We start from the raw sequence: 40421 nt of genomic DNA, 5'->3' as shown, positions 1-40421 counted from the left end.
GCGCTGGTAGTCCTCGCCCGAAAGCTCGCGCGGGTCATGTTCGCCCTAATGAAAAACCAAACGGAGTACACCCCAAACTTCATGTCTGGGGGTTGCTCACGAACATAGAATCTCCAACAAGGTATCAATGGTGCTGTATCCCAGACGCACAAAGGCCACCCGAAGGTGGCCTTTGTCGATTGCTCGATCAGGTAAGCAGAAGCTTACTTGACAGCCCAACCGGTCAGCTCAGCCAAAGCCTTGCCGATGTCAGCCAGGGAACGCACGGTTTTCACGCCAGCGTCTTCCAGTGCTGCGAACTTCTCGTCTGCAGTACCTTTGCCGCCGGAGATGATTGCGCCAGCATGGCCCATGCGCTTGCCCGCAGGGGCAGTCACACCAGCAATGTAGGAAACAACCGGCTTGGTCACGTGTGCCTTGATGTAGGCAGCCGCTTCTTCTTCAGCCGAACCGCCGATCTCGCCGATCATGACGATCGCTTCGGTCTTCGGGTCTTCCTGGAACAGCTTCAGGATGTCGATGAAGTTCGAACCAGGAATCGGGTCACCACCGATACCAACGCAAGTCGACTGACCGAAACCGGCGTCAGTAGTCTGCTTAACAGCTTCGTAAGTCAGGGTGCCGGAACGCGACACAATGCCTACTTTGCCTGGCAAGTGAATGTGACCTGGCATGATGCCGATCTTGCATTCGCCCGGAGTGATCACGCCTGGGCAGTTAGGCCCGATCAGAATCACGCCCAGTTCGTCGCACTTGACCTTGGCATCCAGCATGTCCAGGGTAGGAATGCCTTCGGTGATGCACACGATCAGCTTGATGCCGGCGAATGCCGCTTCAAGGATGGAATCCTTGCAGAAAGGAGCAGGAACGTAGATGACGCTGGCGGTTGCGCCAGTGGTTTCTACCGCTTCTTTCACAGTGTTGAACACTGGCAGGTTCAGGTGCGTGGTGCCGCCTTTGCCTGGAGTCACGCCGCCAACCATTTTGGTGCCGTAGGCAATGGCTTGCTCGGAGTGGAAAGTACCCTGCGAACCGGTGAAGCCCTGGCAGATTACTTTGGTGTCTTTATTGATCAGGACGCTCATTACTTGCCCTCCGCAGCTTTGACAACTTGTTGAGCAGCGTCGGTCAGGCTGGTAGCTGCGATGATGTTCAAACCGCTTTCTGCCAGTACTTTAGCGCCCAGTTCAGCGTTGTTGCCTTCAAGGCGAACAACAACCGGGATTTTAACGCCGACTTCTTTCACTGCACCGATGATGCCTTCGGCAATCATGTCGCAACGAACGATGCCGCCGAAGATGTTGACCAATACTGCTGCGACATTGCTGTCGGACAGGATGATCTTGAACGCTTCGGTAACGCGTTCCTTGGTTGCGCCGCCACCAACGTCGAGGAAGTTGGCAGGTTTGCCGCCATGCAGGTTGACGATGTCCATGGTACCCATGGCCAGGCCAGCACCGTTGACCATGCAACCGATGTTACCTTCCAGCGCCACGTAGTTCAGTTCGAACTTGGCAGCGTGGGCTTCACGTGGATCATCTTGCGATGGATCGTGGAAAGCCTTCAGCTTTGGCTGACGGTACATGGCGTTGGCGTCGATGTTGATCTTGGCGTCCAGGCAGTGCAGATCGCCGTCAGCCTTGATCACCAGCGGGTTCACTTCCAGCAGAGCCAGGTCGTGGTCCTGGAACAGCTTGGCCAGACCGGTGAAGATCTTGGCGAACTGAGTGACCTGCTTACCTTCCAGACCCAGCTGGAAAGCCAGATCGCGACCCTGGAATGGCTGAGCGCCAACCAGTGGATCGATAGTGGCTTTGAGAATCTTCTCAGGAGTGTCGTGAGCGATTTTCTCGATGTCCACGCCACCTTCGGTGGAAGCCATGAACACGATACGACGGCTCGAACGATCCACTACAGCGCCGAGATACAGCTCTTTAGCGATGTCGGTGCAGGACTCGACCAGGATCTTGGTCACTGGCTGGCCGTTGGCATCGGTCTGGTAAGTCACCAGACGCTTGCCCAGCCATTGCTGTGCGAAGGCTGCCGCGTCTTCTTTGCTGCGAACCAGCTTGACGCCGCCCGCTTTACCGCGACCACCGGCGTGAACCTGGGCTTTGACAACCCATTCAGTGCCGCCAATCTTGTCGCACGCTTCTGCTGCTGCTTCCGGGGTGTCTACTGCGTAGCCTTTGGATACTGGCAGGCCGTATTCAGCGAACAGCTGCTTACCCTGATACTCGTGAAGATTCATGCTTATTACCGTCTTCGTTAGGTACTGCGCATTCGGTGCTGCACGTCTGGCGTGCCGCACCACCTGTGACCGCTACTCCCGGCGGCCCCGAAACGTGTCAAACCGCGTGGGTTCGCTACGTTTCGAGGAACACCTCAGAGGTCGAGTCCGGCGGACATTCCGCGGTGAGTCTTGCTCGCAAGGCTCACGACGGGCAGTCCGTCGTGGTTTCTCTTATTGTCTTAGCGTTTTTTGCGGTTCTGGATGTGGATGGCACCGCCATTCACAGCCAGAGCAGCTTCATGCAATGCTTCGGACAGCGTCGGATGGGAGAAGACCATCATGCCGATGTCTTCGGCACTGCTGCCGAATTCCATCGCGATCGCGCCCTGCTGTACCAATTCCGCAGCGCTCGGACCAATGACGTGAACGCCCAATACGCGGTCAGTCTTGGCGTCAGCGATGATCTTGACGAAACCGCCAGTATCGTTTGCTGCCATTGCGCGGCCGCTGGCTGCGAATGGGAAGGTGCCGACGTTAACTTCAACGCCTTCAGCCTTCAAGGTCTGCTCGGTTTTGCCAACCCAGGCGATTTCCGGGTGGGTGTAGATAACCGAAGGAATCAGATTGTAGTTCATCTGAGCCTTGTGGCCCTTGATGCGCTCGACAACCATGATGCCTTCTTCCGAAGCTTTGTGGGCCAGCATCAGACCACGAACCACGTCACCGATGGCATAAACGCCAGGGACGCTGGTGGTGCAGAAGTCGTCGACGTAGATGAAACCGCGCTCATCCAGGTCCACGCCGCTGTCCGCAGCCAGCAGGTCGGTGGTAACAGGACGACGACCAACGGCCACGATCAGGCGGTCGAAAGTGATCGACTGCTCGCCCGCTGCGTCGGTGTAGCTGACAACCACTTCTTCACCGTCGACCTTGGAACCGGTCACGCGAGCGCCCAGTTTGATGTCCAGGCCTTGCTTGGTGAAGGTTTTCAAGGCTTCTTTGGAGACGGCTTCGTCAGCGGCTGGAATGAATTTTTCCAGTGCTTCCAGAACAGTGACCTGAGCGCCCAGACGAGCCCAAACCGAACCCAGTTCCAGACCGATAACGCCTGCGCCGATAACGCCCAGACGTTTTGGAACCTGTTGGAATTCCAGGGCGCCAGTGGAGTCGACGATGACTTTCTGATCGACCGGAGCCGGTGGGATGTCGATCGGACGCGAACCCGAAGCCAGGATCACGTGGTCCGCTTCGATGATTTCAACGGTGCCGTCAGCGCCAGTCAGTTCGACTTTCTTGCCGGCCAGCAGTTTGCCGTGGCCTTGCAGGGTGGTCACGCCATTGGCTTTGAACAGGCTGGCAACGCCGCCGGTCAAGCCTTTGACGATGGTGGACTTGCGACCAACCATAGCTGGCACGTCCATCGACACATCGGAAGTCGAGATGCCGTGGATCGCGAAACCATTCTTGGCTTCGTAGAATTTCCAGGAGCTGTCCAGCAGCGCCTTGGAAGGAATGCAGCCTACGTTCAGGCAAGTACCGCCGAGGGCCAGTTTGCCCTCCTTGTCCTGATATTTCTCGATGCAGGCAGTCTTGAGACCAAGTTGCGCGGCCTTGATGGCGGCTACATAACCGCCAGGGCCAGCGCCAATCACTACCAAGTCGAATTTCTGGGACATAACAAAGAGTTCCTCTTTAGCTGCGAGCTTTGAGCTGCAAGCTGCAAGCCGGTCTGCGCTGTATTGCAGAGCCGACTCGCGACCTATTGATTTGATGCAAACTAACGGCTCAGGCTGCGCACCGCCCCGCTTCTATCCTGAAGCTTGCGGCTTGCAGCCTGAAGCTGCCTCATCAGATATCCAGCAGCAGACGAGCCGGATCTTCCAGCAGGTTCTTGATTGTCACCAGGAACGTCACGGCTTCTTTACCATCGATCAAACGGTGATCGTAGGACAGCGCCAGGTACATCATCGGACGGATAACTACCTGACCGTTGATTGCCATCGGACGTTGCAGAATGTTGTGCATGCCCAGGATAGCCGCTTGCGGCGGGTTGACGATCGGGGTCGACATCATCGAGCCGAAAGTACCACCGTTGGTGATGGTGAAGGTACCACCGATCATCTCTTCCATGGACAGCTTGCCGTCACGGGCTTTCTTGCCGAACGCAGCGATGCCGCCTTCGATTTCAGCCAGGGTCATCTGCTCTGCGTTACGCAGCACGGGAACCACCAGACCACGGTCGCTGGACACCGCAACACCTACGTCGGCATAGCCGTGGTAGACAATGTCGGAGCCGTCGATCGAGGCGTTGACAGCCGGGTAGCGTTTCAGCGCTTCGGTGGCAGCCTTGACGAAGAACGACATGAAGCCCAGGCGTACACCATTGTGGGACTTCTCGAACAGATCCTTGTACTTCGAACGCAGCGCCATGACTTCAGTCATGTCGACTTCGTTGAACGTCGTCAGCATCGCCATGTTCGATTGGGCTTCAACCAGACGCTTGGCCACAGTGGCGCGCACGCGGGTCATCGGCACACGCTTCTCGACGCGGTCGCCGGCAGCGAACACAGGAGCAGCAGGCGCGGCGGCAGGTTTGGCAGCCGGTGCAGCAGCAGGAGCGGATTTCTTCGCTTCAACCGCGGCAACCACGTCTTCCTTGGTGATACGGCCGTCTTTACCGGTGCCCTTGACGCTGGCCAGGTTGATGGCGTTTTCTTCAGCCAGTTTGCGCGCAGCCGGTGCAGCGATGGAATCTTCGTCGCCAGCAGCAGCGGCCGGAGCCGCCGCCTGGGCCGGCGTGCCAGCAGCTGGAGCAGCGGCGGCTGCAGGTGCTGCCGAAGCAGTACCACCGGCATCCAGCGTTGCGATCAGTTCGTTGGACAGGACAGTTTCACCCTCGCCTTTCACGATCGATGCCAGCACGCCGTCAGCTTCTGCCAACACTTCGAGCACGACTTTGTCGGTCTCGATGTCAACCAGCAGCTCGTCACGTTTTACCGCTTCGCCCGGCTGTTTGTGCCATTTGGAAATGGTGCCATCGGCAACTGATTCCGGGAAAGAGGGGGCTTTGATCTCGATAGCCATTATCTGTAATTCCTTAATTCGGTTTCTAATGCGCGAAGGCGTTAAACAGTGAAGGCATCTTTGAGCAGTTTTTCCTGCTGCTCAGCATGCATCGAAGCGTAGCCACAAGCGGGTGCTGCAGAGGCGTCACGACCGGCATACTCGAGCACGAGGTTGCGGTTGTGATTACCAACGCTGCGACGCAGATGATGCTGGCTGCTGTACCAGGCGCCCTGGTTCATCGGCTCTTCCTGACACCACACTGCGTTTTGCAGGTTGGTATAAGGAGCAAGCGTTTCCATCAGGTCGTCTTCAGGGAACGGATACAGCTGCTCAAGACGCACGATGATGGTGTCTTCACGGCCTTCGGCACGGCGTTTTTCAAGCAGGTCGTAGTAGACCTTGCCGCTGCACATCACCAGACGCGTCACCTTGGCGGCATCGAGAGTATCGATTTCCGGGATCACGGTCTGGAACGAGCCTTCGGCGAGATCCTCCAGGGTCGACACGGCCAGCTTGTGGCGCAGCAACGACTTCGGAGTCAGCACGATCAACGGCTTGCGCAGCGGACGAATCACCTGACGGCGCAGCAAGTGGTAAATCTGCGCAGGCGTAGTCGGCACGCACACCTGAATGTTGTGCTCGGCACAACCCTGCAGGTAACGCTCAAGACGCGCAGAGGAGTGCTCCGGTCCCTGCCCTTCATAACCGTGAGGCAGCAGCATGGTCAGACCGCACAAACGGCCCCACTTGTGCTCGCCGCTGGTGATGAACTGGTCGATGACCACTTGCGCACCGTTGGCGAAGTCGCCGAACTGGGCTTCCCAGATAACCAGTGCATCTGGCTGGGTCGTCGAGTAGCCGTATTCGAAGGCCAGCACGGCTTCTTCCGACAGGAAGGAGTCGTACAGATCGAAACGCGGCTGACCGGCGTACAGATTCTGCAGCGGGATATAGGTGGTGGAGTCTTTCTGGTTGTGCAGCACGGCATGACGGTGCGAGAACGTACCGCGGCCGATGTCCTGGCCAGTCATGCGAATCGGGTGACCTTCGAACGCCAGAGTCGCGTACGCCATGGTTTCAGCGTAACCCCAGTTGATCGGCAGGCCGCCGGCTTGCATCTTCTGACGGTCTTCGTAGATCTTCTGCACCTGACGCTGAACCACGAAGCCTTCTGGCAGCTCCATGAGTTTGGCGGACAGTTCCTGCAGGGTTTTCAGATCGAAACGGGTGTCATGGCGCGCAGTCCAGGCGTGGCCCAGGTATGGACGCCAGTCCACGAACAACTCTTTGTTCGGCTCTTTAACCAGACTTTTTACAACATGCAGACCGTTGTCCAGCGCGTTACGGTAGTCATCGATTTTCGCCTGCACGCGGGCGTCATCGAGTACACCGGCCTTGATCAGACTTTCCGCGTACAACTCGCGGGTAGTGCGCTGCTTGGCGATCTGCTGGTACATCAACGGCTGGGTGCCGCTTGGTTCGTCCGCTTCGTTGTGACCGCGACGACGGTAGCAGACCAGGTCGATCACCACGTCACGCTTGAACTGCATGCGGTAATCGATAGCCAGCTGGGTCACGAACACGACGGCTTCAGGGTCATCGCCATTTACATGGAGAATCGGCGCCTGAATCATCTTGGCAACGTCGGTCGCGTACTCGGTGGAGCGCGAGTCTTCCGGGTTGCTGATGGTGAAACCTACCTGGTTGTTGATGACGATGTGGATCGTGCCGCCTGTCTTGAAGCCGCGAGTCTGCGACATCTGGAAGGTTTCCATGACCACGCCCTGTCCTGCAAAAGCAGCATCACCGTGGAGGGAAATTGGCAGAACCTTGTCACCGTTCGGATCGTTACGACGATCCTGACGCGCACGCACAGACCCTTCGACCACCGGAGAAACGATCTCCAGGTGAGACGGGTTGAACGCCATGGCCAGGTGAACTTCCCCGCCTGCGGTCATCACGTTCGAGGAGAAACCCTGGTGATACTTGACGTCACCGGAGCCCAGCTCGACTTTTTTCTTGCCTTCGAACTCGTCGAACAGGTCGCGCGGGTTCTTGCCGAAGGTGTTGACCAGGACGTTCAGGCGACCACGGTGGGCCATGCCGATCACGATTTCCTTGGTGCCATACGAACCGGAACGCTGGATCAGTTCATCCAGCATCGGGATCAGGCTTTCGCCACCTTCCAGACCGAAACGCTTGGTACCCGGATATTTGGTGCCCAGGTATTTTTCCAGACCTTCAGCCGCGGTTACGCGCTCGAGCAAGTGGCTCTTGATATCGGCGGAAAAATCCGGACGACCACGAACACTCTCAAGACGCTGCATGAACCAGTTGCGCTGCTCGGAATCCACGATGTGCGTAAATTCAGAACCGATGGTGCGGCAATATGTCTGCTGCAACGTCTCGTGAATTTCGCGTAGGCTCGCTTCCTCTTTGCCAATGAACAAGTCACCGGCACGGAATGTGGTATCCAGATCAGCGTTGGTCAGCCCGTAGTGATTGATCGACAGATCGGCTGGCGCAGGACGTTGCCACAGGCCCAGCGGATCGAGCTGGGCTGCCTGATGGCCACGCATACGGTATGCCTGGATAAGTCGCAGTACCTCGACCTGCTTCTTCTCGTGTTCGCTGCTCACGCTCCCGGCAGACACCGGTTGGGCGCGGCGCTGGTTTTTAGCCAGCAACACGAAATGATCGCGAATCGTCGAATGCGATACATCGGTGGCAGTGCTGCCGTCAGCGGGCAACTTCTGAAAGTAGGTGCGCCACTCTTCTGGCACAGCGTTAGGGTCGTGCAGGTAGAGCTCATAGAGCTCTTCCACATAGGCAGCGTTACCACCGGAAAGGTGGGCACTGTTCCACATGCGCTGCATCACGCTTTCTTGCATGCTTGGTCACCCTCGGTAAGGGGACACCACCGGCGAAGACACCACAGCAAACCTGAGATAGTCATGTGCAGCGACCGTATCAAGTCACTAAGGATCACGCAGATAGTCCGGGTACCAGCCCGGATGCCCCTGCTGGTCTCATTTCTTCAAAATAAGAGCCGCAGCATTACAAGCTGCTGCTCAGGTTAAAACTACGGCGCCGGTTGAAGCCTGCGCCGCAGCGATTTCGGTACAACAGTGTAACGGTTACAACAGTCGAATCAGACGCCGTTTTGCAGAAGCATGTTGCGCACGTGACCGATAGCCTTGGTTGGGTTAAGGCCTTTCGGACAAACGTTGACGCAGTTCATGATCCCGCGGCAGCGGAATACGCTGAACGGATCGTCCAGTGCCGCCAGACGTTCGGCGGTCTGGTTATCACGGCTGTCAGCCAGGAAACGATAGGCTTGCAGCAATGCAGCCGGACCGAGGAACTTGTCCGGATTCCACCAGAAGGATGGGCAGGAAGTCGAGCAGCAGGCGCACAGGATGCACTCGTACAAGCCGTCGAGCTTCTCACGTTCTTCCGGAGTCTGCAGACGCTCGATGGCCGGAGCCGGAGTGTCATTGAGCAGATATGGCTTAACCTTCTCGTACTGCTTGTAGAAGATGCTCATATCGACGACCAGGTCACGGATCACCGGCAAACCAGGCAGCGGACGAACCACCAGCTTGTTCTTCTTGACCACGGCGGACAGCGGCGTGATACACGCCAGGCCGTTCTTGCCGTTGATGTTCATGCCATCGGAACCGCAAACGCCTTCACGGCAAGAGCGACGATAGGAAAAGCCTTCGTCCTGCTCTTTGATCAGGGCCAGCACGTCCAGGACCATGATGTCCTTACCGCCGGTATCGATCTGGAATTCCTGCATGAACGGCGCGGCGTCCCGATCCGGGTTGTAGCGATAAACACTGACTTGCAACATATCGGCCACCCTTAGTAAGTCCGAATCATGGGTTCGAAAGTCGGAACAGTCTTCGGCGAGAAGTTCACGGCACGCTTGGCTACGCGTTTTTCACCCGGGAAATACAGGGTGTGGCACAGCCAGTTCTGATCGTCGCGATCTTCGTAGTCTTCACGGGCGTGAGCGCCGCGGGACTCTTTACGAACTTCGGCGGCAATCGCCGTTGCTTCGGCCACTTCAAGCAGGTTTTGCAGCTCAAGCGCTTCGATTCGAGCCGTGTTGAACGCCTGGCTCTTGTCGTTGATCTTGACGTTGGAAATGCGCTCGCGCAGGCCAGCCAGCTGAGCAATACCTTTCTGCATGTATTCGCCAGTGCGGAATACACCGAAGTAGTTCTGCATGCAGCTTTGCAGCTCTTTGCGCAGGGAAGCGACGTCTTCGCCGGTTTCACGAGCGTTGAGACCCGCCAGACGCTCAAGGGCGAAGTCAACGTCGGTTTCGGTAGCCCGACGGTAGTCGACACCTTCACGCAGGCTTTGTTCCAGATGGATACCCGCAGCACGACCGAACACCACCAGGTCGAGGAGCGAGTTGCCGCCCAGACGGTTGGCGCCGTGAACCGATACGCAGGCTACTTCACCAACTGCGAACAGACCCGGAATGATCTGATCGACGCCAGCAGCGTCCTGAGTGATCGCCTGACCATGGATGTTGGTGGCAACGCCGCCCATCATGTAGTGGCAGGTTGGTACAACCGGGATCGGCGCAACGGCCGGATCGACGTGTGCGAAGGTCTTGGACAATTCCATGATGCCTGGCAGACGACTGTGCAGCACTTCTTCGCCCAGGTGATCGAGCTTGAGCATCACGTGATCGCCATCAGGACCACAGCCGTTACCGGCAATGATTTCCTTGACCATCGAACGCGCGACTACGTCACGACCTGCAAGGTCCTTGGCGTTCGGAGCATAACGCTCCATGAAACGCTCGCCGTGCTTGTTGATCAGGTATCCACCTTCACCACGGCAACCTTCCGTGACCAGTACACCTGCACCGGCAATGCCAGTCGGGTGGAACTGCCACATTTCGATGTCCTGAACCGGAACACCTGCACGCAATGCCATGCCAACGCCGTCGCCGGTATTGATCAGGGCGTTGGTGGTGGAGGAATAGATACGACCAGCGCCGCCGGTAGCCAGTACAGTCGCGTTGGCGCGAATGTAGGAGGTTTCACCGGTTTCAATGCAAATGGCGATGATGCCGACGAACACGCCGTCCTGGTTCTTCACCAGATCCACTGCGTAGTATTCGTTGAGGAATACGGTGCCGGCTTTCAGGTTGGCCTGATACAGGGTGTGCAACAAAGCGTGACCGGTACGGTCGGCTGCTGCGCATGTACGTGCAGCCTGACCGCCCTTGCCGAAGTCCTTGGACTGACCACCGAAAGGACGCTGATAGATGCGACCCTGTTCGGTACGCGAAAACGGCAGACCCATATGTTCGAGCTCGAACACGGCTTCCGGACCTACGGAACACATGTACTCGATAGCGTCCTGGTCACCGATATAGTCGGAACCCTTGACGGTATCGTACATGTGCCAGCGCCAGTCATCGTTCGGATCTGCCGAAGCGATGGCGCAGGTGATGCCGCCCTGAGCGGAAACGGTGTGGGAGCGAGTCGGGAACACCTTGGTGACCACGGCGGTCTTGTGACCACCTTGTGCCAGCTGCAATGCCGCGCGCATGCCAGCACCGCCGCCACCGATAATGATGGCGTCAAAAGAAAGCGTATTAATGTTAGCCATGAATCAGATACCCCAAAGAATCTGCACGCCCCAGACAAAGTAAGCGAACATCGCAACGCCGCAGACAGCCTGGAAAAGGAAACGGATCGCAGTCGCCTTCTTGCCCAGCGCCATTGGCGTCAGGTAGTCGGTCGCAATGGTCCACATGCCGACCCAGGCGTGAGCGCCCAGGGCAACGAGGGCCAACAGACTGAAGATACGCATTCCGTTGTGCGCGAACAGACCATGCCATTGGGCATAGCCCAGACCTGGGTGCGCAACGATGTATCCGATCAGGAAGATGAAATAAGCCGCGAGCACGACCGCAGATACGCGCTGCGCCATCCAGTCATAGAGGCCCGAACGCGACAGGTTAGTGACGTTGGTTACCATATCCAAACTCCCGCCAGAACGATCAACACCGCAGACACGGCGAGTACGATTTTGGAGCCCCGTTTGCCGCCTTCCAGCGTTTCACCGACACCCATGTCCATGACCAGGTGGCGAATACCGGCCACGAGGTGATACAGCAAGGCGGAGAACAGACCCCAGGCGACGAACTTGGCCAGCGGACTGGTCATGCATGTCTTCACCTCGTCAAAACCCTCTTGCGAACCCAGCGATTTGCTCAATGCCCAAAGCATGATTGCAAGACCGAGGAAGAGAATGATGCCGGAAACACGGTGAAGAAATGATGTAACGCCGGTGATGGGGAGTTTGATGGTCCTTAGATCTAGGTTTACAGGTCGTTGGCTATTCACGGCTTTTTTCACACTGAAGAGCCCCTAACAATCAGGGCAAGTTGTTGGGAAGTGCACTGGTCAGGTACCCACTACCCAGGAAGTGACGACCCCCAGCAAACAGGCCCTAAAACCCCCTGGCGGTCGGACGCCGAGTATAGACAGTTAGGTCACTAATGACAACGCGAAGACCTACCCCTAATAGCGGATTGCTTTAGTAGGATAAAAGGCGTAAACGGCAGGTATTTTCGAGGAAAAAGTAGCCTTGTAAGCCTTCTGGAACACGACTTTAGGCAAATTGACTTTAGAATTTATCTCACTATAGTGGTGCGGGCCCTGCGTGGGGGGTCTGTCTGATGATTTGAAGCATAAATAGGAGGCCACATGGCTGACAAAAAAGCGCAGTTGATCATCGAGGGCGCAGCCCCCGTCGAGCTGCCCATTCTGACCGGCACCGTAGGTCCCGATGTAATCGACGTACGCGGTCTTACCGCCACCGGCCGCTTCACATTTGACCCTGGTTTCATGTCGACCGCCTCTTGCGAGTCGAAAATCACCTATATCGATGGTGACAACGGTATCTTGCTGCATCGGGGCTATCCGATCGAGCAACTCGCCGATCAGTCCGACTATCTGGAAACCTGCTATCTGCTGCTCAATGGCGAACTGCCAACCGCCGAGCAGAAGGCCCAGTTCGTAGTCATCGTCAAGAACCACACCATGGTTCACGAGCAGCTGAAGACCTTCTTCAACGGCTTCCGTCGCGACGCCCACCCGATGGCCGTCATGTGCGGCGTAGTCGGCGCGCTGTCGGCGTTTTATCACGACTCTCTGGACATTAACAATCCACAGCACCGTGAAATTTCGGCGATCCGCCTGATCGCTAAAATGCCGACCCTCGCAGCAATGGTTTACAAGTACTCCATGGGCCAACCCATGATGTACCCGCGCAACGACCTGAGCTACGCGGAAAACTTCCTGCACATGATGTTCAACACTCCGTGCGAGATCAAACCGATCAGCCCGGTATTGGCCAAGGCGATGGACAAGATCTTTATCCTTCACGCCGATCATGAGCAGAATGCCTCGACCTCAACCGTACGGATGGCCGGCTCCTCGGGTGCCAACCCGTTCGCCTGTATCGCTGCCGGTATCGCTGCGCTCTGGGGCCCGGCACACGGCGGCGCCAACGAAGCGGTATTGTCCATGCTTGACGAGATTGGCGATGTTTCGAACATCGACAAGTTCATCGCCAAGGCCAAGGACAAGAACGATCCGTTCAAGCTGATGGGCTTCGGTCACCGGGTTTACAAAAACCGCGACCCTCGCGCCACAGTGATGAAGCAGACCTGCGACGAAGTCCTCAAAGAACTGGGCATTACCAATGACCCACAACTTGAGCTGGCCATGCGCCTGGAAGAGATCGCCCTGACCGATCCGTACTTCATCGAACGCTCGCTGTATCCGAACGTCGACTTCTACTCGGGCATCATCCTCAAGGCTATCGGCATCCCGACCAGCATGTTCACCGTGATCTTCGCCCTGGCGCGGACTGTCGGCTGGATTTCGCACTGGAAGGAAATGCTTTCCAGCCCGTACAAGATTGGCCGCCCACGCCAGCTGTACACCGGCTACGTTGCTCGCGATATCGTGCCTCTGGAAGACCGCAAGTAAGCTCATTGCCGAACGTGAAAAAGGGCTGCCATTGGCAGCCCTTTTTGCTTATGCGCTATGGCAAATCAAATCAGATCATTTTTTCTCTGCGCGATCCTTCAGCGCCTTCAGGGTATTGAAGGGCGCGTCGACCACAAACTTGTTTGCCAACCATGAAGGCACGCTACCACCCGGCTCGGTATGGACCTGGTAAGTGACTTGCGTTCGGTCAGCGCCCAACGGCAGAAACTTCCAGAAACCCTCGACCTGAGCAACACGCACAAAACCTTGCTCCTCGGGGACGTACTTGGGTTGCCCTTCCAGCTTGCGGATCAGACTGCCGTCCGCACCCTGCTCCGTCGTCACTTCAAGCACCGAATCGCGCGGCGTCACTGGCCAGGGTGTATTGAACTGGGTGTAGGTCCAGGCCTTGTTGCCCTCATGCTTGAGCAGCTTTTGCGATTTGCATTCGTGAACCCAGGCGCAGGCGCCCGCAACGTCTTCCTGCAACCCGCGTAGCTTGGCAATACTGGCATTGATCACGGTCTCGCCGCGATAAGCCTTGTATTTGGAGCCCGCCACGTCAGTCAAGGAAACCTTGATCCCGCCCTCGTCCTTGGCGACTTGCCAGTCTTCGGCCTGGGCAGTTGCGGCCATCAGCACCGTAAATCCACAGACGACCGCTATTCGATGCAGCGAACCCATTGTTGTATTCCTTATTGTTGGAAATTCGATAAATCAATTCTGCCGAACAGGGTGTTTCAAGCAACTGCTGTCGCCTCCTCCCACCAGTTGATGATGCGAATGGCGTCAGCCTGATCAACCCCACAGACATCGACGGCTGCTTTGAACTGACTGCACACTGCAGGTCGCTCAGGCTTGCCAAACAGGGCACATAGCGCTTCGACCGATAAATGCAGGCAACGTTCTCCCGCAGGCTTGCCCTCTGGCATGCCCGGAATGGGAGAACTGATGGAAGGAGCAATACAGCAGGCACCACAACCGGAGCGGCATTCCATGACTCATACACTTTGCAAAAATGACGCGCAGATAGTAACCGCTGAAACGACTGTTTGAAAATGCCTGGATTTCAGCTGGATCAACGCAGGGGCGCTAAACCCGGCTATTGCTTGAACTTGAAGTCCAGCGCAGCACCCTCGACATCGCGCCGATTGTCGTTGCGCATCTGCAACTGCATTTCATTGCTCAATAGTCGACCATTGAGCTGAAACGGGCCGCCACCCGAGGAGCCATCAAACATCTGCGGCAGGATCGGCTTGCGCGGCGCGCTGATCACCGATTTAGGCGGCGTCATTTGCTTGACCAGTTCCGGTGGCAGACTCAAATCCAGGTTGGGCGCGTTCAGACGCGTATCTTTGGTGACTTCTTTTTTCGCCGTGACGGTTTTCTTACCCGCCTGCTCGCGCTTGATGGTGAGCGTGGACTCGGCTTTGGTCTTGACGATGGGCGTGGTGGATGCAGGCGCTTTGGCGTTGTCATCCTTGGGCAACGCGGCCTGAGTAGACACGGCCCCCTTGGCACCGCTGGATGCACCACCTTTGGTGACGACTACTGGCACCACTCCAACATTAGGCTGCAACTCATGCACCGCCGGCCGCGACGGTTCGGCCGGCGAGACGGTCGCTTCAATCACCTTGGCTACGGGCTCGACGATGGCCGCAGGCGCTTCAAGTGCCGGGGCCAGACTCGGGGCCGGGGCAGCGGGGATTTCGACTTTCTTTTCAGCAGCAACTTTCGGCTTGGGCGCAGCAGCGTCCTGAGAATCACAGGCACTCAGCAGAAAAACGATCAACAATCCGGCACAGCGAAAGGCATTCATAGGCAACGGCAGCCAAGGGTGAGAATCATATGCTGGCCTCTTGACTTGCTGGTGACAAGCCAAGAGATCCCAACGGACACAATTTGCGACGTTTGCGCAGGCTAGAGCCTTGCGCGCACCTTCAATAGGGTTCGACCGCTTCCTGACAGAGTTGTTTCGCCAACATTCCAAGGGTCATCAAGGCGCGTTCCGCCTCACGATTCCAGGGGACGCCACAGTTGAGGCGAATGCAGTGGTTGAATTGTTCTGTATTGCTGAAGATCAGTCCCGGGGCGATGCTGATGCCTTGTTCAAGCGCCCGTACATGCAGATCCTGCGTATTCACCCTTCCCGGCAAACTCACCCAGAGGATAAACCCACCGGTTGGACGACTCATCTGCGTGCCTTCCGGGAAAAACTGCTGCACAGCCAATTGAAAGGCGCTGAGGTTTTTCCGGTACTCAAGGCGAATGAAGCGCAAATGCCGGTCATAACCGCCGTTTTCAAGGTACGCCGCCACACCCATTTGCGTGACACTGCAAGCTGAATGAGTACTGAATGTCTGGAGTCGCTGAATTTCAGGCTGATACTTGCCAGCAATCATCCAGCCAATACGTACGCCCGGCGACAAGGTCTTGGAGAAGCTGGAGCAGTAAATAACCCGCCCCAATCGATCAAACGCCTTGAGCGCCTTGGTCCGACCCAACTCAAACATCAGCTCGCCATAGATATCGTCTTCAACGATCTGGATATCGAAATCGGAGGCCAGGCGCAGCAGGTGTTTTTGTCGCTCTTCCGGAATGGTGCCGCCCAACGGATTGCTCAACCGCGAGGTCAGGACCAACGCCTTGATCGACCACTGGTTGGCCGCCAACTGTAAGGCTTCCAGGCTGATCCCGGTCGCGGGATCGCTGGGGATTTCAATGACCTTGAGGCCCAGCAGATCCGCCAACTGCAACAGACCGTAATAAGTTGGCGATTCAGCAGCGATCAGATCACCAGGACGCGTCAGAACCCGCAGCGACATTTGCAGGGCATCAACGCAGCCGTGGGTAATCACCACTTCAGATGGATCCACCACGACGCCAGCATCACGCATTCGTATCGCAACCTGACGGCGCAACGGCTCGAATCCCGGGCTGAACATATAGCTGAAAGCACGCGGACTGTGAAAACGGGTGACCTTGGCGATCTGCTGGTGCAAGGCGCGGACCGGCAGGTAGTCGACGTGCGGGACTGCCGCTCCGAGAGGGAACACACCTTCGCGCCGCGATTCCACCAGCACCTGTTGAATGATGCTGCTGCGAGTGACCAGACCCGGCCGCTCGACACGGGCGATATCCGGTGTCGGCGCGGTAAGCGCGGGCGTCTGGTGCACGTAATAGCCTGACTGCGGCCGCGCACGAATCAACCCCTGATCTTCCAGATTCGCATAGGCCTGCAGGACGGTCGCATGGCTGACATTCAGCTGCGAACTCATCTTGCGCACCGACGGAACGCGCTCGCCGGGCTGATAAACACCACGACGAATGTCTTCGGCCAATTGTTGGGCGATTCTTTGGTAAAGCAGAAGATTGGTCATCGAACGGCCTCAATGCTGCCGGCGACTTATTTTTATAGAGGGAAATAAATCGAGTAGTCACCAGAACAGTTTCGAAGTGTACTGGGACAGTTTGCTTATCCGCCAGTCCTGAACCGATTGAATTAAATAATGACCGGGCGTAACGGCCAATTGAAACGCTGAACTGGACAGAAATCCGCTGCTCGATTCTCGGGCAGCGGATTTATTTCAGCGCACAGCGCCCAACCGACCATCGGCGTCAGAAAAGACGATCTCCACACGGCGATTCTGTGCCCTGCCCCGCTCCGAAGCGTTCACTTCCACAGGATACTGAGCCCCATAGCCCTGAACCTGGATGCGCTTGTCATCGACTCCCAAGTCAGTCAACACATCGGCGACCGATTGCGCCCGGTCTTTGGAAAGTTGCAGGTTGGCTTGCTCATCACCGGTGTTATCCGCGTAACCCTCGATGCGTACCACGCGCTGCGGATTGAGCAGCAGAAACTGTACGACCTTGAGCACGGTACGATTCGCCGAGTTCTTGAGTTCAGCATGCCCGGTATCGAACAGAACATCGCCCAAGGTCATGACCAGGCCGCGCTCGGTCTGGGTCGTGGCCAGGCTGACGATCTGGTCTTCAAGCCACTTGCCCTGTTGTTGAGCACTGGCCAGCTTGGCCTCACGCAACGCCAGCTGCAGGCGCTGGCGGTCCATCTCCATCTTGGCAAGACGCTCTTGATTGAGCAGCAGATTGCTGTTTTCCCGCGCGATTTCGCTGTAGCGACTGCTGAGGTAGGCGTAATGCGCGACGTCATCACCGCTGCCCACATAGCTGGAAAGCCGCTCCGCGCGACCCAGCAATTCGCCGGCGCGGATCACATCCCTGGGTGCGCTGCGCAACACGTCGGTGTCTTCGCGAACCTTCTGAAAATCAGCACTGGCCTGCTGCAATGCCTGGCCACTGTTCTGATGACTGGCGCAGCCATAAAGACCCGCCGAGCCCAACAGCAAACCCAGGCTCAACGTACGTGACAGACGATTCATTGAGTCACCCCCAACTGTTTGCGCAAACGATTGAGGCGGGTGTTGAGCTGAGTGATCTGCTCCTGGCTTTTCGCGGTAAGGACGCGCGCCTCGGCCAGCCGCGCATCCAGCTCCGCCTGCTCAGCCTGCATGCGCGCCTGCTTGTAGGATTTGCTGGCCATGTCGGCACGTACCAGGGCGAGCTTTTCTTCGGCGGTGTGCAGCTCGGGCTGCTCGTCGGTGGCGCCGACGGCCTTGGCTTGCTCGACGGCTTTTTCAGTCAGTTTCAGTTGTTCGAGCGGCGCCGGATCACTGGCGCAGCCAACTAGCGCGGCAAGCGCAATAGCGGCAAATAATGGGCGAATACTCACAAAACCATTCCTACTTGTTTGGGGCGCTGACGCTGGCCGGTTGCAGTAGCTGCGCTTTCCAGAGTTCCAGATTGCGCGTCACCGCTTCGCCCGACAGGTCGGAGGCGGCCGATTCTGTCATCTTTTGCGCCAGCTGTCCGCGCAGCCATGAATCGTTGCAGGCCGAGTTGAAAGAAAGCGCGAGGTACAGACCCGGTTTGTCCACGGCTGTCAGTTGAGCAATCAGGTCATGGGAAAGCCCCAAGGTCTGGACCATCGCCATACCGGCATAACGCCCGGCAAAGACGTAATCCACCTGCCCCAACATCAACTTTTGAAAGACCTCGGTCAAGCCAGGCAGCCGCTCGACGCGAAGCTGCTCTTTCACCGCGGCACTGAACGGCGACGTCAGGCGAATCCTTTCCGAAGCCGCGCCCTGAAAGCCGGCAAGATCAGCCAGAGAGCTGAAAGGCTGCACCTGATCACGCCGCTTCCAGAGCATGATGTCGTTATGACTGATCGGCGGATGCACGTAGTCCAGCGAGTCCAGTTCTGCGACATTCAACGGCGCATCCACCAGCAGATCCATGCGCCCGCTGCGCACTTCGTCCAAGGCCTGGCTGCGTTTACCGGCGTACAACAGCTCGACTTTGATGCCAATATCCGCCGCTGCCCGCTTGAGCAAATCCGCGTTTGCACCGATCAGATGTTTCGGATCCTGAGGGTCACGCCACAGAAATGGCGGCGCGTCCGGACTGCCGGTGGCGATCAGGCGCTCACATTTTCCTGCGGCAAAGGTCGCGCTCGGGCCGAGCAGCAAGCCCAGAAGAAGCGATGAAAGCAGCCGCTTGGGCTGACTCATAAGAGCGTCCTTTTTTAAATCCAATAAAAAACCCGCCTATCCAAACCGCACAAGCCCGCAGCAACCCGCCGCAGTGCTCATCCAGCCCGAATAGACGGGTCTCTTTATAAGTGAAGCGTCTGGATTAAACCAGCTTCTCCAGCTCAGGTATTGCTTCGAACAGGTCAGCTACCAGACCGTAATCGGCCACCTGGAAGATCGGCGCTTCTTCGTCCTTGTTGATCGCAACGATCACCTTGGAGTCTTTCATGCCGGCCAGATGCTGGATCGCGCCGGAAATACCGACCGCGATGTACAACTGTGGCGCGACGATCTTGCCAGTCTGACCGACCTGCATGTCGTTGGGTACGAAACCTGCGTCGACCGCAGCGCGGGAAGCGCCTACAGCTGCGCCGAGTTTGTCCGCCAGAGCGTACAGGTGCTTGAAGTTGTCACCGTTCTGCATGCCGCGACCGCCGGATACGACGATTTTGGCAGCGGTCAATTCAGGACGATCAGACTTGGCCAGCTCTTCGCCGACAAAGCTTGATTTGCCTGCGTCGTGAACAGCCGAAACAGCTTCAACCGTAGCCGAGCCACCTTCAGCGGCAACCGGATCGAAACCGGTGGAACGCACGGTGATGACTTTTACCGCAGCGGAGGATTGAACCGTCGCAATGGCATTACCGGCGTAGATCGGACGCTTGAAAGTATCCGGCGATTCAACCGAGATGATTTCGGAGATCTGATCCACATCCAGCTGCGCAGCAACGCGGGGCAGGATGTTTTTGCCGTTGGAAGTTGCCGCAGCCAGGATGTGGCTGTAGCCCGCAGCCAGCTCGACCACCAGCGGTGCGATGTTTTCCGGCAACTGGTGCGCATAGGCCGCATTGTCAGCCGACAGCACTTTGCTCACGCCAGCGATCTTTGCAGCGGCTTCAGCCACAGCGCCTGCGCCAAGTCCGGCAACCAGCACATGGACGTCGCCGCCGATTTTAACGGCAGCAGCCACGGTATTCAGAGTGGCCGGAGCCAGCGTCGCGTTGTCGTGTTCAGCGATTACCAAGATAGTCATGATTAGATTACCTTCGCTTCGTTTTTCAGTTTCTCGACCAGTTCAGCCACCGACTTGACCTTGATGCCCGCGCTGCGTGCAGCCGGTGCTTCGACCTTGAGGGTCGTGGTCGTGGAGGCAGTGGAAACACCCAGAGCGTCCGGAGTCAGGACTTCCAGTGGCTTCTTCTTGGCCTTCATGATGTTCGGCAATGACGCATAACGCGGCTCGTTCAGACGCAGGTCTGTGGTCACGATGGCTGGCAGGCTCAGGGAAACAGTCTGCGCGCCGCCGTCGATTTCACGGGTCACCGCAACCTTGTCGCCACTCACTTCAACTTTCGAAGCGAAGGTGCCCTGACCATAACCGCTCAATGCAGCGAGCATCTGGCCGGTCTGGTTATTATCGCTGTCGATGGCTTGCTTGCCGAGGATCACCAGCTGTGGCTGTTCCTTGGCAACCACAGCATTAAGCAGCTTGGCCACGGCCAGGGAGTTCAGTTCGTCAGCGCATTCAACTAGGATGGCGCGATCGGCACCCAGTGCCAATGCGGTACGCAGTTGCTCCTGAGCGGTGGTCGGGCCGATGGAAACGACGACGATCTCGGTCGCGACACCTTTTTCTTTCAGGCGTACGGCTTCTTCCACTGCGATTTCGCAGAAAGGGTTCATCGACATTTTGACGTTCGCGAGATCGACGCCGGAGTTGTCCGCTTTGACGCGAACCTTGACGTTGTAGTCGACCACTCGTTTGACAGCTACAAGAACCTTCATGGATTCCTCGTTTCTCTCCGGTGAAAAGAAAGTCGCCAGGGTATACCTGGGACTGGCAGCAAAAGCATTCTCGAATACGCTGCGGTCCAGCGCTATTCGTAAAGACCGAAGGGTGGGTTCACAAACCAAAACCACCAAAATCTGGGATAAACGCCCCGGGCCGTACATCTGGCGCACACGGGTGTGTAAACTGCGCACCGCGCGATGACTGACCGTTCCGGGCTTGCAACGCCTTATAAAGCGCAAACAAGCCGAGGATTCGACCACGGCAAGTGCAAACCGCCCGTATCTTGACCGCAACCTGATTTCTGGTCAATACGACAAAACTGCCAGTGATGAGCCGCGCGACCATGATTTATCTGGCCTGCGGATAATTCAAACAAACGTTTGTATTGGACCTGCCGGGTGGTGTAGATATAATGCGCCGCATTTGAAGACGAGCAGGCAGTGAATGCCTCCGCACGTCGGTTTGTACGCTGCATATAAAAAAATACTGATGCCCTGAGTAGGAGATAGCCTGTGGAACGCGAATTTATGGAATTCGACGTAGTCATCGTCGGCGCCGGCCCGGCCGGGCTTTCTGCCGCATGCCGCCTGAAGCAGAAGGCCGCCGAAGCCGGTCAGGAAATCAGCGTCTGCGTGGTCGAAAAAGGCTCCGAAGTGGGCGCGCACATCTTGTCCGGTGCGGTGTTCGAACCGCGCGCCCTGAACGAACTGTTCCCGGACTGGAAAGAACTCGGCGCACCGCTGAATACCCCGGTCACCCGTGATGACATTTATGTCCTGCGCAGCGCCGAAAATTCGGTCAAGGTCCCGGGCTTCTTCACGCCCAAGACCATGCACAACGATGGCAACTACATCATCTCCCTGGGCAATCTGTGCCGCTGGCTGGCCCAGCAGGCTGAAAACCTGGGCGTGGAAATCTATCCGGGCTTCGCTGCCCAGGAAGCGCTGTTCGACGAGAACGGCGTAGTGCGCGGGATCATCACCGGTGATCTGGGCGTGGACCGTGAAGGCCATCCGAAAGAAGGCCTCTTCACCCCCGGCATGGAACTGCGTGGCAAGTACACGCTGTTCGCCGAAGGTTGCCGTGGCCATATCGGCAAGCAACTGATCAAGCGTTTCAACCTCGACAGCGAAGCCGATGCCCAGCATTACGGCATCGGTCTGAAGGAAATCTGGGAAGTCGACCCGGCCAGGCATGAACCAGGCCTGGTCGTGCATACCGCCGGCTGGCCGCTGGATGACGACAATCTGGGCGGTTCCTTCCTTTATCACCTGGAAAACAATCAGGTGGTCGTCGGTTTGATTATCGATCTTTCCTACAGCAACCCGTACCTGTCGCCGTTCGACGAGTTCCAGCGCTACAAGCATCACCCGGTGATCAAGCAATACCTGGAAGGCGGCAAGCGCATCAGCTACGGCGCGCGCGCGATCTGTAAGGGCGGCCTGAATTCCCTGCCGAAAATGGTTTTCCCCGGCGGCGCGCTGATTGGCTGCGATCTGGGCACCTTGAACTTCGCCAAGATCAAAGGCAGCCACACCGCGATGAAGTCCGGCATGCTCGCTGCTGATTCGGTGGCCGAGGCATTGTTGGCTGGCAAGGAAGGTGGCGACGAGCTGCACGCGTATGTTGATTCGTTCAAGGCCAGCTGGCTGTACGAAGAACTGTTCGCCAGCCGCAACTTCGGCCCGGCGCTGCACAAATACGGCGCGATCATGGGCGGTGCGTTCAACTTCCTTGATCAGAACTTCTTCAGCGGCAGGCTACCGTTTACCCTGCACGACACCAAGCCGGATTACGCCTGCATGAAGCTCGCGGCCGACTCGAAGAAGATCGACTACCCGAAACCCGACGGCAAGCTCAGTTTCGACAAGCTCAGCTCGGTGTTCATCTCCGGCACCAACCATGAAGAAGAACAGCCTTGCCACTTGAAGCTGACCGATCCGAGCATCCCGATTGGCACCAACCTGCCGTTGTACGACGAGCCGGCTCAGCGTTACTGCCCCGCTGGCGTTTATGAAGTGGTAACCAAGGAAGACGGCGAGAAGCGCTTCCAGATCAACGCGCAAAACTGCGTGCACTGCAAGACCTGCGACATCAAGGACCCTTCCCAGAACATCACCTGGGTAGCACCTGAAGGCAGCGGCGGCCCGACTTACCCCAATATGTAGGGTGAAGCAGCTGCAAGCTTCCACATACAAGAAAGCCCCTTCGGGGGCTTTTTTGTGCGCGCTCGTCAGGCAGGAATTCTCAGGCTGATGCCCTCTTCACCCGGGCTGCGATTGAAGTACCGTTTGTATTCGCGGCTGAACTGCGAGGTGCTTTGATAGCCCACGCGGTGCGCAACCTGCGCGACACCCAAGCCTTCGGCGACCAGCATCTGCTGCGCCTTGAGCAGGCGCAGGCGCTTGAGGTACTGCACCGGCGACAGCAAGGTGCTGCGTTTGAAATACTCGTGGAAGGTCGAGGCGCTCATGTTCGCCTGACGGGCCAGGATGTCGACATTCAGCGGCTCGTCGTAATGGCTGTGCAAATAGGCCAGGGAAGCGGCGACCCGGGCGAAATGACTCTGCTGGGCTACCAGCGCCCGCAGCACACCGGCCTGGGGTCCACGCAGCGCCGCATACAGAACCTCGCGCAGCCGCGACTGGCCCATCACCTGACACTCAAGTGGATCGTGCAGGCAGCGCAACAAGCGCTCCACACTCTCGCGCATCGGCGCATCCAGCACGGCCGAAGTCATGGATTCCGGCGTCTGGGCCTCGACGATCAGATCGGGCGTCGTGCCCATGGCTTGTACCAGCTCACCGAGCAGCACCCGGTCGATCGCCACCGACACCCCGAACAACGGCGCTTGCGGCGTGGCGAAGGTCTCGCACATGAACGGCACGGAAAGCGCCTGCACCAGATAATGACCAGCGCCATAGTCCAGCGTGCGTGAACCCAGGCTGGCCAGTTTGCCGCCCTGGGCGATGATCATCAGGCTCGGCTCGTAGATTTGCGGGCTGCTGGCAACATAGCTGTGCATCGACACCACGTGCACCTCTGGCAACAGCGTCGATACAAAGCCAGGGCGCGTCGCCAACGGTTTGATCAGGGCGACAAGGGCGGCATTGACATCGGAATGATGGGCTAACGACATGAGACACCGAGCAGAGGATTAGACACCCGCATCATCGCAGATCTCTATCGCGTGCAGGTTGGAGGCAGACGAGTTCCGGAGGATTAGGCATGAATTGCGCAGGAATGACCATGGCCGACACGGCTGCACGCACGGACAATGCCCGACATCTTTACCCGTCAGCATTTCTGTGAGGTTCAACCATGATCAAAGCCATCGGCTATGCCGCCCAATCGGCCACCGCCCCGCTCGCCCCCATGAATTTCGAACGTCGCAGTCCTCGACCGGATGACGTCGCCATCGAAATTCTGTATTGCGGCGTGTGCCACTCCGATATCCATCAGGCGCGCGACGAATGGGGCTTTGCGTCCTACCCGTTGATGCCCGGCCATGAAATCGTCGGTAAAGTCACTGCCGTCGGCGCTGACGTCAGCAAGTACAAAGTCGGCCAGCTGGTTGGCGTTGGCTGCATGGTCGATTCGTGCCGCACCTGCGAAGCCTGTAAAGCCGATCTGGAGAACTACTGCCTGGAAGGCCCGACCCAGACTTACGCCTCCAAGGATCGCATCGATGGCACTCTGACCATGGGCGGCTATTCCAACAGCATCGTGGTCAGCGACCGTTTTGTCGTGAGCATCCCGGAAAAACTGGACCCGGCCGCCGCCGCGCCGATCCTGTGCGCGGGCATCACCACCTATTCGCCACTCAAGCACTTTGGCGTCAAAGCCGGGCATAAAGTGGGCGTACTGGGCATGGGTGGTCTGGGTCACATGGGCATCAAGTTTGCCAAGGCCATGGGCGCCGAAGTGACCTTGTTCACCCGCTCGGCGAGCAAGGCCGAGGAAGGTCGTCGCCAAGGGGCTGATCATGTGATCATTTCCACAGACGACGCACAGATGAAGGCAGCAGCCGGTCACTTCGACTTCCTGCTGGACACCATTCCAGTACAGCACGATCTGAACCCGTACCTGGAAACCCTGCGCTTTGACGGCGTGCATATCCTGGTCGGCCTGATCGAGCCGGTTAACCCACCGGTACATGCAGTGAACCTTGTCATGAAGCGTCGCGTGCTGGCCGGCTCGATGATTGGCGGCATGGCGGAAACCCAGGAAGTGCTGGATTTCTGTGCCGAACATGACATCACCTGCGACATCGAGATGCTGGATATCCAGAACATCAACGAGGCGTTCGAGCGGGTCGTCAAAGGCGATGTGAAGTATCGCTTCGTGATTGATATGGCGACGTTGAAGGTTTAAAGCGCCCTTGTGGGAGCGAGCGAGCTCGCGAAGTAGTTAGTACATCCGGCACTTTTCGGGAGCCTGAAATACTGCCTTCGCGAGCACGCTCGCTCCCACACAAGTTCACTCCTGCAACATCAGCCGCCGAGTTCAGCCGACAGTCGCGCCGCGGTCTGCTTGATCAACGGGACCAGATCGGCCATTTTCTCCAGCGGCATGTAGGGCACGGTACTGGCAATACTGATGCCGGCAATGATCTGTTTACTGGCATCACGAATCGGTGCCGCCACACAGCGGATCGACGGTTCGTTGTCTTCCAGATCGAACGCATAACCGCCTTGCACATACTCGCGCATGCGCTGTCGCAACTCCTCCCACGACTGTTCCTGATGCGCCGGCCAGAGCGGATTCTTGCCGCCTACTGGCAGGCTGACGTCATACAGGCGTTGCCATTCGGATTCGGCACTGTCGAGCAATAACGCCTTGCCGATGCCGGTGCGGAACAACGGCATGCGGTGCCCGACCCGCGAGCGCATTTCCGGACCATTGCGGCCCGGATTCTTGTGCAGGTACAGGACCTCGTCATCGTCGCGGACTGCCAGATGCACGGTGTCGCCGGTCAACTCGGAAAGCTCATCCAGATACGGTCGCGCCAGCATGGCCAGCGGTACTTCTTCGCGTGCCTGAAAACCCAGCTCGATGAGCTTGGGGCCGAGCAGATACCCCACTTGTGGCAGCACCCGCAGATAACGTTCCTCCACCAGGCAACTCGCCAGGCGATGGGTCGTGCTGCGTGTGGTGCCAATCTGCCGGGCGATTTCCTTGAGGTCACGCGCGCCGCCGGCAACCGCCTGGATGACGCCCAGCCCGCGCAGCAGGGTTTGCGTGCCGGTGGGCGCCGAATCCTTCGTGGCGCTGCTGTTTGCAGGATGGTCAGAAACGGGCTGCATATCAGGCCTTATGAGATCAGGAAGCTGGCGGCATTATCGTCGCCAGCTCTTGTGCATGCCAGTGATCAAATTTCGATCCGCTCAACCTTGCCCACCAACAGGATGTAGGACAACGCCCCAATCAACGCCAACACAGCGATATAGGTGATGGCCGGTGCGAAGGAATCCCCGGAGACCAGGAAGCCGATCACGATCGGTGTGGCGATTGCCGACAGGTTACCGATGAAGTTGAAGGTTCCGCCGGTCAGCCCCAGCAAACGCGCCGGAGCCAAGGTTGACACCAGCGACCAGGTGATCGAGGCCAGCCCGTTGCCGAAGAACGCCAATGCCAGAAATGCGATCACCAGCGGCGTCGAGTCAACGAAATTGGCGCCGATGATCGACGTGGAAATCAACAACCCGGCGATGATCGGCAGCTTGCGTGCAAAGCCGACGGTGTGACCACGACGAATCAGCCAGTCGGAGAAGAATCCGGAACATAGCACACCGACAAACGCGGCAAGAAACGGCAGCGAGGCCAGAAGCCCGGACTTGATGAAGTCCATGCCACGGTATTTCACCAGGTAAGTCGGGAACCAGGTGAGGAAGAACCACAGCGTCGAGTTGAGGCAGAATTGCCCCAGATAAATGCCCCACAACTTGCGCTTGGTAAGCACGATACCGAGGTCGAGCCAGCTGAAGCCGCGTTTGTTTTTCTCGGTATCGGCCTGAATATCCACCAACCCGCCACCTTCACGAATCAGCTGGATTTCCGCTTCGTTGACGCCTTTGAAATCCCGTGGCTCGCGATAGACCATGTACCAGATCGCCGCCCAGATAACGCCAACGGCGCCGGTGCTGACAAAGACCATGTGCCAGCCGTATGTCGCCTGCAGCCAGGCCAGCACCGGAGTCAGGAACGCCAGGCCGACAAACTGGCCGGACGTATAAAAGCCGATCGCCGTGGCGCGCTCGCGCTCGGGAAACCAGGTCGTGACCACGCGACTGTTGATTGGATATGCCGGCGCTTCCAGCGCGCCGACCGCCATGCGCAGCACGAACAGCGCAATGAAGCTGGCGGCGAAACCCAGCATGATGGTCGCAATGGACCAGAGCAGCAGCGCGACGGTGTACAGGATGCGCGGCGGCACCCGATCCACCAGCCAGCCGCCGGGCAGTTGCATGGCGGCGTAAGTCCAGCCGAATGCCGAGAAGATCAGCCCGACGTGAATCGGATCGATGCCCAGCTCGCTGGTCAGTGCAGGCGCGGCAATCGACAGGTTGCTGCGGTCCAGATAGTTGATCACCACGGTGATGAACAGCAGCACCATGATGAAGTAGCGTTTACGGCTCGGCGTCACCAAAGACGCCGCGCCTTCAAGGATTCGGGTTGGCATGGAAGTGCCTCTTTTTATGTTTATTGAGGTCTGTAGAGAATTCTGTTGGAGCGAGGAAGTGTGGGAGCGAGCTTGCTCGCGAATGCTCAGTACATCCGGCACTTTTCGGGGCTCAGAAACACTGTCTTCGCGAGCAAGCTCGCTCCCACACAAGTTCGCTCCTACGGTAAGCAGGTCAGGTTCCTACCACTCCGCAAAACTGCCATCGGCATGACGCCAGATCGGGTTGCGCCAGCGGTGGCCGATGGCGGCGCGTTCCTTGACGTATTCCTCGTTGATCTCGATACCCAGGCCCGGGCCGTTGGGGATCTTCACCATGCCTTTGTCGTAGTCGAACACCTCGGGATTCTTGATGTAATCCAGCAGGTCGTTGCTCTCGTTGTAGTGAATGCCCAGACTCTGTTCCTGAATGAACGCGTTGTAGCAGACCGCATCCAGTTGCAGACACGCCGCCAGGGCAATCGGACCGAGCGGACAATGCAGCGCCAGGGCCACGTCGTAGGCTTCGGCCATGTTGGCGATTTTGCGGGTTTCGGTGATGCCGCCGGCATGGGATGCATCCGGCTGGATGATGTCGACGTAGCCTTCGCTCAACACGCGCTTGAAGTCCCAGCGCGAGAACAGCCGCTCGCCCAGGGCAATCGGCGTGCTGGTCAGGGGCGCCAGCTCTTTGAGGGCCTCGTAGTTTTCGCTGAGCACCGGTTCTTCGATGAACATCAGCTTGTACGGGTCCAGCTCTTTCATCAGCACTTTGGCCATGGGCTTATGCACACGGCCATGGAAGTCCACGCCGATGCCGACGTTCGGCCCGACTGCATCGCGCACGGCAGCGACGTTGGCCAGGGCCAGGTCAACCTTGTCAAAGGTGTCGAGGAATTGCAGCTCTTCGGTGCCGTTCATCTTCACTGCGGTAAAACCGCGCTCTACGGCTTCTTTCGCAGCACGGGCAGTATCGGCGGGACGATCACCGCCGATCCACGAATAGACGCGGATCTTGTCCCGCACCTGGCCGCCCAGCAGATCGCTGACCGAAACTCCCAGATGCTTGCCCTTGATGTCCCACAGCGCCTGATCGATACCGGCCAGGGCGCTCATGTGTACCGCGCCGCCCCGATAGAAGCCGCCGCGATACAACACAGTCCAGATGTCTTCGATATTACGCGGGTCTTTGCCGATCAAATAATCGGAGAGTTCCTCGACAGCCGCCGCAACGGTATGCGCGCGGCCTTCAACCACTGGCTCGCCCCAACCAGTGATGCCCTGGTCGGTTTCGATTTTCAGGAAACACCAGCGAGGCGGAACGATAAAAGTCGTGAGTTTGGTGATTTTCATGGGTGCGATTTCTCTTGTTTGAAGTGGGCGTCTAGTGCGCCGATCAGTTCAACGGTCGATCAGTTCAAATAGCGGCGGCAGTCAGTTGCGTCCAGGCCGCGACATACGCCTTGGCCCGCTCGGCAACGTCTTCCGCGCTCATGCCCGGCTTGAACAGCCCCGAGCCCAGGCCGAAGCCTTTAACGCCGGCATCGAGGAAGACTTTCATGTTGTCAGGGCTGATGCCGCCTACCGGGATCAGCGCCGTGCCGGCCGGTAAAACCGCGAGCCAGGCCTTGACCACCGCCGGGCTCATCTGCTCGGCAGGGAACAGCTTGAGCACGTCAGCGCCTTCGGCCAGCGCGGCAAACGCTTCGGTCGGCGTGGCCACGCCCGGCGACAGGAACAACCCGGCAGCCTTGGCCGCGCGCAGTACCTTGGCATCGCTGTGTGGCATGACGATCACCTGACCGCCCGCCTCTTTCACCAGCTCGACTTGCTCCGGCGTCAACACCGTGCCCGCGCCAATCAGGCAATCGGCGGGCAGGCTCTGGCGCAACAGGCGGATGCTGTCGTAGGGCTGCGGGGAGTTGAGCGGTACTTCGATGACACGGAAACCGGCCTGGTACAACACATCGCCAATGGCTGGCGCCTCTTCGGGACGCAAACCACGAAGGATAGCGATCAGACCGTTCTGAACCAGCGCTTGCTTGAGCATTTCAAACCTCTGCTTGAGTGGATGCGAGCAAGCCGGCCTTGACCGCCACTTGCCATAAACCGCGCTCGGTGGCTTGTTCGGCCACCGTCACGTGAAGAAATCCGCAGGCCGTCAGGGCGCGACCATAACGCAGGCACAGTTGCTCACCGCCAATCAGGATGACGGCAGGAAGCACCTCATGATGGTTGCGCTGCAAGCGGGCCAGGGTCGCCAGCTCATGACCGATCAGCAAGCCAGACAGATAATCAGGCTGCGCCGTCGGGGACAGCTGGCCGGTCAGGCCGAGCGTTCGGCAACTGAAGATGGTCGACAGCGGCCCTGCTGCGCCGTCAGCGGACAGCGCAACGGCTACGCCACGATCGAACGCGGCCTCGTCGAAGGCCTCGCTGCGCTGCATGGTGCGGCCGAGAATCGTATGGGCGCTCAACGCGGCGAAGACCTCGCCGGTCATGAAGGTGTCAAAGTGGACAATGCAGCCGTCAGCCGCCTGCACCCATTTCGAATGGCTGCCGGGCAGGCCGATCAGCAAGGGTTTGCGGGTTTCCGCTTCAGGCAGCGCCGCGAGGACGCCGAGGACCTGGGTTTCTTCGCCACGCATGACATTGGGCAGGGCCGAGCGCTGCAAGACACCGGGGATAATGTGGATAGTCACGCCACGCAGGCTGCGTACGTTTTGCAGCGCGGAGCTGAGACCAGCGACACTGGCGGGTGTCTCGCGATACGCCGCCTCGCGCCAGCCTTGGGCGCTGCCGACCATGCCGCAGGCGATCACCGGCAGCTCGGGCTGGGCGGCGAGCCAGTCACCGCAGGCTTCATCCAGCGCCAGTTCAAAACCATCGGTGCACATCACGCCAGCAATCAGCCGCGGTGTGCTGGGCAGTTGCATGATGCCCGCGCTCAGGGAGCGCTGTTCCAGAACCCGGCCGTGTTCGCCGAGTCGATAAGCACGAAGTGAGGTAGTCCCCCAATCGAGCGCGATCAATTGCGCCTGCATCGCTTCACCTATTATTTTTTGAGCAGTGAGTGCGCAGCGACTATAAGCCGATCAAGCAGTAAATCTCAATATGTAATTTCACATCCCATATTTAGGGATTGTTTGTTGTCGGCGAGACTTGCCCGCGAAGGGGTTTCTCTGCGCAGATATCTATCGGCCAAGTGACGCCTTCGCGGGCAAGCCTCGCTCCAACGGGTTGTCTTGCAGATTAACTGGCGCAAAAAAAAGCCGCCTCGGAGGGCGGCTTTTCAGGTCAGCATTGCAAGCGGCGGATCAACGCTCCAGCAGGATGCGCAGCATGCGACGCAACGGCTCGGCGGCGCCCCACAACAGCTGGTCGCCCACGGTGAAGGCGCCCAGGTATTGCGAACCCATGTTCAGCTTGCGCAGACGACCCACCGGAATGCTCATGGTCCCGGTCACGGCCGTCGGGCTGAGTTCCTGGATGCTGGCTTCACGATGGTTCGGCACCAGCTTGACCCAAGGGTTGTGCTGGCTGATCAAACCTTCGATGTCGGCGATTGGCACATCTTTGTTCAGCTTGATGGTCAGCGCCTGACTGTGGCAGCGCATCGAACCGATCCGCACGCAGATGCCATCGACCGGAATCGGGCTCTTGAATCGACCCAGAATCTTGTTGGTCTCGGCCTGGCCTTTCCATTCTTCGCGGCTCTGGCCGTTCGGCAGCTCTTTGTCGATCCACGGAATCAGGCTACCCGCCAACGGCACCCCGAAATTTTCCGTCGGGAAGGCATCGCTGCGCATGGCTGCAGCGACCTTGCGGTCGATGTCCAGAATCGCGCTGGACGGATTGGCCAACTCGTCAGCAACTGCCGCGTGGGTTGCGCCCATCTGCTTGATCAGCTCACGCATGTTCTGCGCGCCGGCACCGGAAGCCGCCTGATAGGTCATGGCGTTCATCCACTCCACCAGACCGGCTTCGAACAACCCGCCCAGGCCCATCAGCATCAGGCTGACCGTGCAGTTGCCGCCAATATAATTCCTGGTGCCCGCGTCGAGCTGCTGATCAATGACCTTGCGGTTCACCGGATCGAGCACGATCACTGCATCGTCCTGCATGCGCAGGCTGGAGGCGGCGTCGATCCAGTAACCCTGCCAACCGGCCTCGCGCAGTTTCGGGAACACCTCATTGGTGTAGTCGCCGCCCTGGCAGGTCAGAATCACGTCAAGGGTTTTCAGCTCGTCGATGCTGTAGGCATCCTTGAGCGGCGCAACGTCCTTGCCCACGGCAGGGCCTTGGCCACCGACGTTGGAGGTGGTGAAGAATACCGGCTCGATCAGATCAAAATCCTGCTCTTCCAGCATCCGCTGCATGAGCACGGAACCGACCATGCCACGCCAACCGATCAGACCTACACGTTTCATCGCAACTACACCTTTTACAAAAAGTGGGCCGCTGCTTTCGATGTCGAAAGTTGCAGCGGGCCCGAGATATTACAGATTGCGCAGCGCGGCGACTACCGCATCGCCCATTTCCTGCGTACCGACTTTGGCATTGCCTGCCGACCAGATATCACCGGTGCGAAGACCTTGATCCAGCACCAGGCTCACGGCCTTCTCGATGGCATCGGCGGCAACGGTCTGGTTGAAGCTGTAACGCAGCATCATCGAGACCGACAGGATAGTCGCCAACGGGTTGGCAATACCTTGTCCGGCGATGTCCGGCGCAGAACCGTGGCACGGCTCGTACATGCCTTTGTTGTTGGCATCCAGCGAAGCCGACGGCAGCATGCCGATGGAACCGGTGAGCATCGACGCTTCGTCGGACAGAATGTCGCCGAACAGGTTATCGGTGACGATCACGTCGAATTGCTTCGGCGCACGCACCAGCTGCATGGCGGCATTGTCGACGTACATGTGACTCAGCTCGACGTCTGGATAATCCTTGGCTACCTGCTCAACCACTTCGCGCCACAGTTGGCTGGAGGCAAGCACGTTGGCCTTGTCCACCGAGCACAGCTTCCTGCCGCGCACACGCGCCATGTCGAAACCGACCCGGGCGATGCGACGGATTTCGCTTTCGCTGTACGGCAGTGTGTCGTAAGCCTGACGCTCGCCGTTTTCCAGCACACGAGTGCCGCGTGGCGCGCCGAAGTAGATCCCGCCGGTCAATTCGCGAACGATCAGGATGTCCAGACCGGCAACGATCTCAGCCTTGAGGCTCGACGCGTCTGCCAGTTGCGGATAGAGGATGGCCGGACGCAGGTTACCGAACAGACCCAGCTGCGCACGAATCTTCAACAGACCGCGTTCTGGACGGATGTCGCGCTCGATGGTGTCCCATTTCGGACCGCCTACCGCGCCAAGCAATACGGCGTCGGCAGCACGGGCGCGATCCAGAGTTTCGTCGGCCAGCGGCACACCATGCTTGTCGATGGCCGCGCCGCCAATCACGTCGTGGCTGAGTTCAAAATCCAGCTGATACTTCTCATTGGCGAGTTCCAGCACCTTGACCGCTTCGGTCATGATTTCCGGACCAATGCCATCACCTGGGAGAATCAGAATCTGCTTGCTCATAACATCCTCAAATTTTTATTGCGGCGCTGTGCATCAGCGCCGCTCTGAAAACTAGCGTTCGGCCCACAACACCAGTACATCGGTACTGAACGAGCCGTCGGCGGCAATCTCGAAATACTCGCGCACTTCGGCGCCCATGGCCTGCTGCAACTCGCGAATGGCCACGCGCAGGGCTTGCGGCGTGCGCATGCGCTCAACCCACGAGCTGTATTCCAGGTGCAGACGCTGACGACTGTGACTGCGCGTGAACAGGCCGGCTTCGCTGACCTGACGCAACCATTCACCTGCCGAATAATCCCGTACATGACTGGTGTCGCGCAGCACTTCGACGGTCTGCAAATAAGTGTCCAGCAGCGGGCTGCCTGGCGACATGACATCAATGAACGCTGCCACACCGCCCGGTTTCAGTACGCGACGCACCTCGCGCAAGGCCAGGCCAAGATCGCTCCAGTGATGCGCCGAATAACGGCTGAACACGAAGTCGAACTCACCGTCCGCGAAGGGCAAACGCTCTGCTGCGCCGCACACGGTGCTGATATTGCCCAGCCCGCGATCCTGCGCGGCAGCGGCGACCACATCGAGCATTTGCTGCGAAAGGTCATACGCTACCACTTCACCAACCGCCGGGGCGACATGAAAGCTCACATGGCCAGCGCCGCACCCCAGATCCAGCACCCGCGCATCGCTGCGCCCCGCCACTTGCGCCTGTAGCAGCGCGAACTCGGTGCCTTGAGCGTGTACGGCACTGCTCAGATAGGCCGCGGCCTGTTCACCGAATTGACGTTGTACGACTTGCGTGTGGGCGGTGGTCATTTAGGTTGTCCTTTGGGTGCTGAATCTGTGGGACCGGCTTTAGCCGGGAAAAGGCCAGCACATTCACTGAAAATCGTTCGTCAGCAATGCCCCTTCCCGGCTAAAGCCGGTCCCACGAGTTCTTTATCAGCCGCGAAACAACCACGGCTGGCTGGCGCGGTGCTTGCTCTCGAAGGTGGCAATTGCCTCGCCGTCCTTGAGCGTCAGTCCGATGTCGTCCAGACCTTCGAGCAGGCAGTGCTTGCGGAACGCGTCGATCTCGAAGCTCAAGACCTTGCCATCCGGGCGCGTTACGGTTTGCGTGGCCAGATCAACATTGAGCTGGTAGCCAGGAGTGGCCTCCACCTGCTGGAACAGTTCATCCACATCGGCTTCGTCGAGAATGATCGGCAACAGGCCGTTCTTGAAGCTGTTGTTGAAGAAGATGTCAGCAAAGCTCGGCGCGATGATTGCGCAGAAACCATATTCTTCCAGAGCCCACGGGGCGTGCTCGCGGCTGGAGCCGCAGCCGAAATTTTCCCGGGCCAGCAATACGCTGGCGCCTTGATAACGCGCGTCGTTGAGCACGAAATCCGGATTCAGCGGACGCTTGGAGTTGTCCTGATACGGTTGCCCGATATCCAGGTAACGCCACTCATCGAACAGGTTCGGGCCAAAACCCGTGCGCTTGATCGACTTCAAGAACTGCTTGGGAATGATCTGATCGGTATCGACGTTGGCACGATCCAGAGGAGCGACAAGGCCGGTGTGCTGAGTAAAGGCTTTCATGCTGGGCTCCTTAGTGCTGAATCAAGTCACGGACGTCGACGAAACGACCATTCACGGCGGCTGCGGCAGCCATCGCCGGGCTGACCAGGTGCGTACGGCCACCGGCGCCTTGACGACCTTCGAAGTTGCGGTTCGACGTGGAAGCGCAGTGCTCGCCGCTTTCCAGGCGATCCGGGTTCATCGCCAGACACATAGAGCAGCCTGGCTCACGCCATTCGAAACCGGCCTCGATGAAGATCTTGTCCAGACCTTCCTTCTCGGCTTGCGCCTTGACCAGGCCCGAGCCCGGCACGACGATCGCCTGCTTGATGGTCGAGGCGACTTTGCGGCCCTTGGCGATGTCCGCCGCCGCACGCAAGTCTTCGATCCGCGAGTTGGTGCAGGAACCAATGAACACGCGATCCAGCTGGATATCGGTGATCGCCTGATTGGCCTTGAGGCCCATGTATTTCAAGGCACGCTCGATGGAGTCGCGCTTGACCAGATCCGCTTCCTTGGCCGGGTCCGGGACATTCTGATCCACGGCAAGGACCATTTCCGGAGACGTGCCCCAGCTGACTTGCGGTTTGATCTGGGCAGCGTCGAGGGTCACCACGGTGTCGAAGTGCGCATCGGCGTCGGAAACCAGATCTTTCCAGGCTTCGACCGCCATGTCCCATTGCTCGCCTTTGGGTGCGAAAGGACGACCCTTGACGTAGGCAACGGTCTTTTCATCGGTAGCCACAAGGCCAACCCGCGCCCCGGCTTCGATGGACATGTTGCAGATGGTCATGCGCCCTTCCACCGACAAATCGCGGATCGCGCTGCCGGCAAATTCAATGGCGTGGCCATTGCCGCCAGCGGTACCAATCTTGCCGATCACGGCCAGGACGATGTCTTTGGCGGTCACGCCGAATGGCAGCTTGCCTTCGACCGACACCAGCATGTTTTTCATTTTCTTGGCGACCAGACACTGGGTGGCGAGCACGTGCTCAACCTCGGAAGTGCCGATGCCGTGGGCCAATGCGCCAAATGCGCCGTGGGTCGAAGTGTGCGAGTCGCCACAAACGACGGTCATGCCCGGCAAGGTTGCGCCCTGCTCGGGACCGATCACGTGAACGATGCCCTGGCGCACGTCATTCATCTTGAATTCGGTGATGCCATATTCATCGCAGTTGTCGTCCAGGGTCTGAACCTGCAGGCGGGATACCTGATCGGCAATGGCTTCGATGCCGCCCTTGCGCTCAGGGGTGGTCGGTACGTTGTGGTCCGGGGTCGCGATGTTGGCATCGATCCGCCATGGCTTACGCCCGGCCAGACGCAGACCTTCGAAGGCTTGCGGCGAAGTCACTTCGTGGATGATGTGACGATCGATATAAATCAGCGACGAGCCATCGTCCCGTCGCTTGACTTCGTGGGCTTCCCAGAGCTTGTCGTACAGCGTCTTGCCGGTCATTGGCACATCCTCATCAGCGTATTTCTATGCTTTGGGCAATCGACTCGATGACCCTTTAGCTTGTGCGGACATGCTATGGAATATGCTTAAATAACTCAAATTCATATTTTTTATGCTTTGGATAACCAACTGGAATCTGAGAATGGATCTCGCCAACCTCAACGCTTTTATCGCCATTGCCGAAACCGGTAGCTTCTCCGGCGCAGGCGAACGCCTGCACCTGACCCAACCGGCGATCAGCAAACGGATCGCAGGTCTGGAGCAGCAACTGAAGGTGCGTTTGTTCGACCGCTTGGGCCGTGAAGTCAGCCTGACAGAAGCCGGAAGAGCCTTGCTGCCGAGGGCTTACCAAATCATCGATGTGCTGGAGGACACCCGCCGCGCGCTGACCAATCTCACCGGTGAAGTGACCGGACGCCTGACGCTCGCCACCAGCCACCACATCGGCCTGCATCGGCTTCCTCCTCTATTAAGGGAATTCACGCGCCTGTACCCACTGGTGGCGCTGGATATTCAGTTTCTCGATTCGGAAGTGGCCTACGAAGAAATTCTCCACGGACGCGCCGAGCTGGCAGTGATCACCCTCGCACCTGATCCTCACCACCTGATCAAGGCCGTGCCGGTATGGGAAGACCCGCTGGACTTTGTTGCAGCACCGGAACACCCGCTGGCCAACAGCGGCCCGATGACGCTGCAGAACATTGTTCGCTACCCGGCGGTATTCCCCGGCAACAACACCTTTACCCACCATATCGTCAGCGGCCTTTGCGAAGCGCAGGGCCTCAAACCCGATATCGCCATGAGCACCAATTATCTGGAGACGATCAAAATGATGGTTTCCATCGGCCTCGCCTGGAGCGTACTGCCGCGCACGATGCTGGATGAACAAGTGGCGCGCATTCCCCTGCCCGGCATCCAGCTCACCCGGCATCTGGGCTACATCCTGCATACCGAGCGCACGCTGTCCAATGCGGCGCGGGCGTTTATGGGGTTGTTGGATGGGCAGGTCGGCGAATCCTGAATACGCTGTCACAGTTGACGAGGGTAAAGACAACCGATGCCTACAGACAGGAAAGCACCAGGCGCCCTTGACCGGGCGCCTGAAGCGAACACGGCTTAGTCTCTGAGACCGAAGCCATGAGCGGTTTCACCTGCCCGGCCAATGGGACCAGACGACTCGCCCTTCCAGACGCTCTCATCAGCAAGCGACTGGGTTTTGCCATCGTCAGGCCAGAATGACACACGCTGGTAACCATCTGTAGTTGAGGTCCATACCCTTCGGTCCCATGCTCCCCCACTTCCTTCAAGATAAGGAAGATTCAACTTGCCACTACTCAGGGTCCGCATCGTTTTCCATTCGTCCAGGGTAGGAATTCGCAACCCGTTTTGCCTGGCGTCCTTGTTGCACGCCTCATACGTATGGAAGCCTACAGGTATCTTCTCAAGCGCATGGACACCGGTAACGATAACCCGGTACGTCACCGTCGCCCCATCCTGATCCGTCACCGTAATGATCGCGACTCCATTACGCAGGGCGCTGACTTTTCCCGATCCGGCATCGACCCGAGCAACCGCAGGGTTACTGGACGAATACCGATATGGAGGACGGCCACCCGTCGCAGTGCGAATCGCCGTCGATTTGCTGGTGGGATTGGCACGATACGCGTCATCAATCAGCGCAAAATACCCGCCCAGATTGAGATCATGCGAAGCGATACTCAGCGTAGTCCCAGGTTGGGCACCCGGCTGTCTGATCTCGACTTCATACGCTGGAAACAGGCGAGCCTCAGTTTCATCGACGTCTCCATCCCATGCCACTTTGAACACGACCTTCAGACGGCTGCCATTCTTGAGCCGAGCAAACTCACTTTTGGCACTGGTGAAGCTGAGGCTACGCTGGACCTCAGCATCACTTAAGCCAGTTGCATGTGCGATGGTTACGACCAAGGGGGTACCGTCAGCGGCAACCCCTTCGAGCCTCAGCCAGACCCTTTGTCCTGGAGCGATATGCGGCCAACGCTCAATCACGACGTTGATCGGGTCAGCGGCAGTGGAAAGGTCCAGCACGCCGTTAGGCGCCTGAGTAATTCGCGGCACAGTCAACTCTTCGTCGTAAAAACCAAGTTCGAGGATTAACCGGCTGGGTGAGTAGATAACTGTGGATTGGGAAGCTCGAATGACTTCATATGACACCAGAACGCGGTAATCCACAGAGTAAGCGACCGCACTGGCCGGGACCTTGACCGAAAGCGGGCCCACCTTGCTGACTGTCACAGGAATACTGACGGTTCCGGGCCCTGGCCCGCCATCCCAGGTAACCTTGATCTGATCCCCGATCGCCATCGCCGGGTATGCAGGTACTTCGACCGTCGCGCCATCCAGCGCCTGCATCGGGTCGAGCTCGTCATCCTCGTTCGCTTCAATGACTCTGGGCGGCAATAGTTGATCGCCAGTGAGCGGCCCTACTCTGATATTCGTGTATGGCGATTCCAGATAAGTGGGCTCGGGATCTCCCGGACGCTTGATGACGTAATAGATCGATGCACGTTTATTGACGGAGCTGTCCACCAAACTGGCCGGCGCGGTAAAAGTCAGATCCGAGTCGACGTTTTCCGCTGTCACAACCTGCGTACCGATCAGCTGACTGTCCTGCTCCCCCTCAATCCGCCAGTAGACACTGACTTCATCGCCTGCCTGAGTAGCGGCGAACGGCACAACAAGCGTTGCATCCTTGACCGGAGTTGTATCCAGAACCCCGTCCGCAGCTTCCTTGACCTCTATCAGTCCAAGCCCTCCGGACTGAGTAAATGCCTGTTGCTCCTCGGCGGTACCCACGAAAAAATTCAGATCTGGTGATCGCAGGGTGACCGTTCGCCCGTTAATGAGACGAGTAATGGTGTAATAGACTTTAACCAACCGCCTTCTATTTGGGCTGATAACATTTTCATATACGTCAAATTTCAGATCGCCATTGACGTTACGCGCAGTCACCGGCAACCGATCTCGCAGACTTCCGACTTCTCCCGCACCCACCCAATAAAAATTGACCATATCCCCCACCAACGTTGCTGCAGGAGGGATATGAACGAAAACTTTTTCTGTATAAGAGCCAGGCTCAAGACGCCCCTCTTTGACCTCATTGATGAAAGGAGGTAATGCGACCAGGCTAGGTCCCACACGCAGAGTGATAACTTTTGAGATATAGGCCTGCTCGGGTTGCCCTCGATAAACTACATAGTGGACCGTCATGACATCACCGGTAAGAGGAACAAGGTCTGCTTGTTTCCACTGAAACCTCAATGGGCGATTTCTCAGATTGCTATCGCTGATAGGAATATCTTCAACCGGATTACCATTACGGTAAACTTCAACGATATCGCCAAGTGCCATTGCTGGATAATCAACTGTCACCGTAGCAAATCGATTGCCTTGGGTGCCGCCAAGTTTTTCCGGGTCTAGCGAGTCGCCCACGGCCTCGACTACCTGAGGCGCTTCCAGGATGAGCCCATCGATGGATATTTCCAGTGCAGGCGAATGCAGAATCTTCCCCGGCTCCTGTGAATTGGGCCCTTGGGTTACCTGATAGGAAAAAAAAGCTTTACTACCCGCCAGCGCTTTAACCTTATCGGAAGGCACTTGAAATTCAAATGCCCGCGCAGGGGATCGATTGGTAACTTTCAACGCCTGGGACCAGCTGACTTCTACACCCTTACTGTCAACCCCCCGCCATAACACATCAATTTCATCACCATCATTAAAGTTGTTGCGCTCAACAGGCGCGCCGCGCTCATCTACACCCATAGTTGCAGCGGGCACCATCGCCGCCAGACTTCTGTCACCAAGCCTGCTCAGCCTGATTAAACTTTCACCCCCCACAGAATTAACTTCCATTAACTCTACGAGCAAACTCGGAGCATTCACTGCCACAGGAAACCCAGCCATTACATCCTCCTTGATTTGAAGCCAACCCTTGATACGACATCGGAAATAGCTACAAAATCTGATTTATCAACAAAGCATTAATTACAGCCCGCGGAAAACTGTATAAATCTGTCGCCAATAAAATAGTCATCCAGGCTGAAACTACCCGTTCAACGAGTTAAGAATACACCCGATAGATACCGCTGCATTACAACGTTGGAATATCCCTTCAACAATTAATTTCGCCCGGCGATAAACCCCAATAGCGCTGAAATCCGAAACGCTCTCATGACGCAGACGGGCGAAAAAACGCACCACGCCCCGAGGATTGGCGAGATCAACTTCGACAGGTAATTAAAACCACAACTGAAAAAGGCGCCCGAACAGACTGTGTGAAAACCTAGCAATCCGCCCGAAGGTTTAGGAAAATGCCCCGTATCGAAAGATACGGGGCATTTTTTCGTTATGGCCTACATCCAAGGCGAGTCGCGCAGCCAGACCA

General features: G+C 57.9%; 34 protein-coding genes and 1 pseudogene. 5 read left to right on the top strand and 30 right to left on the bottom strand.

The features are described from left to right. Positions 1-108 (top strand): annotated as a pseudogene (locus ACP7E4_RS27100) (IS110 family transposase); the annotation flags it as partial. A 95-nt stretch (positions 109-203) separates the two neighbouring features. Here the strand turns inward: ACP7E4_RS27100 and sucD are convergent. The 9 genes from sucD to sdhC all read right to left on the bottom strand — a co-directional run bounded on the left by sucD (position 204) and on the right by sdhC (position 11691). Beyond that, a complete protein-coding gene (gene sucD, locus ACP7E4_RS27095; RefSeq protein WP_020289319.1) occupies positions 204-1085 on the bottom strand; it encodes a succinate--CoA ligase subunit alpha in 882 nt (293 codons plus the stop codon). After that, on the bottom strand, positions 1085-2251 hold the full coding sequence (sucC, locus tag ACP7E4_RS27090; protein WP_020289320.1) for an ADP-forming succinate--CoA ligase subunit beta: 1167 nt from the start codon (positions 2249-2251) through the stop codon (positions 1085-1087). The genes sucD and sucC overlap by 1 nt, the downstream gene beginning before the upstream one ends. Positions 2252-2472: 221 nt before the next feature. Next, positions 2473-3909 (bottom strand): dihydrolipoyl dehydrogenase, encoded by a 1437-nt coding sequence (gene lpdA / locus ACP7E4_RS27085; protein ID WP_426118831.1) that lies wholly within the window; start codon positions 3907-3909, stop codon positions 2473-2475. A 172-nt stretch (positions 3910-4081) separates the two neighbouring features. Further along, positions 4082-5317: a 2-oxoglutarate dehydrogenase complex dihydrolipoyllysine-residue succinyltransferase gene (odhB, locus tag ACP7E4_RS27080; RefSeq protein WP_426118832.1), complete on the bottom strand. Its 1236-nt coding sequence runs from the start codon at positions 5315-5317 to the stop codon at positions 4082-4084. Between the two features lie 41 nt (positions 5318-5358). Then, positions 5359-8190: a 2-oxoglutarate dehydrogenase E1 component gene (locus tag ACP7E4_RS27075; protein WP_426118834.1), complete on the bottom strand. Its 2832-nt coding sequence runs from the start codon at positions 8188-8190 to the stop codon at positions 5359-5361. A 260-nt stretch (positions 8191-8450) separates the two neighbouring features. Continuing rightward, positions 8451-9155, bottom strand: a complete 705-nt coding sequence (locus ACP7E4_RS27070) for a succinate dehydrogenase iron-sulfur subunit (protein WP_065834544.1) — start codon at positions 9153-9155, stop codon at positions 8451-8453. Between the two features lie 11 nt (positions 9156-9166). Then, on the bottom strand, positions 9167-10939 hold the full coding sequence (gene sdhA, locus ACP7E4_RS27065) for a succinate dehydrogenase flavoprotein subunit (RefSeq protein ID WP_426118836.1): 1773 nt from the start codon (positions 10937-10939) through the stop codon (positions 9167-9169). 3 nt (positions 10940-10942) lie between these two features. Continuing rightward, positions 10943-11311 (bottom strand): succinate dehydrogenase, hydrophobic membrane anchor protein, encoded by a 369-nt coding sequence (sdhD, locus tag ACP7E4_RS27060; protein ID WP_426118838.1) that lies wholly within the window; start codon positions 11309-11311, stop codon positions 10943-10945. Further along, positions 11305-11691 carry a succinate dehydrogenase, cytochrome b556 subunit gene (gene sdhC, locus ACP7E4_RS27055; RefSeq protein ID WP_426118841.1) on the bottom strand — a complete coding sequence of 129 codons (387 nt, stop codon included), beginning with the start codon at positions 11689-11691 and terminating at the stop codon, positions 11305-11307. Before sdhC ends, sdhD begins: the two co-directional genes overlap by 7 nt. A gap of 351 nt (positions 11692-12042) precedes the next feature. Here sdhC and gltA point away from each other — a divergent pair, with 351 nt between their 5' ends. Further along, a complete protein-coding gene (gene gltA, locus ACP7E4_RS27050) occupies positions 12043-13332 on the top strand; it encodes a citrate synthase (protein ID WP_426118842.1) in 1290 nt (429 codons plus the stop codon). A 75-nt stretch (positions 13333-13407) separates the two neighbouring features. Here gltA and ACP7E4_RS27045 read toward each other — a convergent pair whose 3' ends face one another. From ACP7E4_RS27045 to ACP7E4_RS27005, 9 genes are all read right to left on the bottom strand, one after another. Further along, positions 13408-14016 carry an START domain-containing protein gene (locus ACP7E4_RS27045; RefSeq protein WP_426118843.1) on the bottom strand — a complete coding sequence of 203 codons (609 nt, stop codon included), beginning with the start codon at positions 14014-14016 and terminating at the stop codon, positions 13408-13410. A gap of 56 nt (positions 14017-14072) precedes the next feature. Then, positions 14073-14330 carry a YkgJ family cysteine cluster protein gene (locus ACP7E4_RS27040; protein WP_426118844.1) on the bottom strand — a complete coding sequence of 86 codons (258 nt, stop codon included), beginning with the start codon at positions 14328-14330 and terminating at the stop codon, positions 14073-14075. Between the two features lie 104 nt (positions 14331-14434). Continuing rightward, positions 14435-15151, bottom strand: a complete 717-nt coding sequence (locus ACP7E4_RS27035; protein WP_426118845.1) for a translation initiation factor 2 — start codon at positions 15149-15151, stop codon at positions 14435-14437. Positions 15152-15272: 121 nt separating this feature from the next. Further along, positions 15273-16712 carry a PLP-dependent aminotransferase family protein gene (locus ACP7E4_RS27030; protein WP_065834538.1) on the bottom strand — a complete coding sequence of 480 codons (1440 nt, stop codon included), beginning with the start codon at positions 16710-16712 and terminating at the stop codon, positions 15273-15275. A gap of 207 nt (positions 16713-16919) precedes the next feature. Next, positions 16920-17735, bottom strand: coding sequence for an OmpA family protein (locus ACP7E4_RS27025; RefSeq protein ID WP_426118847.1), 816 nt, complete (start codon positions 17733-17735; stop codon positions 16920-16922). Beyond that, on the bottom strand, positions 17732-18085 hold the full coding sequence (locus ACP7E4_RS27020) for a DUF4398 domain-containing protein (protein ID WP_426118848.1): 354 nt from the start codon (positions 18083-18085) through the stop codon (positions 17732-17734). The genes ACP7E4_RS27025 and ACP7E4_RS27020 overlap by 4 nt, the downstream gene beginning before the upstream one ends. 10 nt (positions 18086-18095) lie before the next feature. Then, the gene (locus ACP7E4_RS27015; RefSeq protein WP_426118849.1) at positions 18096-18926 is read right to left on the bottom strand and encodes a substrate-binding periplasmic protein; all 831 of its coding nucleotides are present in this window, start codon (positions 18924-18926) and stop codon (positions 18096-18098) included. A 124-nt stretch (positions 18927-19050) separates the two neighbouring features. Next, entirely contained in the window at positions 19051-19980 is a 930-nt protein-coding gene (locus ACP7E4_RS27010; protein WP_426118851.1) for an electron transfer flavoprotein subunit alpha/FixB family protein, read from the bottom strand. Between the two features lie 2 nt (positions 19981-19982). Continuing rightward, positions 19983-20732 carry an electron transfer flavoprotein subunit beta/FixA family protein gene (locus ACP7E4_RS27005; RefSeq protein WP_426118853.1) on the bottom strand — a complete coding sequence of 250 codons (750 nt, stop codon included), beginning with the start codon at positions 20730-20732 and terminating at the stop codon, positions 19983-19985. Positions 20733-21251: 519 nt separating this feature from the next. Between ACP7E4_RS27005 and ACP7E4_RS27000 the strand changes: the two genes are divergently transcribed. After that, entirely contained in the window at positions 21252-22907 is a 1656-nt protein-coding gene (locus tag ACP7E4_RS27000; protein ID WP_426118854.1) for an electron transfer flavoprotein-ubiquinone oxidoreductase, read from the top strand. A gap of 65 nt (positions 22908-22972) precedes the next feature. On the opposite strand, the gene ACP7E4_RS26995 is transcribed toward ACP7E4_RS27000, so the two are convergent. Then, positions 22973-23878, bottom strand: a complete 906-nt coding sequence (locus tag ACP7E4_RS26995; protein WP_426118855.1) for an AraC family transcriptional regulator N-terminal domain-containing protein — start codon at positions 23876-23878, stop codon at positions 22973-22975. Between the two features lie 182 nt (positions 23879-24060). Between ACP7E4_RS26995 and ACP7E4_RS26990 the strand changes: the two genes are divergently transcribed. Then, positions 24061-25113, top strand: coding sequence for an NAD(P)-dependent alcohol dehydrogenase (locus tag ACP7E4_RS26990; RefSeq protein ID WP_426118856.1), 1053 nt, complete (start codon positions 24061-24063; stop codon positions 25111-25113). A gap of 119 nt (positions 25114-25232) precedes the next feature. Here ACP7E4_RS26990 and ACP7E4_RS26985 read toward each other — a convergent pair whose 3' ends face one another. From ACP7E4_RS26985 to leuC, 10 genes are all read right to left on the bottom strand, one after another. After that, a complete protein-coding gene (locus ACP7E4_RS26985; RefSeq protein WP_426118858.1) occupies positions 25233-26045 on the bottom strand; it encodes an IclR family transcriptional regulator in 813 nt (270 codons plus the stop codon). Between the two features lie 65 nt (positions 26046-26110). After that, positions 26111-27421 (bottom strand): MFS transporter, encoded by a 1311-nt coding sequence (locus tag ACP7E4_RS26980; protein WP_426118860.1) that lies wholly within the window; start codon positions 27419-27421, stop codon positions 26111-26113. A 183-nt stretch (positions 27422-27604) separates the two neighbouring features. Then, the gene (gene dgoD, locus ACP7E4_RS26975) at positions 27605-28753 is read right to left on the bottom strand and encodes a galactonate dehydratase (RefSeq protein WP_020290348.1); all 1149 of its coding nucleotides are present in this window, start codon (positions 28751-28753) and stop codon (positions 27605-27607) included. Between the two features lie 64 nt (positions 28754-28817). After that, a complete protein-coding gene (locus ACP7E4_RS26970; RefSeq protein WP_426118862.1) occupies positions 28818-29450 on the bottom strand; it encodes a 2-dehydro-3-deoxy-6-phosphogalactonate aldolase in 633 nt (210 codons plus the stop codon). Position 29451: 1 nt separating this feature from the next. Further along, entirely contained in the window at positions 29452-30444 is a 993-nt protein-coding gene (locus ACP7E4_RS26965; protein WP_426118864.1) for a 2-dehydro-3-deoxygalactonokinase, read from the bottom strand. 273 nt (positions 30445-30717) lie between these two features. Then, entirely contained in the window at positions 30718-31830 is a 1113-nt protein-coding gene (gene asd / locus ACP7E4_RS26960) for an aspartate-semialdehyde dehydrogenase (protein ID WP_065834524.1), read from the bottom strand. 69 nt (positions 31831-31899) lie between these two features. Continuing rightward, positions 31900-32982, bottom strand: coding sequence for a 3-isopropylmalate dehydrogenase (leuB, locus tag ACP7E4_RS26955; RefSeq protein ID WP_426118866.1), 1083 nt, complete (start codon positions 32980-32982; stop codon positions 31900-31902). A 51-nt stretch (positions 32983-33033) separates the two neighbouring features. Beyond that, entirely contained in the window at positions 33034-33795 is a 762-nt protein-coding gene (locus ACP7E4_RS26950; protein WP_426118868.1) for a class I SAM-dependent methyltransferase, read from the bottom strand. Positions 33796-33921: 126 nt separating this feature from the next. Then, the gene (gene leuD, locus ACP7E4_RS26945; RefSeq protein ID WP_020290342.1) at positions 33922-34563 is read right to left on the bottom strand and encodes a 3-isopropylmalate dehydratase small subunit; all 642 of its coding nucleotides are present in this window, start codon (positions 34561-34563) and stop codon (positions 33922-33924) included. Between the two features lie 10 nt (positions 34564-34573). After that, entirely contained in the window at positions 34574-35998 is a 1425-nt protein-coding gene (leuC, locus tag ACP7E4_RS26940; protein WP_426118870.1) for a 3-isopropylmalate dehydratase large subunit, read from the bottom strand. 142 nt (positions 35999-36140) lie between these two features. Between leuC and ACP7E4_RS26935 the strand changes: the two genes are divergently transcribed. Then, positions 36141-37019: a LysR family transcriptional regulator gene (locus tag ACP7E4_RS26935; RefSeq protein ID WP_426118871.1), complete on the top strand. Its 879-nt coding sequence runs from the start codon at positions 36141-36143 to the stop codon at positions 37017-37019. A gap of 95 nt (positions 37020-37114) precedes the next feature. On the opposite strand, the gene ACP7E4_RS26930 is transcribed toward ACP7E4_RS26935, so the two are convergent. Then, positions 37115-39940, bottom strand: a complete 2826-nt coding sequence (locus tag ACP7E4_RS26930) for an Ig-like domain-containing protein (protein WP_426118873.1) — start codon at positions 39938-39940, stop codon at positions 37115-37117. Between the last annotated feature and the right edge of the window lie 481 nt (positions 39941-40421).

The organism is Pseudomonas sp. DSP3-2-3, from assembly GCF_049898225.1.
Classification (GTDB): Bacteria; Pseudomonadota; Gammaproteobacteria; order Pseudomonadales; family Pseudomonadaceae; genus Aquipseudomonas.
The sequence above is the reverse complement of the archived record's forward strand: the minus strand, read 5'-3'. Positions and strand labels throughout refer to the sequence as shown.

Bases quoted from the DNA above. Each gene is read 5' to 3' on its own strand.
- sucD (WP_020289319.1), bottom strand. From the start codon at position 1,085: ATGAGCGTCCTGATCAATAAAGACACCAAAGTAATCTGCCAGGGCTTC.
- sucC (WP_020289320.1), bottom strand. From the start codon at position 2,251: ATGAATCTTCACGAGTATCAGGGTAAGCAGCTGTTCGCTGAATACGGC.
- lpdA (WP_426118831.1), bottom strand. From the start codon at position 3,909: ATGTCCCAGAAATTCGACTTGGTAGTGATTGGCGCTGGCCCTGGCGGT.
- odhB (WP_426118832.1), bottom strand. From the start codon at position 5,317: ATGGCTATCGAGATCAAAGCCCCCTCTTTCCCGGAATCAGTTGCCGAT.
- ACP7E4_RS27075 (WP_426118834.1), bottom strand. From the start codon at position 8,190: ATGCAAGAAAGCGTGATGCAGCGCATGTGGAACAGTGCCCACCTTTCC.
- ACP7E4_RS27070 (WP_065834544.1), bottom strand. From the start codon at position 9,155: ATGTTGCAAGTCAGTGTTTATCGCTACAACCCGGATCGGGACGCCGCG.
- sdhA (WP_426118836.1), bottom strand. From the start codon at position 10,939: ATGGCTAACATTAATACGCTTTCTTTTGACGCCATCATTATCGGTGGC.
- sdhD (WP_426118838.1), bottom strand. From the start codon at position 11,311: ATGGTAACCAACGTCACTAACCTGTCGCGTTCGGGCCTCTATGACTGG.
- gltA (WP_426118842.1), top strand. From the start codon at position 12,043: ATGGCTGACAAAAAAGCGCAGTTGATCATCGAGGGCGCAGCCCCCGTC.
- ACP7E4_RS27045 (WP_426118843.1), bottom strand. From the start codon at position 14,016: ATGGGTTCGCTGCATCGAATAGCGGTCGTCTGTGGATTTACGGTGCTG.
- ACP7E4_RS27040 (WP_426118844.1), bottom strand. From the start codon at position 14,330: ATGGAATGCCGCTCCGGTTGTGGTGCCTGCTGTATTGCTCCTTCCATC.
- ACP7E4_RS27035 (WP_426118845.1), bottom strand. From the start codon at position 15,151: ATGAATGCCTTTCGCTGTGCCGGATTGTTGATCGTTTTTCTGCTGAGT.
- ACP7E4_RS27030 (WP_065834538.1), bottom strand. From the start codon at position 16,712: ATGACCAATCTTCTGCTTTACCAAAGAATCGCCCAACAATTGGCCGAA.
- ACP7E4_RS27025 (WP_426118847.1), bottom strand. From the start codon at position 17,735: ATGAATCGTCTGTCACGTACGTTGAGCCTGGGTTTGCTGTTGGGCTCG.
- ACP7E4_RS27015 (WP_426118849.1), bottom strand. From the start codon at position 18,926: ATGAGTCAGCCCAAGCGGCTGCTTTCATCGCTTCTTCTGGGCTTGCTG.
- ACP7E4_RS27010 (WP_426118851.1), bottom strand. From the start codon at position 19,980: ATGACTATCTTGGTAATCGCTGAACACGACAACGCGACGCTGGCTCCG.
- ACP7E4_RS27005 (WP_426118853.1), bottom strand. From the start codon at position 20,732: ATGAAGGTTCTTGTAGCTGTCAAACGAGTGGTCGACTACAACGTCAAG.
- ACP7E4_RS26995 (WP_426118855.1), bottom strand. From the start codon at position 23,878: ATGTCGTTAGCCCATCATTCCGATGTCAATGCCGCCCTTGTCGCCCTG.
- ACP7E4_RS26990 (WP_426118856.1), top strand. From the start codon at position 24,061: ATGATCAAAGCCATCGGCTATGCCGCCCAATCGGCCACCGCCCCGCTC.
- ACP7E4_RS26985 (WP_426118858.1), bottom strand. From the start codon at position 26,045: ATGCAGCCCGTTTCTGACCATCCTGCAAACAGCAGCGCCACGAAGGAT.
- ACP7E4_RS26980 (WP_426118860.1), bottom strand. From the start codon at position 27,421: ATGCCAACCCGAATCCTTGAAGGCGCGGCGTCTTTGGTGACGCCGAGC.
- dgoD (WP_020290348.1), bottom strand. From the start codon at position 28,753: ATGAAAATCACCAAACTCACGACTTTTATCGTTCCGCCTCGCTGGTGT.
- ACP7E4_RS26970 (WP_426118862.1), bottom strand. From the start codon at position 29,450: ATGCTCAAGCAAGCGCTGGTTCAGAACGGTCTGATCGCTATCCTTCGT.
- ACP7E4_RS26965 (WP_426118864.1), bottom strand. From the start codon at position 30,444: ATGCAGGCGCAATTGATCGCGCTCGATTGGGGGACTACCTCACTTCGT.
- asd (WP_065834524.1), bottom strand. From the start codon at position 31,830: ATGAAACGTGTAGGTCTGATCGGTTGGCGTGGCATGGTCGGTTCCGTG.
- leuB (WP_426118866.1), bottom strand. From the start codon at position 32,982: ATGAGCAAGCAGATTCTGATTCTCCCAGGTGATGGCATTGGTCCGGAA.
- ACP7E4_RS26950 (WP_426118868.1), bottom strand. From the start codon at position 33,795: ATGACCACCGCCCACACGCAAGTCGTACAACGTCAATTCGGTGAACAG.
- leuD (WP_020290342.1), bottom strand. From the start codon at position 34,563: ATGAAAGCCTTTACTCAGCACACCGGCCTTGTCGCTCCTCTGGATCGT.
- leuC (WP_426118870.1), bottom strand. From the start codon at position 35,998: ATGACCGGCAAGACGCTGTACGACAAGCTCTGGGAAGCCCACGAAGTC.
- ACP7E4_RS26935 (WP_426118871.1), top strand. From the start codon at position 36,141: ATGGATCTCGCCAACCTCAACGCTTTTATCGCCATTGCCGAAACCGGT.
- ACP7E4_RS26930 (WP_426118873.1), bottom strand. From the start codon at position 39,940: ATGGCTGGGTTTCCTGTGGCAGTGAATGCTCCGAGTTTGCTCGTAGAG.